This is a genomic window from Xenorhabdus innexi (genome assembly GCF_002632485.1).
In the GTDB taxonomy this organism is placed as follows: domain Bacteria; phylum Pseudomonadota; class Gammaproteobacteria; order Enterobacterales; family Enterobacteriaceae; genus Xenorhabdus; species Xenorhabdus innexi.
In genome coordinates this window covers 1-57,671 of the sequence record NZ_NIBU01000005.1, presented here as the reverse complement: position 1 = coordinate 57,671, position 57,671 = coordinate 1, and the positions used below count along the sequence as shown (strand labels likewise).

General features: G+C 42.5%; 55 protein-coding genes, 1 pseudogene and 1 other annotated feature (1 of these 57 running past the window's edge). Of the genes and pseudogenes, 35 read left to right on the top strand and 21 right to left on the bottom strand.

Annotated elements, in window-relative coordinates; translation table 11 throughout:
- Positions 1-310, top strand: the end of a protein-coding gene (gene artQ / locus Xinn_RS03335) for an arginine ABC transporter permease ArtQ (protein ID WP_086953669.1). 413 nt of this gene lie to the left of the window's left edge; the window shows 310 of its 723 coding nt (coding positions 414-723); its start codon lies off the left edge, out of view; the stop codon is at positions 308-310.
- Complete coding sequence (gene artM, locus Xinn_RS03330) at positions 303-971, top strand: arginine ABC transporter permease ArtM (RefSeq protein ID WP_086953670.1); 669 nt, start codon at positions 303-305, stop codon at positions 969-971. Before artQ ends, artM begins: the two co-directional genes overlap by 8 nt.
- A 77-nt stretch (positions 972-1,048) precedes the next feature.
- Here the strand turns inward: artM and rlmC are convergent, their stop codons facing one another.
- From rlmC to Xinn_RS03315, 3 genes are all read right to left on the bottom strand, one after another.
- On the bottom strand, positions 1,049-2,182 hold the full coding sequence (gene rlmC / locus Xinn_RS03325; RefSeq protein ID WP_086956452.1) for a 23S rRNA (uracil(747)-C(5))-methyltransferase RlmC: 1,134 nt from the start codon (positions 2,180-2,182) through the stop codon (positions 1,049-1,051).
- 24 nt (positions 2,183-2,206) lie between these two features.
- The gene (locus Xinn_RS03320) at positions 2,207-2,719 is read right to left on the bottom strand and encodes a type III secretion system chaperone family protein (RefSeq protein ID WP_086953671.1); all 513 of its coding nucleotides are present in this window, start codon (positions 2,717-2,719) and stop codon (positions 2,207-2,209) included.
- Between the two features lie 82 nt (positions 2,720-2,801).
- Positions 2,802-3,113: a YbjC family protein gene (locus tag Xinn_RS03315; protein ID WP_086953672.1), complete on the bottom strand. Its 312-nt coding sequence runs from the start codon at positions 3,111-3,113 to the stop codon at positions 2,802-2,804.
- Positions 3,114-3,314: 201 nt separating this feature from the next.
- Between Xinn_RS03315 and Xinn_RS03310 the strand changes: the two genes are divergently transcribed.
- From Xinn_RS03310 to Xinn_RS03300, 3 genes are all read left to right on the top strand, one after another.
- Positions 3,315-3,578, top strand: coding sequence for a GrxA family glutaredoxin (locus tag Xinn_RS03310; RefSeq protein WP_086953673.1), 264 nt, complete (start codon positions 3,315-3,317; stop codon positions 3,576-3,578).
- A 464-nt stretch (positions 3,579-4,042) separates the two neighbouring features.
- Positions 4,043-4,651 (top strand): undecaprenyl-diphosphate phosphatase, encoded by a 609-nt coding sequence (gene ybjG, locus Xinn_RS03305; protein WP_086953674.1) that lies wholly within the window; start codon positions 4,043-4,045, stop codon positions 4,649-4,651.
- A gap of 882 nt (positions 4,652-5,533) precedes the next feature.
- A complete protein-coding gene (locus tag Xinn_RS03300) occupies positions 5,534-6,841 on the top strand; it encodes an HAAAP family serine/threonine permease (RefSeq protein ID WP_086953675.1) in 1,308 nt (435 codons plus the stop codon).
- A 121-nt stretch (positions 6,842-6,962) separates the two neighbouring features.
- Here the strand turns inward: Xinn_RS03300 and Xinn_RS03295 are convergent, their stop codons facing one another.
- Positions 6,963-8,126, bottom strand: coding sequence for a serine hydrolase (locus Xinn_RS03295; protein ID WP_422645999.1), 1,164 nt, complete (start codon positions 8,124-8,126; stop codon positions 6,963-6,965).
- A gap of 216 nt (positions 8,127-8,342) precedes the next feature.
- On the opposite strand from Xinn_RS03295, the pseudogene Xinn_RS03290 reads away from it, so the two are divergent.
- Positions 8,343-8,962 (top strand): annotated as a pseudogene (locus Xinn_RS03290) (glutathione S-transferase family protein).
- On the opposite strand, the gene Xinn_RS03285 reads toward Xinn_RS03290, so the two are convergent.
- Positions 8,963-9,814, bottom strand: coding sequence for an SDR family oxidoreductase (locus Xinn_RS03285; RefSeq protein WP_086953677.1), 852 nt, complete (start codon positions 9,812-9,814; stop codon positions 8,963-8,965). It lies immediately after the preceding pseudogene.
- 362 nt (positions 9,815-10,176) lie between these two features.
- Between Xinn_RS03285 and hisL the strand changes: the two genes are divergently transcribed.
- The 9 genes from hisL to hisIE all read left to right on the top strand — a co-directional run bounded on the left by hisL (position 10,177) and on the right by hisIE (position 17,600).
- Positions 10,177-10,224 (top strand): his operon leader peptide, encoded by a 48-nt coding sequence (hisL, locus tag Xinn_RS21745; protein WP_139837445.1) that lies wholly within the window; start codon positions 10,177-10,179, stop codon positions 10,222-10,224.
- Positions 10,200-10,322, top strand: a sequence feature (His leader region). (Overlaps the previous gene by 25 nt.)
- A gap of 58 nt (positions 10,323-10,380) precedes the next feature.
- The gene (hisG, locus tag Xinn_RS03280; protein ID WP_086953678.1) at positions 10,381-11,280 is read left to right on the top strand and encodes an ATP phosphoribosyltransferase; all 900 of its coding nucleotides are present in this window, start codon (positions 10,381-10,383) and stop codon (positions 11,278-11,280) included.
- Positions 11,281-11,284: 4 nt separating this feature from the next.
- The gene (hisD, locus tag Xinn_RS03275) at positions 11,285-12,670 is read left to right on the top strand and encodes a histidinol dehydrogenase (protein WP_086953679.1); all 1,386 of its coding nucleotides are present in this window, start codon (positions 11,285-11,287) and stop codon (positions 12,668-12,670) included.
- A gap of 3 nt (positions 12,671-12,673) precedes the next feature.
- Positions 12,674-13,780 (top strand): histidinol-phosphate transaminase, encoded by a 1,107-nt coding sequence (gene hisC, locus Xinn_RS03270; RefSeq protein WP_086953680.1) that lies wholly within the window; start codon positions 12,674-12,676, stop codon positions 13,778-13,780.
- Positions 13,777-14,844, top strand: coding sequence for a bifunctional histidinol-phosphatase/imidazoleglycerol-phosphate dehydratase HisB (gene hisB, locus Xinn_RS03265; protein WP_086953681.1), 1,068 nt, complete (start codon positions 13,777-13,779; stop codon positions 14,842-14,844). Before hisC ends, hisB begins: the two co-directional genes overlap by 4 nt.
- Before the next feature lie 12 nt (positions 14,845-14,856).
- Positions 14,857-15,447: an imidazole glycerol phosphate synthase subunit HisH gene (gene hisH / locus Xinn_RS03260; RefSeq protein ID WP_086956453.1), complete on the top strand. Its 591-nt coding sequence runs from the start codon at positions 14,857-14,859 to the stop codon at positions 15,445-15,447.
- A 4-nt stretch (positions 15,448-15,451) separates the two neighbouring features.
- Positions 15,452-16,189: a 1-(5-phosphoribosyl)-5-[(5-phosphoribosylamino)methylideneamino]imidazole-4-carboxamide isomerase gene (hisA, locus tag Xinn_RS03255; protein ID WP_086953682.1), complete on the top strand. Its 738-nt coding sequence runs from the start codon at positions 15,452-15,454 to the stop codon at positions 16,187-16,189.
- Positions 16,171-16,947 carry an imidazole glycerol phosphate synthase subunit HisF gene (gene hisF / locus Xinn_RS03250; protein ID WP_086953683.1) on the top strand — a complete coding sequence of 259 codons (777 nt, stop codon included), beginning with the start codon at positions 16,171-16,173 and terminating at the stop codon, positions 16,945-16,947. Before hisA ends, hisF begins: the two co-directional genes overlap by 19 nt.
- Positions 16,941-17,600, top strand: coding sequence for a bifunctional phosphoribosyl-AMP cyclohydrolase/phosphoribosyl-ATP diphosphatase HisIE (gene hisIE, locus Xinn_RS03245; RefSeq protein ID WP_086953684.1), 660 nt, complete (start codon positions 16,941-16,943; stop codon positions 17,598-17,600). Before hisF ends, hisIE begins: the two co-directional genes overlap by 7 nt.
- A gap of 227 nt (positions 17,601-17,827) precedes the next feature.
- Here the strand turns inward: hisIE and yiaY are convergent, their stop codons facing one another.
- Positions 17,828-18,979, bottom strand: a complete 1,152-nt coding sequence (gene yiaY, locus Xinn_RS03240) for an L-threonine dehydrogenase (RefSeq protein WP_086953685.1) — start codon at positions 18,977-18,979, stop codon at positions 17,828-17,830.
- A 211-nt stretch (positions 18,980-19,190) separates the two neighbouring features.
- On the opposite strand from yiaY, the gene Xinn_RS03235 reads away from it, so the two are divergent.
- Complete coding sequence (locus tag Xinn_RS03235) at positions 19,191-19,691, top strand: YbaK/prolyl-tRNA synthetase associated domain-containing protein (RefSeq protein WP_086953686.1); 501 nt, start codon at positions 19,191-19,193, stop codon at positions 19,689-19,691.
- A gap of 313 nt (positions 19,692-20,004) precedes the next feature.
- On the opposite strand, the gene gndA is transcribed toward Xinn_RS03235, so the two are convergent.
- Positions 20,005-21,411: an NADP-dependent phosphogluconate dehydrogenase gene (gene gndA / locus Xinn_RS03230; protein ID WP_086953687.1), complete on the bottom strand. Its 1,407-nt coding sequence runs from the start codon at positions 21,409-21,411 to the stop codon at positions 20,005-20,007.
- A gap of 278 nt (positions 21,412-21,689) precedes the next feature.
- On the opposite strand from gndA, the gene Xinn_RS03225 reads away from it, so the two are divergent.
- The gene (locus tag Xinn_RS03225) at positions 21,690-23,270 is read left to right on the top strand and encodes a TerC family protein (protein ID WP_086953688.1); all 1,581 of its coding nucleotides are present in this window, start codon (positions 21,690-21,692) and stop codon (positions 23,268-23,270) included.
- Between the two features lie 180 nt (positions 23,271-23,450).
- Complete coding sequence (locus Xinn_RS03220) at positions 23,451-25,622, top strand: phage tail protein (RefSeq protein ID WP_086953689.1); 2,172 nt, start codon at positions 23,451-23,453, stop codon at positions 25,620-25,622.
- Positions 25,623-25,703: 81 nt separating this feature from the next.
- Here Xinn_RS03220 and asmA read toward each other — a convergent pair whose 3' ends face one another.
- The 4 genes from asmA to apbC all read right to left on the bottom strand — a co-directional run bounded on the left by asmA (position 25,704) and on the right by apbC (position 30,273).
- Entirely contained in the window at positions 25,704-27,554 is a 1,851-nt protein-coding gene (gene asmA / locus Xinn_RS03215) for an outer membrane assembly protein AsmA (RefSeq protein WP_086953690.1), read from the bottom strand.
- 77 nt (positions 27,555-27,631) lie between these two features.
- Positions 27,632-28,213: a dCTP deaminase gene (gene dcd / locus Xinn_RS03210; RefSeq protein WP_086953691.1), complete on the bottom strand. Its 582-nt coding sequence runs from the start codon at positions 28,211-28,213 to the stop codon at positions 27,632-27,634.
- A 48-nt stretch (positions 28,214-28,261) separates the two neighbouring features.
- Positions 28,262-28,903 (bottom strand): uridine kinase, encoded by a 642-nt coding sequence (gene udk / locus Xinn_RS03205; protein WP_086953692.1) that lies wholly within the window; start codon positions 28,901-28,903, stop codon positions 28,262-28,264.
- A gap of 257 nt (positions 28,904-29,160) precedes the next feature.
- Positions 29,161-30,273: an iron-sulfur cluster carrier protein ApbC gene (gene apbC / locus Xinn_RS03200; protein WP_086953693.1), complete on the bottom strand. Its 1,113-nt coding sequence runs from the start codon at positions 30,271-30,273 to the stop codon at positions 29,161-29,163.
- Positions 30,274-30,453: 180 nt separating this feature from the next.
- Between apbC and metG the strand changes: the two genes are divergently transcribed.
- The 6 genes from metG to sanA all read left to right on the top strand — a co-directional run bounded on the left by metG (position 30,454) and on the right by sanA (position 37,543).
- On the top strand, positions 30,454-32,481 hold the full coding sequence (metG, locus tag Xinn_RS03195) for a methionine--tRNA ligase (RefSeq protein ID WP_086953694.1): 2,028 nt from the start codon (positions 30,454-30,456) through the stop codon (positions 32,479-32,481).
- Between the two features lie 139 nt (positions 32,482-32,620).
- Positions 32,621-33,052, top strand: a complete 432-nt coding sequence (locus Xinn_RS03190) for a CidA/LrgA family protein (RefSeq protein WP_086953695.1) — start codon at positions 32,621-32,623, stop codon at positions 33,050-33,052.
- Positions 33,046-33,741, top strand: coding sequence for a CidB/LrgB family autolysis modulator (locus Xinn_RS03185; RefSeq protein ID WP_086953696.1), 696 nt, complete (start codon positions 33,046-33,048; stop codon positions 33,739-33,741). The genes Xinn_RS03190 and Xinn_RS03185 overlap by 7 nt, the downstream gene beginning before the upstream one ends.
- A 165-nt stretch (positions 33,742-33,906) precedes the next feature.
- Positions 33,907-34,791: a cytidine deaminase gene (gene cdd, locus Xinn_RS03180; RefSeq protein WP_086953697.1), complete on the top strand. Its 885-nt coding sequence runs from the start codon at positions 33,907-33,909 to the stop codon at positions 34,789-34,791.
- Between the two features lie 185 nt (positions 34,792-34,976).
- Entirely contained in the window at positions 34,977-36,674 is a 1,698-nt protein-coding gene (locus Xinn_RS03175; RefSeq protein ID WP_086953698.1) for an NAD-dependent malic enzyme, read from the top strand.
- Positions 36,675-36,820: 146 nt separating this feature from the next.
- Entirely contained in the window at positions 36,821-37,543 is a 723-nt protein-coding gene (sanA, locus tag Xinn_RS03170) for an outer membrane permeability protein SanA (protein ID WP_086953699.1), read from the top strand.
- A 58-nt stretch (positions 37,544-37,601) separates the two neighbouring features.
- Here sanA and yeiB read toward each other — a convergent pair whose 3' ends face one another.
- From yeiB to Xinn_RS03155, 3 genes are all read right to left on the bottom strand, one after another.
- Positions 37,602-38,705 carry a DUF418 domain-containing protein YeiB gene (yeiB, locus tag Xinn_RS03165; RefSeq protein ID WP_422645998.1) on the bottom strand — a complete coding sequence of 368 codons (1,104 nt, stop codon included), beginning with the start codon at positions 38,703-38,705 and terminating at the stop codon, positions 37,602-37,604.
- 63 nt (positions 38,706-38,768) lie between these two features.
- Positions 38,769-39,437: a GTP cyclohydrolase I FolE gene (gene folE, locus Xinn_RS03160; RefSeq protein ID WP_086953700.1), complete on the bottom strand. Its 669-nt coding sequence runs from the start codon at positions 39,435-39,437 to the stop codon at positions 38,769-38,771.
- A 208-nt stretch (positions 39,438-39,645) separates the two neighbouring features.
- Positions 39,646-40,824: a YbfB/YjiJ family MFS transporter gene (locus tag Xinn_RS03155; protein ID WP_086953701.1), complete on the bottom strand. Its 1,179-nt coding sequence runs from the start codon at positions 40,822-40,824 to the stop codon at positions 39,646-39,648.
- Between the two features lie 213 nt (positions 40,825-41,037).
- On the opposite strand from Xinn_RS03155, the gene moeA reads away from it, so the two are divergent.
- Both moeA and moeB read left to right on the top strand, forming a co-directional pair.
- Positions 41,038-42,279 (top strand): molybdopterin molybdotransferase MoeA, encoded by a 1,242-nt coding sequence (gene moeA, locus Xinn_RS03150; RefSeq protein WP_086953702.1) that lies wholly within the window; start codon positions 41,038-41,040, stop codon positions 42,277-42,279.
- A 7-nt stretch (positions 42,280-42,286) separates the two neighbouring features.
- Positions 42,287-43,039 carry a molybdopterin-synthase adenylyltransferase MoeB gene (moeB, locus tag Xinn_RS03145; protein WP_086953703.1) on the top strand — a complete coding sequence of 251 codons (753 nt, stop codon included), beginning with the start codon at positions 42,287-42,289 and terminating at the stop codon, positions 43,037-43,039.
- A 50-nt stretch (positions 43,040-43,089) separates the two neighbouring features.
- Here the strand turns inward: moeB and Xinn_RS03140 are convergent, their stop codons facing one another.
- Complete coding sequence (locus Xinn_RS03140) at positions 43,090-44,685, bottom strand: ABC-F family ATPase (RefSeq protein ID WP_086956455.1); 1,596 nt, start codon at positions 44,683-44,685, stop codon at positions 43,090-43,092.
- Between the two features lie 277 nt (positions 44,686-44,962).
- Between Xinn_RS03140 and Xinn_RS03135 the strand changes: the two genes are divergently transcribed.
- Both Xinn_RS03135 and Xinn_RS03130 read left to right on the top strand, forming a co-directional pair.
- A complete protein-coding gene (locus Xinn_RS03135) occupies positions 44,963-45,967 on the top strand; it encodes a Gfo/Idh/MocA family protein (RefSeq protein ID WP_086953704.1) in 1,005 nt (334 codons plus the stop codon).
- A 46-nt stretch (positions 45,968-46,013) separates the two neighbouring features.
- A complete protein-coding gene (locus Xinn_RS03130) occupies positions 46,014-46,631 on the top strand; it encodes a short chain dehydrogenase (protein ID WP_086953705.1) in 618 nt (205 codons plus the stop codon).
- Positions 46,632-46,710: 79 nt separating this feature from the next.
- Here the strand turns inward: Xinn_RS03130 and Xinn_RS03125 are convergent, their stop codons facing one another.
- The 3 genes from Xinn_RS03125 to Xinn_RS03115 all read right to left on the bottom strand — a co-directional run bounded on the left by Xinn_RS03125 (position 46,711) and on the right by Xinn_RS03115 (position 49,082).
- Positions 46,711-47,928 (bottom strand): MFS transporter, encoded by a 1,218-nt coding sequence (locus Xinn_RS03125; RefSeq protein WP_086953706.1) that lies wholly within the window; start codon positions 47,926-47,928, stop codon positions 46,711-46,713.
- Between the two features lie 276 nt (positions 47,929-48,204).
- Positions 48,205-48,603, bottom strand: a complete 399-nt coding sequence (locus Xinn_RS03120) for a GNAT family N-acetyltransferase (RefSeq protein ID WP_244590121.1) — start codon at positions 48,601-48,603, stop codon at positions 48,205-48,207.
- A gap of 14 nt (positions 48,604-48,617) precedes the next feature.
- Entirely contained in the window at positions 48,618-49,082 is a 465-nt protein-coding gene (locus tag Xinn_RS03115; protein WP_086953707.1) for a GNAT family N-acetyltransferase, read from the bottom strand.
- Between the two features lie 277 nt (positions 49,083-49,359).
- On the opposite strand from Xinn_RS03115, the gene rhtA reads away from it, so the two are divergent.
- From rhtA to Xinn_RS03100, 3 genes are all read left to right on the top strand, one after another.
- Entirely contained in the window at positions 49,360-50,250 is an 891-nt protein-coding gene (gene rhtA / locus Xinn_RS03110; RefSeq protein WP_086953708.1) for a threonine/homoserine exporter RhtA, read from the top strand.
- Positions 50,251-50,439: 189 nt separating this feature from the next.
- Positions 50,440-50,946, top strand: coding sequence for a DNA starvation/stationary phase protection protein Dps (gene dps / locus Xinn_RS03105; protein ID WP_086953709.1), 507 nt, complete (start codon positions 50,440-50,442; stop codon positions 50,944-50,946).
- Between the two features lie 158 nt (positions 50,947-51,104).
- Positions 51,105-51,326, top strand: a complete 222-nt coding sequence (locus Xinn_RS03100; protein ID WP_045969765.1) for an alkylphosphonate utilization protein — start codon at positions 51,105-51,107, stop codon at positions 51,324-51,326.
- A 54-nt stretch (positions 51,327-51,380) separates the two neighbouring features.
- Here Xinn_RS03100 and dinG read toward each other — a convergent pair whose 3' ends face one another.
- On the bottom strand, positions 51,381-53,516 hold the full coding sequence (gene dinG, locus Xinn_RS03095; RefSeq protein ID WP_086953710.1) for an ATP-dependent DNA helicase DinG: 2,136 nt from the start codon (positions 53,514-53,516) through the stop codon (positions 51,381-51,383).
- Positions 53,517-53,713: 197 nt separating this feature from the next.
- Here dinG and Xinn_RS21900 point away from each other — a divergent pair, with 197 nt between their 5' ends.
- Both Xinn_RS21900 and sseA read left to right on the top strand, forming a co-directional pair.
- Entirely contained in the window at positions 53,714-53,884 is a 171-nt protein-coding gene (locus Xinn_RS21900) for a hypothetical protein (RefSeq protein ID WP_169923520.1), read from the top strand.
- Positions 53,885-53,961: 77 nt separating this feature from the next.
- Positions 53,962-54,801 carry a 3-mercaptopyruvate sulfurtransferase gene (gene sseA / locus Xinn_RS03090; protein WP_086953711.1) on the top strand — a complete coding sequence of 280 codons (840 nt, stop codon included), beginning with the start codon at positions 53,962-53,964 and terminating at the stop codon, positions 54,799-54,801.
- Between the two features lie 216 nt (positions 54,802-55,017).
- On the opposite strand, the gene Xinn_RS03085 is transcribed toward sseA, so the two are convergent.
- Positions 55,018-55,269: a GlsB/YeaQ/YmgE family stress response membrane protein gene (locus tag Xinn_RS03085; RefSeq protein WP_086953712.1), complete on the bottom strand. Its 252-nt coding sequence runs from the start codon at positions 55,267-55,269 to the stop codon at positions 55,018-55,020.
- 754 nt (positions 55,270-56,023) lie between these two features.
- Here Xinn_RS03085 and Xinn_RS03080 point away from each other — a divergent pair.
- A complete protein-coding gene (locus Xinn_RS03080) occupies positions 56,024-56,749 on the top strand; it encodes a lectin MOA-related protein (protein WP_086953713.1) in 726 nt (241 codons plus the stop codon).
- A 51-nt stretch (positions 56,750-56,800) separates the two neighbouring features.
- Here the strand turns inward: Xinn_RS03080 and tnpA are convergent, their stop codons facing one another.
- The gene (gene tnpA, locus Xinn_RS03075; RefSeq protein ID WP_099137599.1) at positions 56,801-57,229 is read right to left on the bottom strand and encodes an IS200/IS605 family transposase; all 429 of its coding nucleotides are present in this window, start codon (positions 57,227-57,229) and stop codon (positions 56,801-56,803) included.
- Between the two features lie 56 nt (positions 57,230-57,285).
- On the opposite strand from tnpA, the gene Xinn_RS03070 reads away from it, so the two are divergent.
- A partial coding sequence (locus tag Xinn_RS03070; RefSeq protein WP_153043401.1) for a helix-turn-helix domain-containing protein occupies positions 57,286-57,671 on the top strand: 386 nt, incomplete at its 3' end.

The following is a 57,671-nucleotide window of genomic DNA, read 5'->3' as shown; positions in this document are numbered from 1 at the left end:
TCAGGCACTGGGGTTAAGCCAGAGCCGCATATTTTTCCGCCTGATCATGCCGCAAATGTGGCGCCATGCTTTACCCGGCCTTGGTAATCAGTGGCTGGTTTTATTAAAAGATACGGCTCTGGTCTCGTTAATAAGCGTTAATGATTTGATGTTACAAACAAAAAGTATCGCCACTCGCACACAAGAACCATTCACATGGTATATGGTAGCCGCCATAATCTATTTACTTATCACATTGGTGAGCCAATTTATTCTCAAGCGACTTGAAGTACGTGCGACTCATTTTGAACGGAGTACTTCTGATGTTTGAGTATATAAAGGATATTTTACCGGGTCTGCAAACCAGTCTTAGCCTCACTTTCACCGCATTGCTGGTGGCATTTATGCTGTCAGTCATCCTGACTGTGATTCTGACAATGAAACTGCCGGTTTTATCTCAACTGGTGAAAGGCTATATAACACTATTCACCGGCACTCCCTTACTCGTACAGTTCTTTCTGATTTACTATGGTCCCGGCCAATTTCCATTAATAAAAGAGTACCCGTGGTTATGGCAGTTAATGTCTGAGCCGTGGCTCTGTGCTATGGTGACACTGGCTTTAAATAGCGCCGCGTATTCTACGCAGCTTTTTTACGGGGCTGTTAAAGCAATTCCGGCAGGGCAATGGCAATCCTGTCATGCACTTGGTATGTCGCAGGCACATTCCATGCGCATTTTACTGCCGTATGCCTTCAAACGAGCACTCTCGTCCTATTCAAATGAAGTTATCTTGATTTTTAAAAGCACTTCACTGGCCAGTACAATCACCCTGTTGGATATTATGGGATACAGCCAGCTACAATTTGGCCGCAGTTATGATGCAACCGTTTTTGTTGCAGCAGGTATCATTTATCTCTGCATAAATGGCCTTCTGACATTGCTGATGCGTATTTTTGAACGACGCACGTTATCATTTGAGCAACGTCATTAAACTGTTCACTATGAATTTGTGTCTCTCTTTGCTTCCATTGCTGATTACCCACAATGGAAGCCATTCCTTATTTCCGGTCAATTTTTATCCAGAACCAACAGAGCCAGAGCTTCATAATGTTCAGTATGTGGAAACATATCGAATAACTGCACTTTTTCTATCCGGTATCGTTCGAGCATCATGATATCTTTTGCCATCGTTTCCGCATTACAACTTGAGTAAAGAATAAACTCAGGTGCCATTCGATTAAGATACTGGCAAAGTTCTTTACCTATCCCCCTGCGAGGTGGATTAACTAATACCAACTCCGGGATCTGTGACTTATCAAGCGCAAAATGCGTAGAATCCAGAGCCTGAAATTCAACATGTTTAAGCCCGAGACTATCAGCCGAATTTCTGGCACAGGCAATCGCCTCTTCACTGATCTCAATCCCTGTCAACTTGGTTTCTTTATCTGCACAATGCAGGCCAAAGCCTCCTGCACCACAAAACAGATCCCACATACTGCTTATATTCAGATCCCTGACCCATTGCCCTGCTGTCATATATAGCTGTGAGGCAATAGCCGGATTCGTCTGGAAGAAACTCCGGGGACGAATATACAACGGAATATTGTTAAAATTTTCCCGTAACATTTTCTTTTCAGTGAAAAGAATCTCTTTTTCACCTTCAAGGATTGCCATATGAGTCGGCTGAATATTGGCAGAAATTACCGTCAATTGTGGTAACTGCTCCTGTAGCCATGGTAAGGCTCGTTTTAGCTGCCCCAGCTTAGTTTCTGAACGCAACACAAACCTCAGCATCATCTCTTTATCAGCCCGGCTTTCGGTCAACAGAATATATTTCAGCTCACCCTTTTTACGTGCAACGTTGTATGGCACTAACCCCGCTTTCGCAATAAATATTTTTATTGCGTCAAATACCGGCTGAAAGTGTTGTGGATACAAAGGGCAATCACAGAGATCGACTGTTCTCCCATCCCGATGAAGCATTCCGAGCAACGGGCGTTCGACACTACCACTCACGACCATTTTAGCTTTATTACGAAATCCACTAAGCTTGCTGGCAACAGGAGGCTGCCAGCACGTGTTAGGAGTTTCTCGTAAAAGCTGCTGTAAATGTTCTTGTTTATCTGATAACTGATGTAAATAGGACTTATCAAGCCACTGGCAGGAGTGACAATGCCCCGCGATATACTGCGCACACTGCATTGTAAAAGACCACATTAAAATATATTAGTGCAAAGTAAACGTTGAAGTTTCTGTCGAAGCCTGTGCTTCTTCATCATCTTCTACTTCCATTTCACTTTCCATATCACTCGTGACATACAGAAAGTTGTGACTGTGGACTTCGAAAATCACATTGGAAATCTGTTCCTCGCCCTGTTTCAGAAAATGAGAAAATTGCTGGAAAGTCATACCCGCAGCGACAGGAAATGACTGACAGACAATAAGTTTTGGTAAATTTTCATCCTGAATATCAAGGAATGCCTTAACAGTAAGAGAACTGGCATTAATCTGGCTCAGATTCGCAACCAATGGAATGATTGCCGTTGGCCTGACTTCTGCCAAAGCGGAAAAAAAGACAACCCCTTCCAGCAGATCAATCTTGGCATCAAACAAGCCCTCAATGTTCTGCATATGAGGCAAATGCAATACCTGACTTGCTTCATTTTCAAAATAAGAGATTTTGAGTTTATCAAGCCAGTTACGTAATGTTGCTAAATTTGGGATAACCATAGAATCCATTGAATCAACCTCATATGACTAAAAGTGACATCTGCTACCTTCAGAAAACACGCTATTAGGATAGCAACATGAAATCGTTAACCTATTCTGTTTTTTCTCTATCAGAAACAACCCGATGATTTTTGCTCTCTTTCTTATGATCAATGCCTAAGAAAGAAAGATTATAGATCGCACGCCAGATAATATGGATAGCTGCGGGAATCAAACAGCCAATGCCCAATAAGATCATAGCAATGTGTGCTTCTGTCGTCATTAATAAAGGTGATAGAATTATGCTATCAGTTATCGATAAATAGACTAACGCTAATAACCCGATACCCAATACTTCCAACAAAATAACCAGCTTTGGCATATCAGCCAACGAACGCATCTCTTCTGATGTACTTTTCTTCATTTGTTGACTACCTTCCAAATCTGATATGGGTGATAAATTTTAACCATGCCTTACCAGATAATCATATCTGAATCACTTGTATTGGCAGGACTAATTAAAACGAAAGGAAATTCCTGCTTTTTTTTATCGGCGCTTACAGGCATAGTAACTCAAGATGACATATCAATGTAGTCCATGTTCATTACTACTTAAGGAGTTTATATGTACACTGTCATTTTTGGTCGCCCCGGTTGCCCATACTGTGTCCGCGCAAAAGAACTGGCTGAAAAATTAAAAACAGAGCGTGAAGACTTTGATTACCGTTATGTGGATATTTTGGCAGAGGGTATCACCAAAGAAGACTTGTCAAAAACGGTAGGCAAAACTGTTGAGACAGTTCCCCAGATTTTCATTGATGAAACACACATTGGCGGCTGTACTGACTTTGAAGCCTACGCCAAAGAGAATCTGGAACTGTATAAATAATCACGGCATCACTACTGCTCAGGCTAAAAAGCATTTTTTGCCTGAGCGGCATACATCTCATTAATTCTGAAAGAAATTTCAGACTATTCCACTCAAAACCCCCACCCGATAGAAAAAACTCTGTAATTTTTTTACGAACGTGAGAACTTTCAGGTTTTCGTACAGTCTCAATTAGTGCCACTGCTTTTCTTTGATGTCCCCATATTGAGGAGCCCGATAGTCATCCCCTTTGGTTAAAGACTATCGGGTTTTTTGTTTATACGGGACGTTAAAAATGAGCAAAAAACAACTTATGCCATATCATGAATACATTATTGACCTACCCAGCTTCAATAATCATTAAATAAAATGATGAATCAAGGCAATACCGCTTTATTGATCCACATGCTAAAATTATTGTTTTTACCGATAAATTGATAAACACGTTATCATATTTCTACTTCAATGCACGTGTGAGGCTCATCTTGCTAGAACAACTGAACCACGATTTGTTTAACCTTATCAATGCGACACCAGATTCATCATCAGGCATGATCATGTTTTCAATCTTTATTGCTAAATATCTGGTGTATGTATATCCCATCACACTAGCAGTTTTCTGGCTTTGGGGGAAAAAGGAGGCCATCTCACACCAACGTATTGTTGTCAGTAAATCCTGTATTGCTTTTGCCTTTGCAATTTCGGCATCAACAATCATTGGAGTACTTGTCCCCCATGCCCGTCCGTTTGTTGAAGGCGTTGGTTATAATTTTCTTGTTCATGCGCCCACAGCTTCATTTCCCAGTAATCATGGTACAGCCGTGTTTACATTTTCACTGGCGTTTCTTTTCTGGCATCGGATCTGGTCAGGAATCGGCCTGATGGTTATTGCCTGTGCTATCGTCTGGGCCCGGGTTTATGTAGGGGTTCATTGGCCAATCGACATGATTGGCGCCTTGCTTGTCAGCCTGATGGGGTGTGCATTCTCGCAAATATTCTGGCATCAGTACGGCGCATTTTTACAAAACAAACTCACCTTTCTTTATCAATTCTGCTGCTCCTTTTTGATAAAAAGAGGCTGGGTACAAAGTTAGTCTTTTTTCTTCAGTAGAAAAGATATTCAATCTTTTTCAGGTTGTAGCTTTGTTGGCTACAACCTGAAAGACGGCAGGTGTAGATATGAAATACCAGCAAACGTCATAAAACCATTCGCTATATACAACATCATATAATGAAATATCATTATTCTTTCTACATAAAAAACAATCTATAATATTCTCTTTTCATGTGGTAACTTTTAAAAATTAAGATGTTTATTAATTTATAATACTAAAAATAAAATTTCTATTTATACAATTCATATCTTAATTCAAACTAAGGCACCACATTGTTTTACTTTTATTTCAGCAGGATACAGGCGGTGAAAATAAGTTAAATTCATATTTCAAATTATAAGAACTAATATTAACCACCCTGATTTTAATTTAAAACGTCACAAAAAAATAATTTATTAATGTTTTAATGAATATATAAATGACAAAATCAGAACGAGAAATTCAAATTTAAGTTATGAAACTCATTACTTCCATTCTTTACCACTGCATTTTATTTAATATTTAATTAACATCATCATAAAAACTCGTAACATATTAACTTTACGATATAAATCTTGCAATTGCGAGAGCGATCACGGTACATTTTACTAAAAATAATTATATTCCCTTTACCAAAAGTCTGTGGTTAAGAATTTTGATTTAAATATCAAAAATAGAACTAAACGGGATCTGGAATTTTCAGCTTAAAATGGCTGCATTTTAATCGATATTATTAGTATATAAATAAACGTGTTTAAATAAACGTCAGCTCAATATCTGACAACTTATTATTCATATAACGAATCCAACTCGTGCATTTTAATGATGTGCGGGTTTAGTAGTTTTTAAATTTTACTTTACCGCGTTATTTCGGAGATATTTATGGACACATCTCAAACAGGTTCAATCGCATCCTCTGCTTCTGGCAGCAAAAGCGATTACTCTACCTGGCGTAAATCAGATACTGTATGGATGTTGGGATTATATGGCACAGCCATCGGCGCTGGCGTTCTGTTTCTTCCTATAAACGCCGGGATTGGCGGACTAATACCCCTTATCATCATGGCTCTGCTTGCACTTCCGATGACATTTTTTGCTCACCGGGGAATGTGTCGTTTTGTCCTGTCCGGCAAAAATAGCGGTGAAGATATCACTGGTGTGGTAGAAGAGCATTTTGGTAAAGTGGCTGGCTTTTTTATCACTATCCTCTACTTCTTTGCCATCTACCCTATCCTGCTGGTTTATAGTGTTGCACTGACCAATACGGTAGAAAGTTTTATCACCCACCAGCTGAATATGGATGCTCCTCCTCGCGCATTACTGGCGCTGGTATTAATTCTCGGCGTTATGAGCATTATCCGTTTCGGTGAGAAAGCCATTGTCAAAGCAATGAGCGTGTTGGTGTTCCCATTCGTAACCGTACTGATGCTGCTGGCTCTGTATCTGATCCCTCATTGGAACACGGCTATTTTTGATACTCTGTCACTGGACAATGCAGTTTCTTCCACAAACAGTCACGGCCTGCTGTTCACCTTGTGGTTGGCGATTCCGGTTATGGTTTTCTCTTTCAACCATTCCCCTATCATCTCTGCGTTTGCTGTAGCAAAACGTGAAGAGTACGGCGACAATGCGGAAAAGAAATGTTCACGCATTCTGGGCTATGCTCACATCATGATGGTACTGACAGTTATGTTCTTTGTGTTCAGTTGCGTACTGAGCCTATCACCAGAAAATCTGGCGGAAGCAAAAGCACAGAACATTACTATTCTGTCTTATCTGGCTAACCATTTTAATACACCACTGATTGAGTATATCGCTCCATTCATTGCCTTTATTGCCATTACCAAATCATTCCTCGGCCACTATCTGGGTGCTCGTGAAGGCTTCAATGGTATCGTTAATAAAGCTATGAACGCACGAGGCAAATCTATTCAGCACAAAACGCTGAATCGAATCACCAGCCTTTTCATGCTGATCAGCGCATGGATTATTGCAACTATTAACCCAAGTATTCTGAATATCATTGAATCACTGGGTGGCCCAATCATTGCTATGATCCTGTTCATCATGCCAATGTATGCTATTTACAAAGTACCTGCTATGCGCAAATATGCGGGCAAGCCAAGCAATATCTTTATCATTGTGATGGGATCAATTGCAATTTCTGCCGCAGTTTACTCTGTAATGTAATCGATATATCCGGCAACTTTTTATAGTTGCCAATCTAGAAAAATGCCAGTCTCCCTGATAGGAACTGGCATTTTTACCTCTCTCTGACTGTATTATATTTTCGTATCTCTGGGGTCACTCATTAACTAAAAATTGCGTTAAACCAGCCACTCACTGTCTTCACAATAAAATCCCAGATACGACCAAAGAAACCCGTTTCTTCAACAGCTTCTTTTACCACCAGAGGATGTTGTGCAACCACCTTTCCATCCAGCATGAAATGCACGGTTCCTACAACCTGATTTTTTGCCAATGGTGCTTCCAACTCAGCCTGATTCAAAGTGAAATTTGCTTTCAAATTTGCAGATTGCCCACGCAGGAGAGTCACTGCGGCATCTTTTTCAACACCTAATGCGACTTCTGAACGAGTTCCGTACCACACTTTCTGTGTAACAAAAACAGCATCAGCCTTTAAGGGAGTGGTTGTTTCATAAAAACGAAAGCCCCATGACAGAAGTTTCTCGCTATCCACAAAACGCATCCGATCACTTGGTGCCCCCAGAACAACCGAGATTAAGCGCATCGGGCCTTCAGTTGCAGAGGCGACAAGATTATATCCCGCACCACTGGTATGCCCTGTTTTTATGCCATCCACATTCATATTCTGATTCCACAACAAACGGTTGCGGTTAGGCTGGCGGATCTTGTTAAACGTGAATTCTTTCTCTTTATTCAGTGCATATTCTTCCGGGACATCACGGATCATCGCCTGTCCCAAAACGGCCATATCACGCGCAGTGCTGTATTGCCCTGAAGCATCTAGCCCATGTACGGTTTTAAAATGAGTGTTTGTCAGCCCCAGAGACTGAGAATATTTATTCATTAAATCAACAAATGCATCCTGACTTCCCGCTACATAATCTGCAAGAGCAATGCTTGCGTCATTACCAGACTGGATCACAATGCCGCGATTCAAATCAATAACTTTGACTCTATCACCCGGTTTTAAAAACATCAGGGATGAGCCTTTGAGCACAGGATTACCTGTCGCCCATGCATCTTTTCCCACGGTAACCATATCATCCTGAGAAATTTTACCTGACTTCATCGCCTGCCCAATCACATAGCTGGTCATCATTTTGGTCAGACTTGCCGGATCTAAGCGTTCATCAGCATTATTTGATGCCAGAATTTTTCCACTGGCATAATCCATCAGAACATAAGATTTCGCATCAACCTCAGGTGCAGCGGGTTCATCCATTGCATACAGGCTGGTACTTGCCAGCCAAAAAACACCCATCCCCATCGTAAAAAACTTTATTCTCTTAATATGACCTCTTTTTTTCATCATCATCCGCCTTCTTTCTTTGACAGCCGCGTCCAATTCAACAACTAAAGTACAAAACCTCTATTAATATAGATGTTATGAGATAAGACTCCAATCCAATAGCGTAAGAATCTCCTGTTATTTCTATGAGTTTATTGCCATATTATCAAATAACCTGATATTGAGGAGAGAGTAATGCTAACAATCTGGGGTCGTAAAAATTCATCAAATGTAAAAAAAGTTCTTTGGTGTCTGGAAGAATTAAATGTTCCCTACCAGCAAATTGATGTCGGGGGGAAATTTGGCAAACTCGATGAGCCTAATTATTTACACATGAATCCCAATGGAGTTATTCCATGCTTACAGGATGGTGATTTTATCTTGTGGGAGTCAAATGTGATCGTCCGCTACCTTGCCGAGAAATTTGGCAAAAACACATTATATCCAAATGATATTAAAGAAAAATACAACATTGAGAAGTGGATGGACTGGACAGGATGTAATCTGTTTTTCCCATTAAACAACTCATGATAAGCCTTGTCAGGACACCAGAAGAGTTACGTGATCAAAAAGTTATTGCACAGGCATTAGCAGAAATAGAACGACTGCTGAAAATTGCCGATGAAGCATTAAGCCAGAAACCGTATCTTTCCGGTGATAAATTTGGCATGGCTGATATTGCGTTGGCACCGTTTATCTACCCGTGGATCAATGTTGTGACTGAGCGCCCCTCACTGCCAAACTTGGAACGCTGGTATCAATTAATGACTGAAAGGCCAGCATTCCGAAAAATCGTTATGATTGAAATAAACTAATTACAAACTCATCGGCATGCTTCCGGGATCTGGATATTGATACTCAAACCCCAGTTCCCGGCAAATGCGGCTTCCATCTACTGTTTTACATTTCTCAGTGTAGTTTTCTGCTTCCTCACTTGCTTCCGGCTGTAAAAATTCTGGTGGAGCCAGATTAAGCTGACAGCAGGCCTGTGAGTAAAACTCTGACCTTTTAGGGTGTACAGGTGCACACAAATTGTAGACATTCCCACCCTCAGAACGCTCAATCAGCAGCTTAATGGCAGAGATAGCATCATCCTGATGAACCAAATTAACGGCATTTTCCCCTCCTGCGATTGCCTTCCGTCCGGCGAGAAAACGCCCTGCATGACGGCCCGTACCGACCAGACCTGCCAAACGCAGAATATCAACAGAAGTATTGGGTAGCTGATGCAGCCAGTTCTCCAGTTCAACCAAGGCGCAGGCTGACTGAGTTTCAGCAGCCAATGAAGCATCTTCATTAAGATGACCAACAGATGAGCCATAAACGGAAGTTGAGCTGATAAAAATAATATGAGGAACAGAATGGGAAAGTGCTGTGTCCACAATTAACTGGACTGCTCTGACATACTCTACCCCCCCTCCAGCAACACCACTGGGTGGCAGCATCAGAACCAACACATCAACTGACATCAGTTGCTCAAGCTCATCGGCTGCACAGACTATTTCAGGATTCAGATTTAATAAATGGCAATCAATGCCACACATACATGCTGCCTCAACGCCATCTGGTGTTGTTTTACTGCCGATCACCTGTAAACCACTTCCTTGCAGAGCTTGCGCCAGTGGCAATCCCAGCCATCCCAACCCGATAATTGAAACCTTTTTCACTGTAATCCTCTCCAGCCCATATCGTACTGATTAGTAGGCAAAGTTATCCCCATAAAGAGCATTACTCAGCCACATTTTGACGGGAAAATACATTATTATTTATAAAACAAAATGTTAATGAATAAAAATAACTTTTTTAAAAAAAAGGTTGCTTTTCATACACAGGATCAGATAGGTTAAATGACAGTCAGTTCGTTATTTATTCTGGCAAGCTATACCAGCATATAAACAAAGTTAAGCACAAAGTTCCTTCGAAGTCACAAACCTGACATCACAGAACAGAACAGAACAGAACAAAATCAGAACAAAATAGTACCGAACACAACCAACACAAAAATAGCACCAAAGAGAGCGCACATATTATGAATCGTATTCAATTTAGCCATCATCATCACCATCATCCTGACTAGTCTTTCAGGCTGCTGTGTGCTGGAAGACATTTAGTAAGTCTTCCGGTGGCATGAATACGATAGAAAACCCCCGGAAGATTTTCCGGGGGTTTTTTTCTATACCTAATAAATTCGGGCTACAAAAATATTCAGATTGATACATAGGGTAGACATAACATGTTAGATAAAACACGATTACGGGTAGCCATGCAAAAATCAGGGCGCCTGAGTGATGATTCCAGAGAATTACTGGCACGCTGTGGCATAAAAATCAATTTGCAACAACAGCGATTGATTGCATTCGCGGAAAATATGCCCATTGATATCCTGCGTGTCCGTGATGACGATATTCCCGGTCTTGTGATGGATGGCATTGTTGATTTGGGGATTATTGGTGAAAACGTACTGGAAGAAGAACTACTGAGCCGACAGGCACAAGGAGATGATCCCCGCTATACCACATTGCGCCGCCTTGATTTTGGAGATTGTCGGCTTTCCCTCGCAGCCCCTCTTGATTACAGCTATACCGGTGTGACATGCCTGCAAAATTCACGCATTGCCACGTCTTATCCGCACTTATTAAAACGCTATCTGGATAAAAAAGGGATTCAATTCAAACCTTGCCTGCTTAATGGCTCAGTTGAAGTTGCTCCACGGGCCGGGTTGGCTGATGCTATCTGTGATCTGGTTTCAACCGGTGCAACACTGGAAGCAAACGGATTGCGGGAAGTGGAAGTCATCTATCGTTCAAAAGCCTGCCTGATCCAGCGTGATGGTGAAATGCCTGAAGCTAAACAACAACTAATCAATAAGCTAATGACCCGTATTCAGGGTGTGATTCAGGCTCGTGAATCCAAATACATCATGCTGCATGCACCAAGTGACAAACTGGAAGAGATCATCGCCCTGTTACCAGGTGCAGAACGCCCGACAATTTTGCCGCTGGCCGGAGCACAAAATCGTGTAGCCATGCATATGGTGAGCAGTGAAACCCTATTCTGGGAAACAATGGAAAAACTCAAGGTATTAGGTGCCAGTTCTATTCTGGTTTTACCAATCGAAAAAATGATGGAGTAAACGGATGAGCACCAATGTCAGTATTGTCGGTTTTAGCACCATTATCCGCTGGCAGTCATGTACACCGGAACAGCAAAAAATACTGCTGACCCGCCCTGCTGTTATCGCTTCTGACGATATTACCTATACGGTGAAACAGATTCTGGAAACAGTTAAAGAACGTGGTGATAACGTATTACGCGAATATAGCCAGCGTTTTGACAACACAACAATTGATACTGTCCGAATCTCAGAAAAAGAGATTAACGCAGCGAAAGAGCGCCTGACAACAGAAATCAAACAAGCCATCCAGTTGGCGATGAACAACATCCGTCTGTTCCATGAAGCGCAAAAACCAGCAGTCATTGAAGTAGAAACTCTTCCCGGCGTATGCTGCCAACAAATTACACGACCCATTGATTCTGTCGGGCTTTATATCCCCGGTGGCTCCGCACCACTACCTTCTACTGTACTTATGCTTGGAGTTCCTGCCAGTATTGCAGGATGTCGTAAAATGATTCTGTGCTCTCCACCACCAATCGCTGATGAAATACTCTATGCTGCGCAGTTATGCGGTATTAGTGATATTTTTCAGGTTGGTGGTGCTCAGGCTATTGCAGCAATGGCATTTGGCACAGAGTCGGTTCCTAAAGTAGATAAAATTTTTGGGCCGGGTAACGCATGGGTTACCGAAGCCAAAAAACAGGTCAGCCAGCGTATTGACGGCGCTGCCATTGATATGCCCGCCGGCCCTTCTGAGGTACTGGTAATCGCTGATAGCGGCGGCGCCCCCGAATTTACCGCAGCAGATTTACTTTCACAGGCAGAGCATGGGCCAGATTCACAGGTCATATTAGTTACACCCGATGAAAATTACGCCGGGCAGGTTATCCGTGAAATTGAAAAACAGCTCCCAGCCCTGCCACGCCAGCAAATTGCAATACAGGCCTTACAATCCAGCCGGATTATCCTCGCTGATGATATCTCCCAATGTGTGGCGATCAGTAACCAATATGGCCCTGAGCATTTGATTATCCAGACACGGCAACCAGAACAACTCGTGGATCAAATTACCAGTGCCGGTTCCGTTTTTCTCGGCGACTGGTCTCCAGAATCTGCGGGAGATTATGCTTCCGGCACTAATCACGTTTTACCAACTTACGGTTATACATCTACTCACTCAAGCCTTGGACTGGCGGACTTTCTGAAAAGAATGACCGTACAGAAGCTGACGCCACAGGGTTTGAAAAAACTTGCTCCAACGATTGAAATACTGGCACAGGCAGAGCAGCTCACTGCACATAAAAATGCAGTTACAGTACGCATCGCTGCCTTGAATAACCCTGATAATGCAAATAATCCTGATAATACAATCAATAATGCAGACACAAACTTTCAGGCTAAGGAGTAATTAATGAGCACTGTTTTTGATGTCACTTCACTGGCAAGAGAAAATATCCGCAAATTAGTCCCTTATATGTCAGCCCGTCGTTTGGGTGGCAATGGTGATATATGGTTAAATGCCAATGAATATCACGCTGCACCTGATTTTCAGTTTTCTGAAAAAACACTTAACCGCTACCCTGAATGCCAGCCTGCGGCCGTTATTCAGCGCTATGCTGATTATGCTGGCTTGCTACCAGAGCAAGTACTTGTCAGCCGCGGAGCAGATGAAGCTATCGAACTACTGCTCCGCACCTTTTGTGAACCGGGCAAAGATGCTGTTATATTCTGCCCGCCAACCTATGGAATGTACGGTGTCAGTGCGGAAACTTTCGGCGTTGCACAGAAAAAGATCCTTGCAGGTTCAGACTGGCAGCCAAATATAACGGCCATCAAAAATAATCTGGATAACGTCAAATTAATCTATATCTGTAGCCCGAATAACCCGACAGGCAATCTGATTTCCTCTTCTGCATTACGCCAGATCCTCGAACTGGCCAGCAACCGCGCCATCGTTGCCATTGATGAAGCCTATATCGAATTCAGTCCGCAGAATACTACCACTCACTGGCTAAAAGAGTATCCGCATCTGGTAATTTTGCGAACCCTCTCGAAAGCTTTTGCTTTAGCAGGGCTACGATGTGGATTTACGCTGGCTTCTGCCGATATTATCGCTCTAATGTTGAAAGTGATTGCACCTTATCCCCTTGCCACGCCTGTTGCCGATATTGCCGCACAGGCTCTGACTGCTCAGGGCATACGGGCAATGCAGGAGCGGGTCGAAGAAACAATTGCCAATCGGGCTTATCTACAGGATGCACTTGATAAGCTGATATTAGTGGAAAAAGTCTTTCCCAGTGAAACCAACTATATTCTGGTGCGATTCACCAATGCTGATTTTGTGTTCAGAACGTTATGGGATCAGGGCATTATTCTGCGTGATCAACAAAAACAGCCGGAACTGGAAAATTGCCTGCGTATTACTGTTGGCAGCCGTAGTGAATGTGAGCAACTGATCACCGCTATCGATGCTCTTTGCAAACAAAATCAACAAGTACAGGAAACAGAGAATCCATGAGCCAGAAAATACTTTTTATTGACCGTGATGGCACGTTGATCACTGAGCCACCCACTGATTATCAGGTTGATCGCCTTGATAAGCTGGCATTTGAACCCGGAGTGATCCCAGCTCTGCTGACCTTACAGAAATCCGGTTATAAACTGGTCATGGTCACTAATCAGGATGGATTAGGCACAGACAGTTTTCCACTGGCTGATTTTGAACCGCCGCACGCACTGATGATGCAAATTCTTTCTTCACAGGGAATTAAGTTTGAAGAAGTACTAATCTGCCCTCACAAACCAGAAGATGGCTGTAACTGCCGTAAACCAACACTCGGGTTAGTAGAAAAATATCTGGCTGACGGAATATTAGACCTCAAAAACAGTTACGTCATTGGTGATCGGGAAACTGACCTGCAATTGGCTCAGAATATGGGAATTAAAGGTCTCCGCTATCATGCAGAATCGTTCGGCTGGTCAGCAATTTGTGAACAATTAACCCGTCAGGATCGTTATTCCTGCGTAAGCCGCAAAACCAGAGAGACAGCCATCAAGATTGAAGTCTGGCTGGATCGTGAAGGGAAAAACCGTATTAATACAGGTGTCGGTTTCTTTGACCATATGTTGGATCAGATAGCCACTCACGGCGGTTTTCGCATGAATATTCAAGTTGATGGTGATCTCTATATTGATGATCATCACACTGTTGAAGATACAGGCCTTGCTCTGGGAGAAGCCCTGAAACAGGCTTTGGGTGACAAACTGGGTATTGCCCGTTTCGGTTTTACCCTTCCAATGGATGAATGTCTTGCCCGATGCGCTCTGGATATCTCCGGCAGACCGCACCTTGAGTATAAAGCGGAGTTTAAACATCAACGTGTCGGGGATTTGAGCACAGAAATGATCGAACACTTTTTCCGTTCCCTCTCTTATACCATGGGATGTACCTTGCATCTGAAAACGAAAGGTAAAAACGATCACCATCGTGCCGAAAGTCTGTTTAAAGTTTTTGGTCGCACACTGCGGCAGGCTATCCGCGTAGAAGGCGATACCCTGCCCAGCTCTAAAGGTGTTTTATAAGAGAGAATAATGATGAAAGTTGTTATTTTGGATACCGGCTGTGCCAATCTTGCTTCCGTTGCCTACGCCATTCGTCGGCTGGGGTATGAGCCAGTCATCAGTCTTGATGCAAATGTTGTTAGATCAGCCGAAAAACTGCTTTTACCGGGAGTCGGTACAGCGGCGTCAGCAATGACCCAGCTTCAGCAACGAGAGTTGATCCCTCTGATCACATCTCTTACCCAACCTGTTCTGGGTATCTGTCTGGGAATGCAGCTTCTGGCTGAAATCAGTGAAGAAGGCGGCAATATCCCGCTACTGAAATTAATCAGCTCTCCAGTCAAAAAAATGGCAACTTCTGGCCTGCCGTTACCTCATATGGGCTGGAATCAGGTCAATGCCCAATCAGGCCATCCTCTGTTTCACGGCATTGAAGATAACGCCTATTTTTACTTTGTTCACAGCTATGCACTGCCCGTTGGCAAATACACCATTGCTCAAACAGATTATGGCTCCCCATTCAGCAGTGCGGTCTCAAAACACAATTTTTTTGGTGTCCAATTCCATCCTGAGCGTTCTGGTGCAGCAGGAGAACAGCTATTAAAAAACTTTCTGGAGATGTAACCCCATGATTATACCTGCATTAGATTTAATCGATGGCAATGTTGTCCGTTTGCATCAGGGGGATTATGACCAGCGCCGGAATTACGGCAGTTCTCCGTTATCCCGTTTACAGGAATATGAAAAAACAGGTGCCAAACTGCTGCATCTGGTGGATTTGACCGGTGCGAAAGATCCGGCCAGACGCCAGATTTCACTGTTACGCGAACTACTGTCTGGGGTATCTGTTCCGGTACAGGTCGGAGGAGGCATCCGCTCAGAAAGCGATGTTGCAGCCCTTTTTGAAGCCGGAGCAAACCGGGTAGTCATTGGTTCAACGGCAATCACACAGCCAGCATTAGTTAAACAGTGGTTTCAGAAATATGGCGCGGAATCCATTGTTTTAGCACTGGATGTCCGCATTAGTCCCGACGGTATTAAACGGGTTGCTATCAGTGGCTGGCAGGAAAACAGCGAAGCAACACTGGAGCAGGTCATTGAGCAATATCTTCCTGTTGGCCTGAAGCATGTGCTGTGTACTGATATTTCCCGCGATGGCACATTGAGCGGCTCGAATATTTCACTTTATCAGGAAATCAGTCAACACTATCCACAGGTTGCATTTCAGGCATCTGGAGGGATCGGCAGTCTGACCGATATTTCCTCTTTACCTGCATCTGGTGTTACAGGTGTCATTGTCGGACGCGCATTGCTTGAAGGAAAATTTACATTGAAGGAGGCTATCGAATGCTGGCAAAACGCATAATTCCCTGCCTTGATGTCCGTGATGGACAGGTAGTCAAAGGGGTACAATTCCGCAATCACGAAATTATCGGTGACATTGTGCCTCTTGCGCAACGCTATGCTCAGGAAGGTGCTGATGAACTGGTATTTTATGATATTACCGCCTCCTCTGATGGCCGTGTTGTGGATAAAAGCTGGGTTGCAAAAGTCGCTGAGGTAATAAATATCCCCTTCTGTGTCGCAGGCGGGATCAGAACAGTTGAAGATGCCGGGCAAATTTTATCATTTGGTGCAGATAAAATTTCAATCAATTCTCCGGCTCTGTCAGACCCTTCTTTGATTAACCGTTTGGCTGAACGTTACGGCGTTCAATGTATCGTCATTGGTATTGATACATGGTTTGATGAGAAAAGTGACAGCTATCAGGTATATCAGTTTACCGGAGATGAAAAACGTACCACAGCAACCGCATGGCAGACTCTGGACTGGGTCAGAGAAGTACAACAACGTGGTGCCGGTGAAATTGTCCTGAATATGATGAATCAGGATGGCGTTCGTAATGGCTATGACCTTACCCAGCTTCAACGGGTTCGGGCAGCCTGTTCTGTACCTTTAGTCGCATCAGGGGGAGCAGGTGCTCCGGTTCATTTTCTGGATGCCTTTAAACACGCTAATGTTGATGGCTCCTTGGCTGCTTCTGTCTTCCATAAACAGATTATTAATATTGGCGAACTGAAACACTATCTGGCGGCGCAAGGGGTCGAGGTAAGAATATGTTAAAGATAGCACCATTAACATCACAGGAAATCGAAAAATTAGACTGGCAAAAAGTAGATAACCTGATGCCCGTGATCGTGCAACATGCCATCTCTGGCACCGTACTGATGATGGGCTATATGAACAGAGAAGCCCTGAATGTAACGCTGGATTCCGGCAGAGTCACTTTCTTTTCACGCACTAAACAACGCTTATGGACTAAAGGTGAAAGTTCTGGTCACTTTCTGGAGTTGTCCGAGATTTACCCTGACTGTGACAACGACACTCTCCTTATCCTTGCCCACCCTATCGGCCCAACGTGCCATAAAGGAACTGAAAGCTGCTTTGGCCCAGCACAAACAGAATGGAGTTTTCTTTATCAATTAGAACAAATATTGGCAAGCCGGAAAAATGCCTCACCCGACAGCTCCTATACTGCTCGCCTGTATGCCAGTGGCACAAAACGCATTGCGCAAAAAGTTGGGGAGGAAGGCGTAGAAACAGCGTTAGCAGCAACGGTGAATGACCGGGAAGAACTCACTAATGAAGCTGCTGATTTGCTCTATCATCTGCTGGTGTTACTTCAGGATCAAAATTTAGATCTGAGCTGTATTATCCGTCAATTACAGAAAAGACATTCAGTGAAAGACAACAAATCGCCTTCTGCTGAGGAATAACGTTTTAAAAAACAGAGCCACTTCGTTAAATGGCTTTAACCAAATAAAACGAAGTGGCATTTTTTGACTAAGGTCTATCTCTGGCTGGATAGTGAGCCGAATCAGGGAGAGAAATTTCATACCCTGTTTAACGGTTCATTCAACAGATAATACTTAACGCATTACATTGAACGGATAGTATTGAACAGATAGTTATTGAACAGATAGTATTGAACGGAAAAAAATAGTTACATCGCCTCTTCAAAAATAGCCACAATCTCTTCATGTGATGCCTGAATTGGATTAGTGAATCCGCAAGCATCTTTTAATGCATTAGCTGATAATACAGGCAAATCTTCCACTTTGACGTTCAATTCAGTTAAACCGGACGGAATATTAACATCTCTTGCCAGTCGACGGATTTCCTGAATACAGGCTTCAGCCCCTTCCTGCTCGGAGATATTCGCAACATCAGCTCCCATCGCAGTGGCAATATCTTTCAGGCGGGATGCTGCAACTTTTGCATTAAAGCGCTGTACATGAGGCAGCAGCACTGCATTACAAACACCGTGTGGCAAATCATAGAAACCACCTAACTGGTGAGCCATCGCATGAACATACCCTAAAGAAGCATTATTGAATGCCATACCAGCTAAAAATTGGGCATAAGCCATCTTTTCCCGCGCTTCCACATCGCTGCCATCTTCAACAGCCCGACGTAAATAACTGCTGATCATTTCAACTGCTTTCAGCGCACAGGCATCAGTAATAGGATTAGCAGCCGTAGACACATAGGCTTCGACAGCATGAGTCAGCGCGTCCATACCCGTGGCTGCGGTCAGCCCTTTCGGCATACCAATCATCAGAGAAGGATCATTGACAGATAAAACAGGCGTCACGTTTTTATCCACAATTGCCATTTTAATGTGGCGCTCTACATCCGTGATAATACAAAAACGTGTCATTTCAGAGGCTGTACCTGCCGTGGTATTAATTGCTATCAACGGCAACTGAGGTTTTGCAGAAACATCAACACCCTCATAATCACGGATATCTCCACCATTCGCTGCAACCAATGCAATACCTTTTGCACAGTCATGCGGCGATCCTCCCCCCAGCGAAATCACAAAATCGCAATCATACTGATGCAGAATAGCTAACCCTTCTTCGACGTTAATCGTAGTTGGATTAGGGTTTGTTCCATCATAAATCGCACTTTTTATCCCTACATTAGTCAATAAGTTCTGAACGTTCCCAACAATACCAATCTCATTCAACACTCGGTCAGTAACAATCAGGGCCTGCTTATAACCATAATTTTTGACTAACTGAATGGCTTCATTAAGACACCCTTCACCGATTTTATTCACTGGTGGGATAAAGAAAGTTGATATTGCCATTAGGAACTCCTTAGACTTTACTGAGGGATCTCAAATCTTGATAAGAGAAGTGATTTATAATTTCGCACTTATTTACATCAGTTATTTTGATTCAAATCAACAATCACAAGTGTAGGAATAAAAAATAAACGGAAATTCACCAAACTTTAAAATGATAAAAATTACCTTAATAATCAAACAAATAAAATAGTACAAAAATCAGGAGAGCATTTTGTTTAAGAATGATATTTTTGAGCGTCTTACCACCCTACTTGATACTAACAAGGCCCGCTATCGGGTGATGGAACATGCTACTGGTGGGAAATCAGAAGAAGTGGCAAAAATACGTGGCACATACTTAGGTCAGGGAGCAAAAGGGTTAGTCTGTCATGTTAAAGGAAATAACTGCCGTCAGTATATTCTGGCAATCTTACCCGCCGATCAGCAGGCTGACTTGGCACTTCTTGCCAAACAAGCAGGTGGCAATAGAGCATCACTGGCAAGCCCGAAGGAAGTTTCCGAATTAACTCGCTGTGTTTTTGGTGCCATACCACCTTTTAGCTTTCATCCTGATTTAAAACTGGTTGCCGACCCATTTTTATTTGAACGCTACGATGAGCTGGCGTTTAACGCTGGCAGTCTGGAACGTTCAATCATTTTAAATACAGAAGATTACCGCCGCATCGCCAACCCTGAATTAATTTCATTTAGGAAGGTTATTAATCAACGATAGATTAACAAATAATCAAAATCAGATTAATAAACAATCAATCATGCTATGATTTAACCAGGCAAGATGAGCAATTATCCTATGAATAATTTTTCTATCTTTATAATCCTTGGTCTGGTTATTATCATCAGCATGATCATGATATTGTTACACCACACGTTTGGTGCCAGCATTGCGCATTGGCTGGAACATGCTGCCCACAAGCTAATGAAATAGTAATCATACCCTGAATTTTCTGCTAAGAAACTATCCACAAAAAAGGCGCTGAGAAACTCAGCACCTTTATGAGTAATAATCGTCAAATATTAACTTACTATTATCCTAACCACTCAGTATGAAACACACCTTCTTTATCAGTGCGTTTGTAGGTATGCGCACCGAAATAGTCACGCTGTGCCTGAATCAGATTGGCTGGCAGGACTGCGGAGCGGTAGCTGTCATAATACGAGATGGCAGCAGAGAATGTTGGCGTAGGAATACCATTCTGTACCCCATAGGAAACAACATCGCGCAGCGCCTGCTGGTATTCATCAGCGATTTGTTTGAAATAAGGTGCCAGCAACAGGTTAGCGATAGCCGGATCTGCGTTGTAAGCATCTGTGATTTTTTGCAGGAACTGAGCACGGATAATGCAACCCGCACGGAAGATCTTAGCGATCTCGCCATAATTCAGATCCCAGTTGTATTCATCGGAAGAGGCTTTCAGTTGTTGGAAGCCCTGTGCGTAAGAGACGATTTTGCCTAAATATAACGCACGGCGGACTTTTTCAATAAATTCCGCTTTATCACCTGTAAATGGTTGTGCTTCCGGCCCTGACAGGACTTTAGATGCTGCAACACGCTGATCTTTCAGAGAAGAAATGTAGCGGGCGAAAACGGATTCAGTAATCAGTGTTACCGGAACACCCAAATCAAGAGAACTCTGGCTGGTCCATTTACCTGTTCCTTTATTGGCTGCTTCATCCAGAATCACATCAACGAGATATTTACCTTCCTCATCTTTCTTAAGGAAGATATCAGCCGTAATTTCGATCAGATAGCTACTCAGTTCACCTTGATTCCAGTCCTTGAAGACATCTGCCAGTTCCTGGTTAGTCAGGTTCAGGGAATTTTTCAATAAAGAATAAGCTTCAGCAATTAACTGCATGTCACCATATTCAATACCGTTGTGAACCATTTTCACATAATGACCTGCGCCATCCGAGCCAATATAAGTCACACAAGGTTCACCATCCACCTGAGCAGCAATCTCTTTCAGAATCGGCGCAACCAGTTCATAGGCTTCTTTTTGCCCACCCGGCATAATTGAAGGCCCTTTCAATGCACCTTCTTCACCACCAGAAACCCCTGTACCGATGAAGTTAAAGCCTTGCGCAGATAACTCGCGATTACGGCGGATAGTATCCTGAAAATAGGTATTGCCGCCATCAATCAGAATGTCACCCTTATCCAAGTGTGGCGTCAGAGATGCAATAGTTTTATCCGTAGCTTCACCGGCCTTAACCATCAATAAGATACGGCGCGGTTTTTCCAGAGAATCGACAAATTCTTCAATGGAATAACTTGGAACTAATTTTTTCTCTGGATTTTCAGCGATAACTTCATCAGTTTTATCACTGGAGCGGTTGAAAATAGATACAGAGTAGCCACGGCTTTCAATATTCAACGCCAGATTGCGACCCATAACCGCCATACCGACAACACCGATCTGTTGTTTGGACATGAATAACTCCCGTCTGATAATGACTGCTATCTACTAAAATGTTGTACATGCAACAATGTTGAATACAACAAAATATAGTAGACAATTTGTTAATGAGATCACATGTTAACTCATGAATGGGTATTGAGGATAGTTATTGATGCAATCGATATCGTCATACTGCTTTTTTGCTGAAAAAATTTCCAACCGCAATAAATCAGCTATTGATATTTTGCCAACCAATCCTCATTATTCAGTGGTCGGCAAACGCCGTCACACTAAAAGGTAAAATAAACTGTATGGAATGGATCGCTGATCCGACGATATGGGCAGGTCTGGCCACACTTATCGTTTTAGAAATTGTTCTTGGCATTGACAACTTAATATTTATTGCCATTCTGGCAGACAAGCTACCAGAAAAACAAAGGGATAAAGCAAGACTGACGGGCTTATCCTGTGCTCTGTTAATGAGACTTATCCTGTTATTCAGCCTCTCCTGGCTTGTCTCCCTGACAACGCCATTGCTGACGCTGTGGGGTCATTCATTCAGCGCCCGCGATTCAATTATGCTGACTGGGGGAATATTCCTGCTGTTTAAAGCAACAATGGAATTGAATGAACGGCTGGAAGGGAAAAACCTGCATACAAACCAACAGCGTAAAGGAATAAGTTTCTGGGCAGTTGTTGTTCAGATTATTGTTCTCGATGCAGTCTTCTCTCTGGACTCTGTGATTACTGCTGTCGGCATGGTTGATCACATTGGTATCATGGTTGCTGCTGTCATCATCGCAATGATCCTGATGATATGGGCCAGTAAACCACTAACAAAGTTTGTCAATGCGCACCCGACCATAGTGATATTATGTCTCAGTTTCCTGCTGATGATCGGCTTTAGTCTGGTAGCAGAAGGATTTGGTTATCGCATTCCAAAAGGCTATCTTTATGCCGCCATTGGTTTCTCTATTGTCATTGAAGCACTCAATCAGTTCGCCCAGTTTAATCGCCGCAGGTTCCTCAGTGCTTCCCGTTCATTACGTGAAAGAACGGCGGAAGCAGTCCTTCATATTTTAAATGGTAAGCGTGAAAGTGCGAGTCTGGATGATCATGCATCCAATTTGATTGCAGATCATGAGGAGCATAAAGAAGTCTTTGAGCCACAGGAAAGGCATATGATTGCCCGTGTTCTCAGCCTTGCACAACGCACGGTCAGCAGCATCATGACTTCACGCCATGATGTGGTTTACCTTGACGTTCATTCCCCCACTGACAAACTGGCTGTACTACTGAAACAGAAGCCACACACACGGATTGTAGTAACAGATGAAAAAACCAGTGATGAACCACTGGGAGTTGTGCACGTCATTGATATACTTGATCAGCAGCTTACTCATAATCCATTTGATTTGCGTCAATTAGTACAACAACCTTTAATTTTTCCTGAATCCCTTTCTTTGCTTCAGGCATTAGAACAATTCCGTCAGGCTCAGACACATTTTGCTTTTGTTGTTGATGAGTTCGGCTCTGTTGAAGGTATCGTTACAGTCACAGATGTAGTGGAAACGATTACAGGAAACCTGCCGGTAGGCAGTGGAGAAATAGATGCCCGTCATGATATTCAGGTCACGGAAGAAGGTGACTGGATTGCTAATGGATTCATGCCACTGGATGATTTAGTGCTTTATGTTCCGCTACCGCTGGACGAAAAACGCGAATATCAGACATTGGCAGGTTTGTTGATGGAGCATCTGCAACATATCCCACAACTGGGCGAACAGCTACAGATCGGTGAATATCTTTTTGAGCCAATGGAGATAACCAGCCATCGTATCAACAAGGTGAAAATCACATCGCTGAAAGCGGAAGAAGATATAGTCGAATAATCTATTCAGCTATCACTCTCATTTACTAATAAAAACCGGCATTCTGTCGGTTTTTTTAGTTCTGATAAATTTTATTATATCGATTTAATGTGAATTTTCAGATAATTAAGCCGAAAAATATTATGTATGCAATTGTATGTCTTACTTCATTGACTTGTCATTAATAAATATGGGGGTTACATGAGTAATAAATATTTTGCATTATTGACGGATTCAGGTGCCAATAAACTGGAAAACGCAGCAACTTCAGGCAATAAACTTGAGATAACACATATGGCTGTTGGTGATGGGCATTTACCCATGCCTAATGCAGATCAAAGCCAGTTGATAAATGAAAAACACCGTGCAGAAATTGACAGGCTGTTCATCGATCCCAATAACCCTAATCAAATTATTGTTGAACAGGTAATTCCGGAAAATGAGGGGAACTGGTGGATCCGCGAAATAGGTCTGTACGATGAAGATAACACGCTAATCGCTGTCGGAAACTGCGCTGCTTTGTACAAATCACAAATGCAGGAACAAACAGTTCGGATGATTTTACCGATTGGTGATAGAAACTTAACGGGTTGGATAGCGGAGTTAATTTCCGGCGTAGCCACTCGTAGCTACGTCAGAGGTAAAATCAGAGATCACGCAGAAAGTCGTAATCATCCTGATGCCACATTAAAAAATAAAGGTTTTGTCATTCTGAGCAGTGCTGTAGACAGTAATAGTGAAACTCACGCAGCAACACCGAAAGCAGTGAAATCAATTCATGAGCTGGCACAGAAAGCCTATGATTTAGCCAATCCGGAAAATGCTGGGAAGAAATGGGTGCCGTTAACCCGTACCATTAACGACCATGCGCTGAACAATGATATCCGGCTGATGGCGTCTGATGTCGGGGCCTACAGCAAGGAAGAGACCGACACCCGCATTCAGGCCAACAATGAACCGGTCTTGCACGAAGTTTCACAAGCCATGAAACTGGCTGAGACTGCCAACCAAAATGCCACCACTGCCATTAAAGATGCCGAAAGCAAAGTTCCGCTCACCCGTACCATTAACGACCACGCTCTGAACAATGATATCCGGCTGATGGCGTCTGACGTCGGGGCATACAGCAAGGAAGAGACCGACACCCGCATTCAGGCCAACAATGAATCCGTCTTGCACGAAGCTTCACAAGCCATGAAACTGGCTGAGACCGCCAACCAAAATGCCACCACTGCCATTAAAGATGCCGAAAGCAAAGTTCCGCTCACCCGTACCATCAACGACCATGCGCTGAACAATGATATCCGGCTGATGGCGTCTGATGTCGGAGCCTACAGCAAGGAAGAGACCGACACCCGCATTCAGGCCAACAATGAACCGGTCTTGCACGAAGTTTCACAAGCCATGAAACTGGCTGAGACCGCCAACCACAATGCCACCACTGCTATTAAAGATGCCGAAAGCAAAGTTCCTCTCACCCGCCGAATAAACGGAAAAGAATTAATAAATGATATCAAACTGATGGCGTCTGATGTGGGGGCTTATAATAAAGAAGAGACTGAGCAACTTATTGATGGCATCAAGGAACTGGCAAATTCTGCCAATAATAATGCCGACAGCAAAGTCCCCATGTTCCGCACAATAAATAATAAAGCATTATTAACCGATATCATGCTGAATGCATCGGATGTTGATACCTATGCTAAAGGAGAAATTGATCAGCAAATTAATGCCGTCAGAAAACTGGCAAATGATGCCAATAATAATGTCAATGGCAAAGTTCCATTAACTCGTACAGTGAATAATAAGGCATTACTCACTGATATAGCCCTCACTGCATTCGATGTAGGTGCTTATAGTAAAAGCGAAATTGATTCCCGTATAGACAAAGTCACAAAAAACGCGGACGGCCGACTGGCAAAAGATGAGAATGGTGCCGATATTCCGGATAAAAACGCGTTCGTAAGAAATATTGGATTAGGTGATTTGATTGGATTAAAGATTGAATCCAGTGTCAGCGGGCAAGATGCTACGATCATTAATCTTGGGAAGGTCACACAAATAAGCGGAATGGCTATAGCCAGTGCCCCGATTAAACCAGAACATGCATCAATGATTGGCGGAATAACATACTATACCAATTATTACAAAATTCGATTACCTATCAGCTTGTCCAATGGCATTATTTCATGTCATGCCAGTATCGTTTGTAATAATTTTGATAGCCAAGGCCCCTGCCATCTGGCTGATGTTAAAACACAAAGAAGTAATTCGGATGGGGTAGGATTATCGAAAGATACTTTAACCATATCCGTTACCACACCACAGTTAGGTTGGATTCCTGAGTTTTATTATGAAGTGACAGGGTATTAACAGAAATAAAAAGTAAAATACCCTTTTAATTCTCATCAGGTGATTGGCAGATTAATCACCTGATGAGGTTAAAATGACCTATTATTCAGCAGTTTTTTTCTTATTCTTACTGCTATCATTATTATCAAGCCAGTTTTTTATGGATTGTTTAATTTTTTGTTGTAATTCATCATGCAATATTGATTCGACATTAAGGGCGTATTGCAAATTGTTCCAATTACCATAAACACGCAATGGTACTTTTAATTTCTCTAAGTGGCTGACTAATTCGTTTTTTTGCTCCCAACCACCGGTTAATTGCACCAACAATGCAACATCAATATTCTGTTTCAGTAAATTTGCTTTACCCTGCCCTTCAATTTTTGCAGTATCAGAAGTTGCAGAAAGCCTGTTAATTTTAATTTCACCTTGTGCCAGTTTTGCTTTTACTGACAGATTTTGTACGCCAGTAAAACTCTGGGTATTCGTAGGCGGTTTAACCTGATCGGTGACTCTTGAAAATGATTGCTGGATCAGCATCGGAATATTCAGCCCATCCATACGCGCATTTTTTAGATTAACGTTCAGATCTCCCTGCCAGTAATGAGCAACCGCATATTCGTCATACCCGTCACCCCAAAGATCCCCGTCTAATGCCAACTGCCCACTGAATACTGACGGTAAATCCAAAACTTGCAGCAACGGCTGTAATTCAATATTCTGTAACAAGGGCTTCGTATGCAGTTTAGTCGGATTGACTGTTGCATCAATGGTTGTGGGAAGCGCAAAATAGCCTCCGAATACATTACCACTCAGCCTTAAAATATCGGCTACTCCTTCGTTATTAACCGCCTTTAAAACAAAGTTATCAATATCCATACCCTGATAAATAAATTTCTTTGCCTTAAGTAACAAGTGAGCATCAAACTCTTTCAGGAAACTGAGATCATAATTTGATAAAGGTGAAACCGACTTTGCAATCACAGGTTTTACTGAATTATTTTCAATCCGGTAATCAAGTTTTTCCTGAAAACTGTTTTTGGATAATTTATCCCAGCCCAGCAGATTATCTAAGTTTAATTGTGATGAAAATAAACTGATGGAATAGGCAGGTTTATCTTTCAGATTAATATCCACACCACCTGTCAGTTCGCTCTCATTCATCTTAAGCGCAATTTTTTGTAATGAAACGGATGAGGAAAAAGCATCGTATTGTAGATTTGCTGCCCCTTCCCCAGTAATGCCTTCCGGGGGTACACCAACACCTGTGAACTGATATTTAAACGAATTTATATCACCTGTTACATGCTGCGGATAATCAGCAATATTAATATCAGCATCAAATTCAAAGGCAAATTCCTGCTGGTTTTTATTGATTTTACTATTCAGCTCAAGATTAAGGTGATTCTTATCCTGACGCTTCATCAGCAGGTTAATATCCCGTATGTTTAGCTGCGAATGGGCGTTAATTTGCCAAATCAGCAAACTGTCTTCTACTTTGATCCTGTCAATATCCAATTTCCAGCTATGAGCACTACCTTCTGCCGGATAATGAATATCACCTTCGGGAGCAATGGGCGCTTCAGGTTTCTGCTGTGGCTGGCTATCTGGTGTAAGGTGAAAAACAGCCCCTTTGAACATAACTTCCTTAACCGCCAGCTGATGAGATAACAGTGGCAGTAATTCAACATCCAGACGCATGTTTTCTGCCACAATCGCAGGCTGTTGCGCTCCGGGAGCAGTCAGCGATACCTGTCCGGTCAAAATACTCAGTTTTGGCCAGACATGCCAACGCAAATCATCCTGTAACACGAGCTGATAGCCACTCTTTTTTTGTACTTGTTTAACTATGTAGTGACGAAAATCGTTCGGATTAATCAGTATGACCAATGCCGTCAGACCTGCAACCACTACCACTAACAAAATAATGAGTGTCGTTAACAATCTTTTCATGGCTTCCCCAGTCTCATGCCCACAAGATGATTATTTTCACCAAATGACTATTCTACCGATATTTTTAGCAGAAAAGATTAGTCCTCGCTGATTCGGCTCCCTACAGCTCCTTTCTGATTTTTATATTTGGCATCCTGACGTCGGTTGTAAGGACGTTCAGCATCACCTGAAAGCGGTTCAAAACTTAAGGCACCAATGACCATTCCGGGGCGCAGGGCTAACGGCAATTTCCCTGAGTTATAGAATTCAAGAACAATTTGACCATGCCAGCCCGGATCAATCCGGTGAGCAGTGACATGCACCATCAACCCAAGACGAGCCAGAGATGAACGCCCATCTAACCAACCAACAAGATTAGCAGGCAATGTGACAGATTCCAGTGTTACTGCCAATGCCAGTTCGCCGGGATGCAGAAAAAAAGCCTCTCCATCCGGCAAACTGATTTCATCGCTCATGACACGATCAAGCGCTGCATTAACTTCAGTCTTAGGGCCGCTCAAATCAATATAAGCAGCAGTATGACCACGAAAAACACGAAACTGATTCCCAAGGCAAACATCCGCAGTTGCCCCATTAATACGTTCGACAGGGGGACGTGGGGTAATTACCAGTTTACCTTCATCAAGCCATTTAATAATGTCACGGTCACAGAGTCGCATTATTTCCTCTCAAAATACGATAATTCTTATGAATACCTGAGTAATAGGTTATTCGTAAAATTGGCCAATCTTAGCTTTCAGTATATCGATAGCCACACGGTTTTTGCCGCCACGGGGAACAATAATATCTGCATATTGTTTTGATGGTTCGATGAATTGCAGGAACATTGGGCGGACAGTTTTCTGATATTGTTCCATGACTGAATCCAATGAACGACCACGTTCATTTACATCACGCTTAATGCGACGCATTAGGCAAATATCTAATGGTGTGTCAACAAAAATAGAAAAATCCAGCTCCTGACGCAAACGCTTATCCGTTAATAATAGAATACCTTCAAGGATAATAACGCGCTTAGGTTGCAAATGGATGGATTCTGATTTACGGGTATGAGCAACATAGTCATATTGGGGCAATTCAATGGATTTACCGGCTTTCAATGCCTGAATATGCTCGAACAGTAAATCGTGATCCATTGAACTCGGATGGTCATAATTAACTTTATAGCGCTCTTCCAGCGGGGTGTTAGTCTGATCTTTATAGTAGCAATCTTCTGGGATAACACCGATATTGTGATCGCCAACCTGAGCCCGTAATTCTCTATAAAGTGTGCTGGCAATAAGGCTTTTGCCCGAAGCGGAGGCACCTGCAATGCCTACGATTGTACACTTATGTGCTTCATCAGCCATACTAAAAATAACCTGATTAAAAAGAAAAAATAAAGTGGGAAAAATAGCATTCTTTCATGCTATGTTTGGCGGATTATAGGGAGTTAGCGGTCGCTATGCCAGCGTAAACAGGATAAGTCGCGTTTTTTTCGATACGCTTCGCATAAAAATTCTACAATCACTTGTGTGAAAAAGAAAAATAACTAAAAAACGCCATCTTATGGAACATATGAATTATGATGGCGTTTAATTAAAACATTCTTATTCAATGCCTGACATCAGACAGCCCGGAAAGAAATTTCCGTCGGGATTTTTTCTCCCTGCCAGTACATTTTAGCGGCAACATTAGCAGCAATTTCCCGATAAATATCGGCAAATTCACTGGCGGGCTGGCTGATAACTGTCGGCTCTCCGCGATCAAGATCTTCACGCAGTGAGATATGCAGCGGGATCTTACCTAACAACTGGCACTCATATTTTTCTGCCAGTTTTTCCGCGCCTCCTGTGCCAAAAATCGCTTCATGATGTCCGCAGTTATTACAGATATGTGTGCTCATATTTTCAATAATACCCAATACCGGCACGCTGACTTTCTGGAACATCACAATGCCTTTCATAGCATCAATCAGAGCAATATCCTGTGGCGTGGTAACAACTAAAGCGCCTGTCACCGGAATATTCTGGGATAGTGTTAACTGAATATCACCCGTTCCCGGTGGCATATCAATGACCAGATAATCCAGATCAGGCCACAGAGTATCCTGTAGCATCTGCATAAGCGCCTTACTCGCCATCGGCCCACGCCAGACCATGGCATTATCATCGGTGACAAGATAACCAATCGAGTTTGTCGCCATCCCGTGTACCATAATGGGGGCCATATGCTGACCATCAGGTGAAGTCGGGCGCTCCTTGGCTGTTCCGAGCATACTGGGAACTGACGGGCCGTAAATATCGGCATCCAGAATACCGACTTTTGCGCCTTCCTGCGCCAAAGCCAGTGCCAGATTCACCGCCGTACTGGATTTCCCCACACCGCCCTTTCCTGAACTGACAGCCAGAATATTGCGGACGCCATTAATTCCCGGCAGGTTATTAGCCCGGCGTAATGTACAGATATCATGGGAAAGACGCCATTCAACACCTTTTGCGCCAGTCGCATTTTGTAAGCGTTGAGTTGTTTCTTCTTTCAGTGAGTTAAAAGCCCGTTTCCATACGAACGGCATCATGAGTTCAATATGCAATATGTCATCAAGCACTGTGCAATGATGCAGTGCTTTCAGAGTCACCAAATCTTGTTCTAATGTAGGATGCTTAAATGTTGCCAGTATTTTCGCAACGCTTTCTCTCAGCAGGTCAGGATTGGTCTGCTCGGGGGATCGTGAGTTCATCCCGGCTCCTTTTAATTTTCTTTTTCAACCTAAAACTGTCTGACCATCATAACAGAAGCAAACAGCTTGCGATAAGGACACAAACAAAAGTGATGAAGTTCTCGCATTACCCTAGCGGCAATGCTTCTTATCGGGTAACATCAAAAACCCTTTTTAATTTATGGAAGTCAGATCCTAACTATGTCTCAAGTCGCGAAAAAATTATTGGTGACCTGTGCGTTACCCTATGCTAACGGTCCAATTCATCTCGGTCACATTTTAGAACACATTCAGGCTGATATTTGGGTTCGTTATCATCGAATGCGCGGCAAAGAGGTTCACTTTGTCTGTGCTGACGATGCTCACGGTACACCCATCATGCTGAAAGCTCAGCAAGCCGGGATCTCGCCAGAAGAAATGATCGACAAAGTGCATCTGGAGCATCAGCAGGATTTTGCTGGTTTTGAGATCAGTTATGATAACTATCACTCTACCCACAGCGAAGAAAACAGAGCTCTTGCATCCGACATTTATCTGAAACTGAAGAAAAACGGTTACATCAAAAACCGGACTATTTCTCAGCTTTTCGACCCGGAAAAAAGCATGTTCCTGCCGGATCGTTTCGTCAAAGGAACCTGCCCGAAATGTAAGTCAGAAGATCAGTATGGCGACAACTGTGAAGTCTGCGGAACAACTTATTCTCCGACAGAATTGATCAACCCGCGTTCAGTGGTATCCGGTGCAACACCAGAAATGCGCGAAACTGAACACTTCTTCTTCGACCTGCCAGCCTTCAGCGATATGCTGCAACAGTGGACTCGCTCCGGCACCCTGCAAGAGCAGGTAGCCAACAAAATGCAGGAATGGTTTGAATCCGGCCTGCAACAATGGGATATCACCCGTGATGCGCCTTATTTCGGTTTTGAAATCCCTGATGAGCCGGGCAAATATTTTTATGTCTGGCTGGATGCGCCAATCGGCTATATGGGTTCATTCCAGAATCTGTGCAACAAGCGTGACGACCTGAATTTTGACGAGTTCTGGGGAAAAGATTCGAAAACGGATCTGTACCACTTTATCGGTAAAGATATCGTTTATTTCCATAGCCTGTTCTGGCCTGCCATGCTGGAAGGCAGCAATTACCGTAAACCAACTAACGTGTTTGTTCACGGTTACATTACTGTCAACGGCACCAAAATGTCCAAGTCCCGTGGAACTTTCATCAAGGCGGAAACTTATCTTAAACATCTGGATGCAGATTGCCTGCGTTATTACTACGCGGCAAAACTCTCTTCCCGTATTGATGATATCGACCTGAATCTGGAAGATTTCGTTCAGCGCGTCAACAGTGACATCGTCAATAAAGTAGTCAACCTTGCTTCACGTAATGCCGGTTTTATCAATAAACGTTTTGGCGGCAAACTGGCAGATACGCTTGCTGATCCGGCTTTGTACCAACAGTTTGTTGATGCGGCACAGGGAATTGAAGACGATCTCACTAACCGCGAGTTTAGCAAGGCTGTACGTGAAATTATGGCGTTGGCAGATCTCGCTAACCGCTATGTTGATGAACAGGCACCGTGGGTTGTCGCGAAAGAAGAAGGCCGTGATGCCGATCTTCAGGCTATCTGCTCAATGGGTATTAATCTGTTCCGCGTATTGATGACTTACCTGAAGCCTATTCTTCCGAGTCTGGCTGATCGCGCAGAAGCATTTCTGAATACTGAGCTGACTTGGGACGGAATTTCACAGCCACTGCTGAATCATGCTGTTTCACCATTTAAAGCACTCTTTAACCGTATTGAAATGGCTAAAGTTGAAGCCATGGTTGCTGATTCCAAAGAAAGCATTGCACCACAAAAAACCGTGACTGGCCCTCTGGCTGATGATCCAATTCAGGAAACCATCGCATTTGATGATTTCGCCAAAGTGGATATGCGTATCGCATTGATTAAGCAGGCTGATTTTGTTGATGGTTCAGATAAGCTGCTGAAATTAACACTTGACCTTGGTGGTGAAACCCGTCAGGTCTTCTCTGGTATCCGCTCAGCTTATCCCGATCCAAAAGCCTTGGAAAACCGCCTGACTATGATGGTCGCTAACCTTGCTCCGCGTAAAATGCGTTTTGGTATTTCAGAAGGCATGGTGATGGCAGCAGGCCCCGGCGGAAAAGAAATTTTCCTGTTAAGCCCGGACAGCGGCGCCGAGCCGGGTATGCAGGTTAAATAATTAACGGCGTAATCAGGCTAAAAAACTGATATTAAGCATAGGAATGCGGGCCTTTTAAGCCCGCATTTCAATGTGACATATAGCACATTTATAATATTAGTCGTATGATAACCCTCTTTATATTGAGGAATTATACGTTATGTCTTTCCTGAACGTGTTGCTGATCGGCTGGCAATATCTGCGCGCATTTTCACTGCTCTATTTATGCCTCATTGTCGGAAACTTCACCTCAGCACACCTCCCCTTCTCTCTTCCCGGCAGCATTATTGGTTTACTTCTTCTGTTCTGTTTACTGGCATTCCAGATTATTCCTACACATTGGGTAAAACCGGGCTGTAATTTATTGATGAAAAATATGACTCTGCTCTTTCTACCCATCGGAGTTGGTGTCATGGAATATTATCCACAACTCAGCCAGCAGGTATTCCCGATTGCCCTTTCCTGTATTATCAGTACTGTTATTGTCATGATTACCGTTGCTTACAGTTCTCACTATATTCATCGCGAACGTATTATTATCGGTTCCGACCAGACAGAGCCTTCAAAGCAGGAGGACAACAAGAAATGCTAAGCTATATCTGGTGGTCACTACCATTAACGCTGTCTGTTTTTTATGTTGCCAAAAAACTAGCCGTCCGGCTCAAGTTTCCTGTTTTCAATCCCTTATTGATATCAATGGCGGTTATTATTCCTTTGCTGTTACTGACTCACACACCTTATAAGCACTACTTTGCTGGCAGCAAGATATTGAATGATTTATTACAACCTGCCGTTGTTGCTCTGGCCTTTCCGTTGTATGAACAACTCCATCAAATCCGTGCTCAATGGAAATCCCTCATCAGTATCTGTTTCATCGGCAGTATTACGGCAATGATAACGGGTACAGCTATCGCTTTTTGGGCCGGAGCCACACCTGAAATTGCCGCTTCAATATTACCGAAATCAGTTACGACACCTATAGCGATGGCTGTCGCTCATTCCATTGGCGGCATTCCGGCAATTAGTGCAGCCTGTGTGATTGCTGTCGGTATTCTGGGAGCTATCTTTGGTCATAATCTGTTTAATATCCTGAAGATTAAAACTAAAGCATCCAGAGGCCTGGCAATGGGGACAGCTTCTCATGCCGTCGGAACAGCGCGATGTGCCGAAATAGATCATGTGGAAGGTGCATACAGCTCACTGGCTCTAATGACCTGCGGAATTATCACTTCGTTGGTGGCTCCTTTTCTGTTTCCTGTGTTACTGCACCTGTTTGGTTAGTGAGTGATGAGCATCAGAAAACGCATTCAGAGCGTAAAAATTTGACATAGGTTGCTAAAATAATATTTTTGTTACAAAAATTTCATGAATTATATGGCACATATCACATTATAAACCTGAGCAGTCATCCTAGAATAACCTGCAATTAATTTGGAGATTATTTATATGCAAGCTCGTTTTCATGCTATCTGGTCAGAAATCACGCCTGAATTACAAAAGGCGCTGTTGCCCTATATTGGTAATGACGATTTTCCAGCTATGCTGACAGCAGAGCAGGTTGAGTTAATCAAGCAGGCCTGCGGCTTTGATGATCATGCACTGGAACTTGCCCTGCTACCACTCGCTGCGGCCTGTGCCATTTCCCCTATATCAGACTTTCGTGTCGGGGCCATCGTCCGGGGAGAAAGCGGCAACCTCTACTTTGGTGCCAATATGGAATTTATTGGCGTTCCATTACAGCAGACTGTTCATGCCGAGCAATCAGCCATTACTCATGCTTGGTTGCGTGGTGAGAAAAAACTGGTGTCTATCACCATTAATTACTCCCCTTGTGGTCACTGTCGCCAGTTTATGAATGAGTTAAACAGCGGAACACAACTGGAAATCTGTTTGCCTGAGCGCCCACGCCTGACACTGGCGGATTATCTGCCAGAAGCATTTGGCCCACGTGATTTATCTGTCACCCATTTACTGTTAGATACTATTCATCATGGCTATCAATTGGATACCGAAGATGAATGTGTTCTGGCAGCATTAAATGCCGCAAATCAGAGCCACGCACCCTATAGTCAGTCCCACTCTGGTGTTGCACTGATAGATGAGCAAAACCGCGTTTATACTGGTCGCTATGCAGAAAATGCCGCATTTAACCCTAGCTTACCTCCTTTACAGGCAGCTCTGATACTGATGAATATGTCAGGAAGTGACTGCCATTCGATCAAACGGGCAATACTTGTAGAAGGGAAAAATGGTCAACTTTCCCATTGGAATGCAACCGAATCTACTTTGAATTTTCTCGGTTGCAAACAAATAGAACACCATACATTCTGATCATCCTGTAAGATTTTTGGGCAAAACTGAAGAATTAAATAACATTTAATTAGCTAATTCTGCATGTTATCTCTCATTTTTGCCTAATATAAATATATTTAAGTAACATTTACTGTACTTATTTTTTTTATCTTCTTAGGATCTATAGTCGATTTTGTTTTTGATTAGTCCAAAGAGTAAGCATCATGGAACTGGAACACGAAAGTAAACGTCCTCTCTATATTCCCTACGCTGGCCCCATCCTGTTGGAGTTTCCCCTGCTAAACAAAGGCAGCGCCTTTACGGAAGAAGAACGCAGCAATTTCAATTTGCATGGCTTATTGCCTCAAGCCGTTGAAACAATAGAAGAGCAGGCAGAACGCGCCTATCGCCAATACCGCGATTTTAAAAACGATGCGGATAAACATATTTATTTGAGGAATATTCAGGATACGAACGAAACTCTTTTCTACCGGCTCCTTGACGCCCATCTCAGCGAAATGATGCCTATCATTTACACGCCGACAGTAGGTGAAGCGTGTGAACATTTTTCTGATATTTACCGCCGTGCCCGAGGTTTGTTCATCTCTTACCCGAACCGGGCTTATATTGATGACATGCTGCAAAATGCCACCAAACAGAATGTTAAAGTTATCGTTGTCACCGATGGTGAGCGTATTCTGGGGCTTGGCGATCAGGGAATTGGTGGTATGGGTATCCCTATCGGTAAATTATCTTTATATACTTCCTGTGGCGGGATCAGCCCTGCTTATACCCTGCCTGTCGTGCTGGATGTAGGTACAAACAACCCGCAACGTCTGAATGACCCACTGTACATGGGCTGGCGTCATCCCCGTATTACAGGCAAGGAATATGATGATTTCGTCGATGAATTCATTCAGGCAGTAAAACGCCGCTGGCCGAATGTTCTGTTACAGTTCGAAGACTTTGCGCAGAATAACGCTATGCCGCTGTTGACCCGTTACCGGAATGATCTTTGCTGCTTCAATGATGATATTCAGGGTACAGCCGCTGTTGCTCTCGGTAGCCTGATTGCAGCCAGTCGTGCCGCAGGCCGTCAATTGAAAGACCAGACAGTCACTTTCCTTGGTGCCGGTTCTGCGGGCTGTGGTATCGCCGAGCAAATCATCGCGCAGATGAAATCGGAAGGTCTGAGTGATGAACAGGCTCGTGCCCGTGTATTCATGGTCGATCGTTTCGGTTTACTCACTGATAAGCAACCGAATTTGCTGGATTTCCAAAGCGTACTGGTTCAGAAAAGCAGCACACTGCAATCCTGGGATGTCGATAAAGACAGTCTGTCATTAATGGATGTTGTCCGTAACGCAAAACCGACTGTTCTGATTGGTGTTTCTGGTCAGTCCGGCCTGTTCACAGAAGAAATTATCCGTGAAATGCATAAACACTGTGAACGCCCGATTGTCATGCCATTGTCAAATCCGACATCGCGCGTGGAAGCACGTCCAGAAGACATCATTAACTGGACCGAAGGTAAAGCGCTGGTCGCAACCGGCAGCCCGTTCTCACCGGTGCAGTATGAAGGTCAGGAATTCCCGATTGCGCAGTGTAATAACTCTTATATCTTCCCGGGTATCGGGTTAGGTGTTATTGCTTCAGGTGCCAAGCGTGTGACAGATGACATGCTAATGGCAGCCAGCCGTGCATTAGCAGACTGCTCTCCTCTGGCACAAACCGGATCTGGCCCATTACTGCCATTGATCGATGACATTCAGGGTGTTTCCCGTAAGATAGCCAAAGAAGTAGCGAAAAAAGCCCAGATTCAGGGTGTAGCAACAGTTACTTCAGAAGATGCACTGGAAGAAGCGATTGAGCGTAATTTCTGGAAACCAGAATACCGCATCTATAAACGCACATCATTCTGATAATATTCATGCCTGCCGTAAATACCGGCAGGCACTTAACCGATAATTCGTTTTTATATTCATGTGATTAATCCAACACTTGCTTCAATATTCCAAGTAAAGTAGCCTTTAATGACTTGGTTACGGTTATATAAAAGGCAAAAATAATGAGGAAGCATCTAATTACCAGTCTAATCTTCATAATAGCTGTTTTTACGCTATCAGCTATTATGCTTGATCGCTGGATCAGCTGGAAAACTGCTCCCTATATTTTTGATGATCTCAGACAGCTTCCTGAGCGAGAAGTGGGCATGGTTTTAGGCACATCAAAGTATTATAAAACCGGCGCATATAACCAATATTATTTCTATCGTATTCAAGGGGCTGTTAATGCCTATAACAGTGAAAAGGTCAAATATCTGCTATTAAGCGGAGATAATGCCCAACACAGCTATAATGAACCCAATACGATGCGAAGAGATCTCATTAAGGCAGGTATTCCGGCCTCTAGAATTGTGATGGATTTTGCGGGCTTCAGGACATTAGATTCGGTTGTCAGAACTCGCAAGGTATTTGATACTAACGACTTCACTATTATCACTCAACGTTTCCATTGTGAACGCGCCCTCTTTATTGCAATGCATATGGGCATAGAAGCACAGTGTTATGCCGTCTCTTCTCCTAAGAATATGATGACTGTACGTTTTCGTGAAGTATTAGCCCGCCTTGGCGCTTGGGCTGATTTGTATATTTTAAAGCGAGAACCTCGTTTTCTGGGACCGTTAACCCCCATTCCCAGCCAGCAGATCACTCCAACAGGCACTAAAGGCTACCCTGCTGTATCACCAGAAGAGTTACAGGAAATGGAAAATAAGCATCGCAACAAATAAAAATAAAAAGAGCCTATCTTTCTTCTGGTAATAGGCTCTTAACAGTTGAGAATCTTTCTTACAGCTTTCCAGACAGTGCCCGCCAAAGTTTTTCAGCAGGCCCTTGCTGATAACGTTTTAACCACCAGCAGGAAAAACTGATATTACATACCCAGATAAAAGGGATAAATATTAACAATTCCAAACGGGTAAATTGATTAAATAACCCAAAATGATAAAAGAGTGTGGTGCAAATTAAAGTTTGCATCAAATAGCAGGTCAATGCCATTCTGCCAACCTGCTGTAACCAGAAAACCACCCGCCAGCGAAATATGACTGGCCAGAATCCATAAATCAGCGCCACATATGATAACGCTATAAAAGGTGTCGCTAATTCAGTGATGGTCTGGCGGATTGTCCAGGCAGAGAAGTAACTGTAAGGATCTAAATACAATACTGACAGCGCAACAGACTGAATCAACAGGCCGCTCACAAATAGCCACAGAGCCGCACGACGATAGTGAGAAAGACTGTACTCTCCCTTCAGCCAACCATTACGTAATAGCATTGCGCCGCAAAGCACTGTTCCCAGAAGCTGCCAGCCATACTGCGCAATGGTCACTATCACCACGCCACCGATCTGGTTTAGACGATGTTTTATTGCGACTAACCCGCCCTGAGTTTTCCAGTAACTCTCATGCAGAATATCCTGATCTGAAGGGCACCAAAAAGTACTGTTTTCCTCGACCGGAAATAGCCCCAACAGATAGAACATCATCAACCCAAACAAGTATAAGACAATGCCCCGCTCAAACAACTTGGGACGATTATTAATCCAATGTAGTGCCAGAAGGCCGACCAGACCATATGACAACAAGATATCGCCATCCCATAGCAAAATTCCGTGTAATAAACCAATAACAGCCAGAATTATCAACCGGCAACGATTCCAGTGATGCTCCCGTTGCCTCAATAACTCAAGTGAGGCGCCAAATAACAGCGTTAAGATAAATAAAAATTTTCCCTGAGCAAAAGTGTTCAGGACAGACCATGTTAATACGTCAGAAAATAGAACCTCAGCTTTATAAAAGAGGTTGGTATAACCGGCATATGGCAACGCAAAACCGGAGATATTCAGTAATAATATGCCCAGAACAGCGAAACCACGTACGCTATCAAGCACCGTAATCCTGTGGCTCGCTGCTCCGCAATTTAGTTTACTACTCATCATGACAACACAGATTCATCACGATAAGTGCAGGTGGCGCACAGCACGCAAAAATTCCTGTCGCGTATTTTGACTGGACTTAAATAAACCGCCAAGAGATGTAGTCGTTGTGGTGCTGGTGGCATCGCGGATACCACGAGCCTTGACACAGTAATGCACAGCATCAATAGAAACAGCCACATTATTCGTCCCAAGCAAAGCCTGAAGCGCAATCAGAATTTGCTGGGTCAGCCGCTCCTGTACCTGCGGGCGTTGTGCAAAAAACTGGACGATGCGGTTAATTTTCGATAGCCCAATGACTTTATCCTTAGGAATATAAGCTACAGTGGCTTTCCCATCGATAGTCACAAAATGGTGTTCGCAGGTACTGGTCAATGTGATATCCCGTACTGTCACCATCTCATCGACTTTCATTTTATTTTCTATCAGAGTGATTTTCGGAAAGTTTCTGTAATCTAAGCCGGAAAATATTTCATCCACATACATTTTCGCAATACGACACGGCGTATCCGCCAGACTGTCATCACTCAAATCGAGGTTTAACAGTTTCATAATTTCTGTCATATGTTCCTCGATGCGGACTTTACGCACTTCAGGCTCTAAAGTCTGTTCACGCAGTGGGGTTTCAAGACCACGCTCAACCAGTGCCGAATGCACCAACGCGGCTTCTGTACTTAAGGATGACATCGGATTCTCCAAAGATAATACTTCCATTACATGATATCTACTGATGGGGCATTCACTCACATTATTACCACGAACAACTATATCAATATTGAATATCGAATAGCTATACCTGCCACCATTCAAATTAGCGTCCTACCGGCTGTATTCTGTCTTCAATCAGGACAGGCGCATAACTATACCTGTACAGCATCAATGCGCCAAATCAGGATTATTCACGGGAAATTTTATTGCGATTAAAGACCAGCAATCCGGCGATAACCAAACCAATAAATGCAACATATAGCGCAGGTTCCAATTTACCTGTCAGCCATGTCGAAATAGCTGATAGCACTGGGCCGACCAATTGCCCCAAAGCATAACCGGTAGTTAATAGCCCAGCCATATACTGGGTATGATTGGGAGCCAGTTCACGCCCATACAGCAACGCCAGCTGTACCACACACATAAAACCGCCGCCGACCAGAAATGCGCCGATGATAAGGCCACTGATTCCAGGTAAAACTTCTGCTGCCAAAATTCCCAGAGCCTGAAGCCAGAGTGTAATAGCCAGACGAATTTGCGCTGTAGAGATGTGGCGTAGCAAAATTCCCAGCACAATACCGATAACTGAAGCTCCCCCGAATATCGGCCAGACAAATTGCGCAAACAGGCTGCCGGGAAAACGCTCTGAAGCCATTTGAGAAAGGAATGTTGCAGGCAGAATATAGCCGAATCCGGCAAGCGAATAACTCCATACCAGCCGCTTGATTTCAGGTGTTAAAGCAAGTTTTTGCATTGCAACTTGTGGCCGATGCAGTTCTCCCCGCCGTGGTAAATAGCGGCTGGCATAAATACTGCACAATAAAGCCAGAATGCCATAAATAAGCCATGCCTGAGACGCACCCATTCCCCACGACTGAATTCCTACCGCCAGCACTCCACTGACCAGAATCCCAATCCCGGTTCCGGCAAAAACGGCGGCACTCAGCCCCGGACGATTCAGCTTTGCCAGTTCATCGTTCGACCATGCCGCTACCAATACCAATGTCCAGCCACTTGCCCAGCCAATAAAAAAGCGGGCGATACTGTGTAATACCGGGCCATCCAGCAAGGCGGACAGAAGTGTAATAATAACCGCCCCCCAAAGCCCTCCCCACAGGCGATATTCCACAAATCGCTTCGCCCGCATCGCATCGTAAGAGCCGGCAAAATAGCCAAGGTAATTAAAGGCTGCCACAATTCCGGCTTGCGTCAGCGTGAACTGTGATTCAGCAATCATCAGCGGAACTTGTGGAGTGAAAGTAAAGCGCCCTATTCCCATCGCAACAACCAAAGCAAGGAATCCGCTCAATGCGATTTGAATAGCCAGATAATGACGATCATCAGATGCTGCTACTTGGTTACTCATAGTGATTAAATTCTTATGTAATTGATTGTTTTAATTGTCGTTATTTAGTTATAGCAAATCATAGATATGATATGCATCTTTTATTAATCAATCAGAATTGCTTTCCTTTACTTTTCAGAGAATCATCTTCAATCTGTCAGGCATAATAATTTCCCATTAAAAGGATCTTTGCCATAATGCCACTATGCTATTTGCCGCACATTGGGAGTTTTCATGGATCATTGTTACACCTCAGGCTTAATTTCACTCGAACAGGCGCTGGAAAAACTACTGTCCCAAACCGCTTCTCTCACCGAAACAGAAACAATCAGCCTGATGTATTCAGCAGGCCGCGTTACGGCCACAGATATTATTTCTCCGATTAATGTTCCCCCTTTTGATAATTCAGCGATGGATGGTTATGCCATTCGTCTGGCTGATCTGAATGAAACAAAAACTTTACCGCTGGCAGGAAAAGCGCTGGCTGGTGTTCCGTTTCAGGGAGAATGGCCCTCAGGCACCTGTATCCGTATTATGACAGGCGCTCCAATCCCCACAGGCGCCGATGCTGTTGTTATGCAGGAGCAGACGGAAACAACTGAAACGGGCGTTCGGTTTACCCACCCAGTTCGTCAGGGGCAGAATATCCGCACCATTGGCGAAGACATTGCCCAAAATACGGTTGTTCTGCCACAAGGCATTAAGCTTTCGACAGCACAATTGCCTCTGCTGGCCTCACTGGGCATTGCAAAAATTGACGTGATCCGCAAATTAAAAGTTGCAGTTTTTTCTACCGGTGACGAATTACAGGCCATTGGTGAGCCATTACAAGCCGGACAAATTTACGACACTAACCGCTTTGCAGTTCGCCTGATGCTGGAAAAACTGGATTGTGATGTTATCGACCTCGGCGTCATTCCTGATGATCCTGACGCCCTGCATCGCGCTTTCGCGCAAGCCAATGCACAAGCCGATTTAGTCATCAGCAGTGGTGGAGTTTCCGTAGGTGAAGCTGATTACACGAAACAGATTCTGGACGAAGTGGGCCAGATTAGCTTCTGGAAATTAGCCATTAAGCCCGGTAAACCTTTTGCTTTCGGTAAGCTGGAAAAAGCATGGTTTTGTGGCCTGCCGGGTAATCCGGTATCCGCTGTTCTGACATTCTATCAATTGGTCCAACCGCTGATTGCACACCTGTCCGGTTTCAGCTCATGGCAGCCTCCCATGCGCCTTAATGCCAAAGCAGTTACTCCACTGAAAAAATCACCCGGCAGGCTGGATTTCCAACGCGGGATTGCAGCACTTACTGAACAGGGTGAATTAGAAGTAAAAACCACCGGTCATCAGGGTTCCCATATTTTCAGTTCATACAGTCTTGGTAATTGCTTTATTGTTCTTGAACGGGAGCGAGGTTCTGTTGCAGCAGGAGAAACTGTGCAAATAGAATTTTTCAATCAACTGCTGAAAAATCAATAAATAAAAAATGATTAATGAACTCACAGATGAAGAAACACTTCGCTACAATCGGCAAATTGTTCTGCGGGGGTTCGATTTTGACGGGCAGGAAAAATTAAAATCCGCCAACGTGCTGATCGTTGGTCTGGGTGGTCTCGGTTGTGCCGCTTCTCAATATCTGGCGGCTGCGGGAGTTGGGACAATCACATTATTGGATTTTGATACTGTTTCTCTCTCTAATTTACAACGCCAAACCCTGCACCGTGATGAACGCATTGGTATGGCTAAGGTGCATTCAGCCTCTCTAACGCTGCGGGAGATAAATCCTCATATTGCTGTCCACCCTATCGAAGGGTTATTAGATGACCCAGCGTTAAGCCAGTTAATTACCCGACATGATGTTGTACTGGATTGTACCGATAATGTTGCCATCCGCGAACAACTTAACCGCCTCTGTTACCAGCATAAAACGGCTTTGGTTTCCGGGGCTGCCATACGGATGGAAGGGCAACTGTCAGTTTTTACCTATCATGAGGAAGAGCCTTGCTACCGTTGTCTTAGCCGATTATTTGGTGAAAATAGCCTGACCTGTGTTGAAGCGGGCGTAATGGCACCACTTGTAGGTACAATCGGCTCATTACAGGCTATGGAAGCAATTAAACTACTGGCTCAGTACGGAAAGGTTATCAAAGGAAAAATATTACTGTTCGATGCAATGACAATGCAGTTCCGTGAAATAAAATTAGCGAAAGATCCTGAGTGTGAAGTATGCCGAAAGTAAGAAAGTAAGAATGACTGACCCCGTTAAAACGGGGTCATCAATAAGCAGGTTTACACAACAATCCCCTGACTTCTCAGATACTCATCATAAGTACCTTTAAAATCAACAACCTTATCGGATTTTATTTCCAGAATACGGCTGGCTAATGAGCTGACAAAAGCACGGTCATGGGAAACAAAAATCAGCGTGCCCTGATAGAGTTCCAGTGCCAGATTCAGCGACTCGATAGATTCCATATCCAGATGGTTGGTCGGTTCATCCATCACCAGAATATTCGGCTTTTGCATCATCAGCTTGCCAAACAACATCCGGCCTTTTTCACCACCGGACAAGACGCCGACTTTCTTCCTGATATCATCCTGATTGAATAATAAACGCCCCAGTACACTACGTACTGCCTGTTCATCATCACCTTCACGTCTCCACTGACTCATCCATTCAAAGACAGTCAGTTCACCATCAAAATCACCGGCATGATCCTGCGCATAATAGCCAATAGTGCTATTTTCAGACCACTTAACCGTGCCGCTGGTTGGTTCAGTTTCACCGATCAGTGTTTTCAATAGTGTCGTTTTACCGATACCATTCTCACCAATCACCGCCATTTTTTCGCCAACTTCCATCAACAGATTCAGGTTATTAAACAGCGGGCCATTATCATAACCTTTCGTCAAAGCTTCGAGTTCCAGTGCATTACGGAACAGCTTTTTATCCTGATCAAAACGGATATACGGATTCTGGCGACTGGAAGCCTTCACTTCTTCTAACTGAATTTTGTCAATCTGGCGGGCACGTGAAGTGGCCTGTTTGGATTTAGACGCATTCGCGCTGAAGCGACTGACAAACGACTGCAACTCTGCAATCTGAGCCTTTTTCTTAGCATTATCTGCCACCAGACGTTCACGGGCCTGAGTTGCTGCCACCATATACTCATCATAATTACCGGGGAACTGACGCAGTTCACCGTAATCCAAATCAGCCATATGAGTACATACTGTGTTCAGAAAGTGGCGGTCATGGGAAATGATAATCATGGTACTGTTGCGCTCATTCAGCACTTGCTCCAACCAACGGATAGTATCAATATCCAGGTTGTTGGTTGGCTCATCAAGTAACAGAACATCAGGATCAGAAAACAGTGCCTGAGCCAGCAGGACACGCAATTTCCAACCCGGAGCAACAGTACTCATCAGGCCATAGTGCTGCTCTACCGGAATACCAACACCCAGTAATAATTCTCCGGCACGGGCTTCTGCGCTATAGCCATCCATTTCACCATAAGCAACTTCCAGATCAGCGACACGATAGCCGTCTTCTTCGCTCATTTCTGCCATAGCATAAATACGGTCACGCTCCTGTTTCACTTCCCACAACTCTGTGTGACCCATGATAACCGTATCCAAGACAGTGTATTCTTCAAAGGCAAACTGATCCTGACGTAATTTACCCAGACGTTCATTCGGGTCGAGACTGACATTACCGGAAGTCGGTGTTAAGTCTCCACCTAAAATTTTCATAAAAGTTGACTTACCCGCTCCATTGGCACCAATCAGGCCATAGCGGTTGCCGTTACCGAATTTAACAGAAATGTTTTCAAACAGAGGCTTACTGCCAAACTGCATAGTGATGTTGTTTGTACTTAACACAACTTTTGCTCTTAAAGTGAATAAAAAGGGAATTTGGAAAAATCGATAGTTGCCCATTATGCCACAAGAAGAAAAAAGTATCGCCAGAATGCTTTCATCGCGATCAGTGAAGCCGACGATCAGGGTTTCTCTATATGTTACATTGATATCAGGGTAATAAATTTCTCTAATGCCACAATACTAGTTGCCCTATGCAAATATAGAATAAGAAACAGGGTTACTATAAACTAGAAAGGGATATTTACTATTTAACAAATGAATCTACCGGAAAAATAAAATGCAGAAAATCAGATGGGGTATTATTGGTTGTGGTAATGTAACTGAAGTCAAAAGTGGCCCTGCTTTTTATAAACTGGAAAATTCAGAATTAATTGCTGTTATGAGGCGAAATGCCGCTTTAGCCAAAGATTTTTCCGACAGGCATAATATTCCTAAATGGTATTCTGATGCTGAATCTTTGATTAACGATCCCGAGATTGATGCTGTTTATATTGCAACACCACCATCCAGCCATAAAAAATATACTTTATTAGCTGCCGCTGCCGGTAAAATTGTTTATGTAGAAAAACCAATGGCTCTGACATTTTCAGAATGTAATGAAATGATTGCTGCCTGCCAACGTTATAATGTTCCATTATTCGTCGCTTATTACCGTAGGGCATTGCCGAGATTTATAAAAATAAAAGAACTCATTGACTTAGGCGCTATTGGTTCTCCGCGTATGGTAAGCTGCCAGTTATTCAGGGAAATGGAATCTCGCTATCTTGATCCCGAAAATCTGCCCTGGTTTGTGCAGCCAGAAATATCCGGTGGCGGATTATTTGTTGATTTAGCCTGCCACACACTGGATATACTGGATTTCCTTCTGGGAAAAATTGTTTCCGTCAGAGGGCATGCGAATTCTCAGGCAAAAGCGTATCCGGCAGAAGATTGTGTCTCAATGTCATTCATGTTTGAAAATCAAGTGCAGGGTATTGGCATCTGGAATTTTGTTGCAGGTTCTCGTGAAGATAAAACCGAGATAATTGGTACAAAAGGTAAAATAACTTTTTCCACATTCGGTGACTCTCCAATTTTATATTATGATGAAAGCAATACACTGCATCAGTTTCATTTCGAAAATCCGAAACACATTCAAATGCCATTTATACAAACGATAATTCAGCAATTACAAGGAAAAGGCATAATCCCTTCGAATGGTATATCTTCTGCACGTACCAGTTGGGTTATTGATGAAGTACTGAAAGAATATAGGAATGAACTACACTCAAAAATAAAATAAACATGATTTATCCGGCTAACTGTTATTCAATTACGGAGTTATCAATATGAGAATATTAGTGATAGGAGCAACAGGAAATATAGGAAAACACATTATCAGTAACATTAAAAAATACCATCCTTTGTTGACTGATAACCATACAAGTCTTGAAATTGTTCAGGCCAGCCGTAATTCATCTGAATATCCACTTGATGTTTTTGATAATCAACAATTAGATGATTTTTTATCTAAAAATAAAATGTTTGAAGCTATTATATGTGCATTTGGTAAAACCAACTGGGCAAAGCCGGATAACCTACGTGATTATGAGGAAAGTATCAGGAATAAAGCCCTGAGTCAGATTAATGTTGCACTCCGAGCCTTAAAATACATAAAACCCAGCGGCTCAATTACTTTGACATCAGGTATTGTTGGCAAAATAATGTCACCTAATGGCTCCCAAACAGCCGTAACCAACGGTGCTATTGAGGCTTTTGTCCGCTCCGCTGCTACTGAAATCACAGATGCCCGAATCAACGTAGTCAGTCCTAAATTATTGGATGAATCATTTACCAGTTATGCCAGATTCTTCCCCGGACAAGAAACCTGCACGGGTGAACAGATAGCAAGAGGCTATATACGCAGTGTTTATGGTAAAGAAACAGGGATGGTAATAGAAATATAGATGTGAAATATACACGCTTGGTAATTAGCGGTTATAAAAACCGCTAATTATTTTCTTAGGTTTTACTTGGAGTTACACATTAAGCCGCGTCAAGTTTTTCATTCCTTCCGATTATTATTCCCAAAATTCCTTGGATTGCCAAAACGAGGAAAAGTAACCACAGAACAAAAGTCCAGGAAGCGGTAACATCATGGATATAACCAGAAATAAGCGGGCCACAGAATGCAATTAAATAACCGATTGACTGCATCATTGAATTTGCTTTTGTGATATTAGTAGTATGATTAAAACGCAGTAGTGGCAGTAAGAATGCCACTCCGGTACAAATACCTGCACCAATACCCATGATCATCACCGCAACAGGAATAAAATGTTTTTGACCATAAACAAATAAAACAATCCCCAGCATACCAATAACAGGATTAATCACAAACATAATTACCTGTCTTTTTATTTTATAGATATAAAATGCAGTAAGTGTTGCAAAAGGGATTGCAACTAATGAGAACAGGGCAGCATAAGATGCGGCTTCCGTCTGCTCCATACCATAAGAGCTGATAATTTCAGGAAACCATGCCGTAATAATATAGAAGTTAAACGATAAAACAGAAAAATAGACGGCCATCATCCAGCATGAAATGCTTGACCACGGGTTAATCACCTTCACTGGTTTATCATCATCATTATTCCGAATATTTGAGTTACCTAGTGATTTCTTTTGTTTTTTACCAGAAAAGAGCAGGATTAATATCACTGAAAATATTGGAATAAGTACCCAAATCCAGGAAACTTCATTCCAAGAAAAACCCAGCATATGCTTAACTGGTAACGTCAGACCGGTCGCCATTGCTGGTCCCAAATATAAAGATGCAGTATAAGAGGATGACAGAAGAGCGACTCGGTTACTTCCCAGACTTTTAAAGAAAGAAGGTAAAGCAATATTACCCAATGCGATTGCAAACCCAAACATGACTGTAGAAGCCAACAGTAATGTCAGAGAGCTATTTAACCTTAAGATGTACGCAACAATGGCAACAATAAATGTCATTAATAAGGTTTTATGTAAACCTATTCTTCTTTCAAAATAAGGTGTTAATGGAGAAAAAAAGAAAAAACACAACGGTGACAATGATGTTATTAAACCAAAGGTAGAGTAACTTATTTTTAAATCGTCAATAATTTCCTGTGACATCGGCGGGATATAAGATATTGGTACTCTTAACCCCAATCCGGCAATCATGATAAATAGTAATAATTTTAAGATAAAGCTATCATTAAAGCGTTTCCCTATTTCCATTATTTCACCACAGAAGTTTGAAGGCTTATCGTATTTTTACTTGAAAAATTCGAGGATACATCAAATAAACTTACTGCCTACTTGTTTAAAATTCTGGCAGACAAACCTGCATTTAGCAAGGTTCCGGGAAATTAATTTACCTGTAACTTCTACTACAAATGTTCATCATACGAAAACTGTCTGTTCATTTTTAAATGAGCGCTTTACAGATAACTCGTTTTATTTTCCACAACAATTTCTGCTAACATTTCTTCATGCTCATCACAATAACCTACTTCAATAAAAACCGAAACGTTGGTAAAACTTGCTATGCCGTTGACTTGTTTCATCATAACAGACAGATATCTTGTGACAATCCGTATATTCTTTCATTTCATCCAGTAATAATTTCATGGCAATACTGCCAATTCCTTTATTCTGATAATCTTTATCAATCATCATCCGATAAAGATTATATTCGTTCGGCTTTCCCTCATTCACACAGCGCTCATACATAGCGAAACCAACAATCTCTTTGCCAAAAATAATGACTCTTGGCCTACAATACTGATTAAATTTTGATTCTGCAATTGACTCCGCATTTGATGCAACAAACTGCTCCTGACCGTATTCAAGCTCAAGAGACATAACTTTCTGATAGTTATTTTTATCTAAATCTATTAAGGAAACTTTCATATTTCACTCCATAATTACAATGTAATTGCCATCAGTTTATTGACTTCTTTGTATCCCTCTCTTTCATAAAACTTCGTTGCTGCAATATTTTCAGATAAAACACTCAGTTCCAAGTGAGTTAAATTATTTTCCTGCGCCCATTTATTCATTTCTGTTAATAGCTTATGACCAATGCCCTGACTTCTTACATTCTGACTGACAATAACATCAATAATATAGCCATATGTTCTCTGAACAAGGCACTTAAATGGAGGTGTCTGTTTTTTCTGTGCAATACAAAAACCTGTTATATTGTTATTATCATCCCTTGCTACTAATAATTTAAAGTTATCATCACGAAGAGTAGATATGATAAATTCTCTATCCTGTGAGACTTTTTTCCATCTGTCAGGCTGTAACTCAGCCATTTCGCTGAATAATGTTTTATAAAGTAATAAAACATCATCAACATCCTGCATAGAAGCGGCTCTTATTATCATATTTTCTCTCCTGAAATTCATACTTAATTTACATTAAGGAAATAGCATAATAATTAAAGATGATAAAATCATCAATGGATTTTAACATACTACTTTTACATGGATATCTTGCTTTCACAATATATGAATTAAGCAGAATTAATGACTATACTTCATGCTTATTCTTTTTATACGCGAATTTAATGCTCATAAGGCATGATAATACTGTTGTATTCTGGCTATTTCACTGCGAAGATGGCTCTCCTAAATAACATGTTGTAATTGAGGTTTTCTGTAAATGTCCTTTTCTAAACATCGGGCAGCATCTTTTCCCCTGCTTCCTATCGTTTTATTATTAATTTCAATGACATCAATTCAGGCTGGTGCATCACTAGCCAAAACCGTATTTCATGTCATTGGTGCGCCTGGTGTGACTGCCCTGAGACTTGCATTGGGGACGATTATTCTATTTCTGATTTTTAAACCCTGGCGGCTAAAATTCACCCGCTCATCGATCCTCCCTCTCCTCGCTTACGGTATTTCACTCGGTGGAATGAATTATCTGTTTTACATGGCATTATCCAAAATTCCCCTCGGAATTGCCGTCGCACTTGAATTTACCGGCCCGCTGGCTGTCGCTATGTTTTCCTCACGCCGACCAGTAGATTTTCTCTGGATCATATTGGTTATTGCCGGATTAGGTTTTCTGTTACCTATCGGTAATGATGTCAGCACACTCGATCCTGTCGGTATTATATATGCATTGGGAGCCGGTGTTTTCTGGGCACTTTATATTATCTTCGGCCAACGTGCCGGAGCCGGTCATGGTGCAGCTACAGTTTCTATCGGTTCATTAATTGCGGCCGTTATTTTCTTTCCGATCGGGTTCATCCAAACCGGGCCGGAGCTTATGTTTGACGTCTCATTACTGCCTGTTGCTCTGGGTATCGCCATCTTATCAACGGCATTTCCCTATACTTTGGAAATGATTGCGCTGACACGTCTGCCAGCCAAAACATTCGGTACTTTAATGAGTCTGGAACCCGCACTGGGTGCCTTATCCGGCATTATTTTCCTGAATGAACATTTGACCATGACCCAGTGGCTTGCCCTTCTGTGCATAATTTGTGCCTCAATTGGTTCCACTTCAACCATGAAGCAAAAAACTAAAATCGAAAAAGTTGCATAAACTTCCCGTCAGTAGCCCATGAAAACCGAAAGGTATTAATATCTTTCGGTTTTTACTATCTCCGATATTAATTAACGATATTTTTATTAACTATCAATTCGATAGCATAAATCGATATGACGTCTGCTCAATGTTAGGCTACTTTTAATGTATTCCATGTCATAAATTTAAATTAAGGGAGCATTAAAAATGAGTACCGCAAAATTTGTCAGAAAGAATGCCTCCAAACTGATTCACACCCGTAATAATATCAGCGAAGGCGTTAAACAAAGTTCAATTTATGCACTGAATCATATGGTAATCCAGTTTACTGACCTGTCTTTGATGACTAAACAGGCACACTGGAATATACGCGGCAGAAACTTTATTGCTATCCATAAAATGCTGGATGATTTCCGTGCTGCACTCGTTGATCATCTCGATACTTTTGCCGAACGTGTCGTACAACTGGGTGGTATTGCGATGGGCACACTTGAAGAAGTTCACAAAGGAACTCAGTTGGAAAGTTACCCGACGGATATTCACAATGTACAGGATCACTTAAAAGCACTGGCCGATCGTTATGCCGTCGTTGCTAATGGTATCCGTCAGGCTATTGGTGATGCCAAAGATGAGGATACAGCAGATATGTTCACTGCCGCTTCCCGTGATCTCGATAAGTTTTTATGGTTTCTTGAAGCCAATATTGAGCTATGAGATAAAAAACAGTCATCAGGCCGTTACTACGGCCTTTTTATTATTAAAAACATTCAAAACAGAAGTTATAACCTAAAAAATCACACTAACCTTTAAAAAAATAATTTTTCTCACTATAATCCTACCTGCTTTAAAAATAAACATGAGGAAAATATACAATGGATATCGAAGTTAAAGATTCCAATGGTGCCCTGCTGAATGATGGTGATTCAGTTCAGGTCATCAAAGATCTGAAAGTCAAAGGCACCTCTAAGACGCTGAAACGTGGCACATTAATTAAAAATATTCGCCTGACCCACCGTGAAGACGAAATCGAATGTAACGCTGATAAAATCAAAGGGTTAGTGTTAAAAACCTGCTTCCTGAAAAAAATCGGATAAATAACAGTTATCAGCTGAATTTTGTCTTAAGGATAAATAATATTAACTTTTATATTATTTATCCTTTTTCATTTTCAGTAATACTTCTTCCGAAGGGATATCCGGTTGCTCAATCGGAAAAACCGGCAATGCCTCCAGTAAACGGGGGCCATAACGCTTGGTTAAAAGCCTTTTGTCATAAATGATGACATCTCCATGACACTCATGACTGCGTATAAGTCTTCCTACTTGTTGGATAAGACTGAAAGAAGCACTCGGTAAACTCTGCACTTCAAAAGGGTAGCGTTTCAGCGATTTAAGCCATTCACTTTCAGTGATAATGACCGGATTTGTGACGGGCGGAAAAGCAATTTTATGGATGTGTACCTGTGAAAGGTAATTGCCTTTCAAGTCTAACCCTTCAGCGAAAGACTGTAACCCAACCAGAACACTGGGCTGCCCTTCATCAATACGCCTGCAATGGGTTTCCACCAGCCGGTATCGTGGCTGATCCCCCTGCACCAGTAACATCAGGCGTAAGTCTTTTACAAACTCGAGAAAACCGTCCATTGCACGTTGGCTGCTAAACAACACTAACATCCCCTGATGCGCGCCCAGCAATACCTGAGAACGGAAATAGCGGGCCATCTGCTCAAGATGCTGTGTTTCATTATGAATTGTAGGCTCCAGTGTCATGCGTGGAATAATCAGACGCCCTTGCCGGACATGTTCAAAGGGAGACGTTAAAGTAACAAAGCGATCGTCATAATTTTCATGCAACCCTGTCAGCTCCTGAATGCGGGAAAAACTGCTGAGAGAACGCAATGTTGCGGATGTCACGACAATATGCGGAATGTTTCTCCACAATAACTGGGTTAATTGTTCACTGACACGGATACCTGCGCAATGAAAGTAAAGGTGTGATTGATTTTTCTCATAACGGCGGGTCAGCCACTTTGAGATGGGAGCATGAGAAGACTCTTCCAGCGAAGCCAACCGCCACAACTTTGCCATATTCTCGAAATAACCCAGTGTCCGGCTAGTCAGCAAGATAGCCCGGTGCAATCTGACAATATCCTGTTTCGCCGTTTGATCGGTGAGGTCATTCAGAATCGCTTCAGATAAGCTACGCAACCCATCCGTCAGCTTAAAAAGTGTCTGACAGCACAGCAATAAATTATCCGGTAATTTTCCCAGTTCAAACAGGTATTCCTCCGCTTCTCCACGTTCTGGCAGTAACGTCTGAGTAATATCAGCCAACTCCCTGAAGCACTCGCGGATTTTTTCACAATGAGCCTGCAAGCGGGTTATATCAGCCAAAGCAGGTGGTTTGGCCGGACGGAACTGGAGCAAATATTGCTCTACATGACGAATAAAAGAATCCAACTGACCATTAAGCTGAAAAAGCGTAATTTCTCCTTCTACCTCCAGTGAATCCCTTGCAACATCCGGAATATGATGGCCTTCATCCAGAACCAATAACATATTTTTAGCTTCCGGCAGGACAGATTCACTTTCCAGTGCCGCCATCACCAGAGAGTGATTGGCAACGACGACATCAGCATCTTCAATCTCTCTTCGGGCCAGAAAAAATGGGCAACGTTGGTAAAACTGGCAGTTACGCGCCAGACAGTTCATCTTATCAGTGCTTACTTTTGACCACAGCGAATCCGACAGTGCCAGTTGATGGTGATCCCGCAAACCATCCCAGACAAAAGTGGTGTAATCATTGCGTAACCTGCGACACAGTTCCCGTTCTTCACTATTGGCTACAGCAGTCTTATCTTCCACCAGCAGCATTAAATCGATTTGCTCCCCCTCTGCGGCACAAATAGCCTCCAGATTACGCGGGCAAACATAACGCGCGCGACCAAACGCCCCGGTGAATTTTAAATCCGGGATGATTTTTCGTAATAACGGCAGATCCTTACTGTAAATCTGATCCTGTAAAGCCACATTAGCAGTACTCACTATTAATGGCTTTTGCTCAGCCCGACTGACCGCAATACCGGGAATAAGGTAGGATAAGGTTTTTCCTACTCCAGTGGGGGCTTCTATTACCAAATGCCGCCCTTCATCATCTGCCAGTGTTTTCGCCACTTCTGCAATCATCTGACGCTGGGGTGCTCTGGGAATGAAGCCATCAATATGGGTAGATAACGCCTTATACCATTGGCTGATTTGATTTTTTATTGAACTGGAAAGTGCCATATATTTTGCTGCATGAGAATTGTCATCCTATTCTCCCACAGAGTTACCCTCAGATCAGCCTGATATCGTGATTATTGGGAACAGCTTTCCAGCTTTTTTACAGAAAAAGCCAGAAGATCGCTTATTGCTTGTCAGGAATATAGAAGCCGATATACTTTTGCCCTTCGACATGACTAAGAATTTTATCGGGAACAAAGATGAAAAAGATCCTGCTTGTTATTATTGTCCTATTCACCCTCGGCTCTATCGGAGGCATTATTTTAGCAGGAATGAACATGTATAACCGTTCAATGGCCTCAACAGAAGAAACACAACAAGTACAGCCTGAAACGATACATCAGGAAAATACACAATCCGGGCAACAGTAACAGCCGATATGCCTTCAGAGTTATAGCGTGCCAATTTAGCAGCATGACGTGCGGAATATCCAATGACGGGGAATCTTATGAACAGTCAGTATTTTGTTACTCCACAATGGCTAAATGAACATCTCAATGATGAGAATGTTGTTATTATCGATGCCAGTGCACCTATGCCAACTGAATCCATTGATTATCAGCAAAAATGGCTGGAGAAGCATATAACGGGTTCCTGCTTTTTTGATCTTGATAAAATAGCCAACCTTCGGAGTGCATTACCGCATATGCTCCCTGAGCCGGAAACGTTCCAGAAAGCCGTTAGTGCAATGGGTATCAGTGAACAGCACCTGATAGTCATTTACGATCAGGGAAATATGTTTTCAGCACCCCGGGCATGGTGGACATTTAAGAATTTCGGTGCACAGAACATCCGTATTCTTGAAGGTGGTTTACAAGGCTGGCAACAGGCTGGTTATCCAACTGAATCGGGAGAATTCAGCCATGATGCTCAGGTATTCAATACCCGCTTTTCTCCTGAGTGTGTCGTTTCCCGTCATCAAATCCTTGATATTCTCGATAACAAGAAGCAAGTGCAATTTATCGATGCCCGATCAGCAGAGCGTTTTCAGGCCAAAGCACCTGAACCCCGCCCCGGTTTAAGAATGGGTCATATTCCCGGCTCAAAAAATGTCCCGTGGACAACACTACTTGAAAATGGACGTTATAAATCGCCGGATGAGATTAAACTTATCTTCGAACAACAAGGTGTCGATTTGGAACAGCCCATTATCACCAGTTGTGGCTCTGGTATGACGGCTGCTGTTTTAATCTTAGGGCTTGATATAATCGGCCACAAAAACGCCGCACTATACGATGGCTCATGGGCGGAATGGGGAGCCGACGCTGCACTTCCATTAGAGAAATAAGTTAATAAATTCACCCAGCCGAAAAAGGGCATTCAGTCATCACGCCCTTTTTCTATCGGTTATATTTCTATCGGTTATAGAATACCAACGGCTACACCTGATGGATTTCAAGTTGCATCGCGGCGCAAGAAAATGACAAATTCATCGGGAACCAATTTGCCCTACAACAAAAGATACATATAATATCAACCATATACACTCATTATTTTTACTGATCTATGAATTAGAAACTTTATGATATATAAACAGAACAACTAACGCGCCAATAACGGCAATCGCAAAACTACCCAGATTGAAGCCGTCTACTTTTCCCATACCAAAAAATGTGCTGATATAGCCGCCAACGACCGCACCAACAATTCCTAAAATCACTGTCATAATGATGCCACTACTATTATTACCCGGCATAATCCACTTTGCGATGATCCCCGCAATCAAGCCAAAGATAATCCATGACAGAATACCCATACTCAACCTCCTGATTTTATTATATATACCGTATTTCGAACGACCTCTTTGCTGGTCATGCTCGAAATGTGTTGGATATCTATAAGCGCTAAAGTAATAAGAACTCAAAGTTACTCCTGCTACGATTTGACCAAGAATATCTTAGCTACACACCTTAATTTAATACATTAAATAAAAAAATAGCAAATAGTAGAAAACTGACAGTTTATAAATAACTATAGCTATAACTATAACTATTTATAAAAGTAAATTAAATCGAAAATCATCATTAATTAAGTTCATATTATTAGCATCATTTTACAATCAGACATTATCTCAGACATATAGAACTCAAAATCAATAAAAACAGTTAGTTTTAGCCATATCACCTACTCTTTTTAATTACCATTAGCGTACATATTTTCCATTGAAAGCATAAAAATAAACTAGCAGGAAAACCATGACCAACTATACTTAATTGATTATCGAAAAAACTTATAATTATTAAGTTATTCAACCATAAAATAACTATTAGAAAGATAATTAAAAATTACAGCAATGTGGTTACCACATATGAAAAAAAGAAAAATAACTTGAAAAATCTGATAAATTTACTCCTGATGCGAACAATCCTTCCGGCTTATCAGATAACTATAATATTGCACATGATGAATCCATTCAAAAAACAAACGAAACAGAGACAAAAAAAATCAGTACTAGATTGTATCCCAAAGTCGTATATAAAGTAATAGATGAACATGGTCGTGTACTATGTATGGATAAACCTGACAGTGCTTACAAACGCTATGCTTACTTTGGTTCAGAGAAAGATTACCAGCAATATGTTATTCCTATACAATTCTCGGCCTCACCACAATATGATGAATCTTATGTATTTGGCATAAATGATGAGGTTGAGGATGTTGTATATTTATATGATATTACAATGTCAATCTTTGGGGTTTATTTATATTTCGATTATTATAATTCAGACCCTTATTTTAAAGAGGTAAAATTAACAGCAGAGTATATTAAAACTGTAAAAGATCAAAGCCAATATAAACTCATCATGAATAATAAAGAAAGGCATATGTTTTTGTATTGCCCAGAAACCTCTAGTTCCTCATGGGATTGGCTGCAACTGAATAGTAATAATTTTACTCTGATGTCTTTTTATCCACTTCATTTTGAAAATTCTATCGTAAAAAAAAGATGTAAAGGGGTATGGTCATCCCGTGTTCCTATCAAAACATCAGATAGCGCCTGTACACCAGTTTCTGATGAAATCGCAAAAAAATTATATCAGGATGCAAAACTGGGAAGCTATGAACGAAGAGTAGAATCTTTTAATTATGAGGATTTTTGCCATGTGTATAAGGCACAGGTATCTAAGACAGCCTATAAAAATGATGTAGAAATTGCGTATTGTTTTATATTGATGTGGGGTAAACAACAAAATGATAAGAATGCAGTTATTGCATTTTTAGCAATTTCGCCGTAAACCCTCGCCCGATGAGGGCGGGGATATAAGGCGTTAAGATGCGATAGCGGCTTAATCTGGGATCGCCTGACTCTCCACATAAGCCTTTAACGTTTCAATTGTTGCACCGCCAGCAGTGCAAGCGAAGTATGAACGTGACCACAAGGCGGCGCTTTTACTCTGTCTTGTAAGGTGTGTGTTTTGTCGTCGCAACATACGAGATGAAACAGCTTTCAAATTATTAACCATTATGCTGATTGAAAGTTTGGGTGGATATGAGATCAGCAAATGAACATGATCTTGTTCGCCGTCCATTTCAATAAGCTGACACTCCAATTTTACGCAAGCAGATTCAAACGCCTCTTTCAACTGCTTAATCATTACACCCGTAAAAATCTTTCTTCGATATTTCGTTGTGAACACCAGATGTACAACTAGTTTGCTCACACTATGCCTTTTTCTGAGATAATCTTGAAGCAGTGCTTTATTATGCGCGCTCATTTTACAAAACCTATTTAAGTCAATAATATAAAGCCATTATACAGGTGAGCACTGAAATGTTAAGAGCAACAAAAGTACGCATTTATCCAACACAAGAACAAGCTGACTTTTTGATGGCTCAGTTTGGTGCTGTGCGTTTTGCGTATAACAAAGCTTTACATTTAAAGTCCCATATGTACCGCAAGCATGGTGTCATACTGAACCCGAAGAAAGACATAAAACCCCTACTTGCGGTTGCCAAGAAATCACGGAAATACCAATGGTTGAAGCAATACGATTCAATGGCTTTACAACAGTCCGTCATCAATCTTCACCAAGCTTTTGATAACTTTTTTAACCCAAAGTTGAAAGCCAGGTACCCACAATTCAAACGTAGACACGGCAAGCAATCGAGTTACCACTGTGTGGGCGTAAAGGTGTCTGATAGTGCAATCAAACTCCC

Coding starts and splice junctions, on each gene's coding strand:
- tnpA (WP_099137599.1), bottom strand. CDS start 57,229: ATGAGCGCGCATAATAAAGCACTGCTTCAAGATTATCTCAGAAAAAGG.
- dinG (WP_086953710.1), bottom strand. CDS start 53,516: ATGGCACTTTCCAGTTCAATAAAAAATCAAATCAGCCAATGGTATAAG.
- rhtA (WP_086953708.1), top strand. CDS start 49,360: ATGTCCTTTTCTAAACATCGGGCAGCATCTTTTCCCCTGCTTCCTATC.
- hisF (WP_086953683.1), top strand. CDS start 16,171: ATGCTGGCAAAACGCATAATTCCCTGCCTTGATGTCCGTGATGGACAG.
- hisA (WP_086953682.1), top strand. CDS start 15,452: ATGATTATACCTGCATTAGATTTAATCGATGGCAATGTTGTCCGTTTG.
- hisG (WP_086953678.1), top strand. CDS start 10,381: ATGTTAGATAAAACACGATTACGGGTAGCCATGCAAAAATCAGGGCGC.
- folE (WP_086953700.1), bottom strand. CDS start 39,437: ATGTCATCCTTAAGTACAGAAGCCGCGTTGGTGCATTCGGCACTGGTT.
- udk (WP_086953692.1), bottom strand. CDS start 28,903: ATGGCTGATGAAGCACATAAGTGTACAATCGTAGGCATTGCAGGTGCC.
- hisIE (WP_086953684.1), top strand. CDS start 16,941: ATGTTAAAGATAGCACCATTAACATCACAGGAAATCGAAAAATTAGAC.
- Xinn_RS21900 (WP_169923520.1), top strand. CDS start 53,714: ATGAAAAAGATCCTGCTTGTTATTATTGTCCTATTCACCCTCGGCTCT.
- Xinn_RS03155 (WP_086953701.1), bottom strand. CDS start 40,824: ATGAGTAACCAAGTAGCAGCATCTGATGATCGTCATTATCTGGCTATT.
- Xinn_RS03120 (WP_244590121.1), bottom strand. CDS start 48,603: ATGAAAGTTTCCTTAATAGATTTAGATAAAAATAACTATCAGAAAGTT.
- metG (WP_086953694.1), top strand. CDS start 30,454: ATGTCTCAAGTCGCGAAAAAATTATTGGTGACCTGTGCGTTACCCTAT.
- Xinn_RS03300 (WP_086953675.1), top strand. CDS start 5,534: ATGGACACATCTCAAACAGGTTCAATCGCATCCTCTGCTTCTGGCAGC.
- hisH (WP_086956453.1), top strand. CDS start 14,857: ATGAAAGTTGTTATTTTGGATACCGGCTGTGCCAATCTTGCTTCCGTT.
- Xinn_RS03220 (WP_086953689.1), top strand. CDS start 23,451: ATGAGTAATAAATATTTTGCATTATTGACGGATTCAGGTGCCAATAAA.
- moeA (WP_086953702.1), top strand. CDS start 41,038: ATGGATCATTGTTACACCTCAGGCTTAATTTCACTCGAACAGGCGCTG.
- hisC (WP_086953680.1), top strand. CDS start 12,674: ATGAGCACTGTTTTTGATGTCACTTCACTGGCAAGAGAAAATATCCGC.
- cdd (WP_086953697.1), top strand. CDS start 33,907: ATGCAAGCTCGTTTTCATGCTATCTGGTCAGAAATCACGCCTGAATTA.
- Xinn_RS03080 (WP_086953713.1), top strand. CDS start 56,024: ATGGATAAACCTGACAGTGCTTACAAACGCTATGCTTACTTTGGTTCA.
- Xinn_RS03225 (WP_086953688.1), top strand. CDS start 21,690: ATGGAATGGATCGCTGATCCGACGATATGGGCAGGTCTGGCCACACTT.
- moeB (WP_086953703.1), top strand. CDS start 42,287: ATGATTAATGAACTCACAGATGAAGAAACACTTCGCTACAATCGGCAA.
- Xinn_RS03085 (WP_086953712.1), bottom strand. CDS start 55,269: ATGGGTATTCTGTCATGGATTATCTTTGGCTTGATTGCGGGGATCATC.
- hisB (WP_086953681.1), top strand. CDS start 13,777: ATGAGCCAGAAAATACTTTTTATTGACCGTGATGGCACGTTGATCACT.
- Xinn_RS03175 (WP_086953698.1), top strand. CDS start 34,977: ATGGAACTGGAACACGAAAGTAAACGTCCTCTCTATATTCCCTACGCT.
- dcd (WP_086953691.1), bottom strand. CDS start 28,213: ATGCGACTCTGTGACCGTGACATTATTAAATGGCTTGATGAAGGTAAA.
- Xinn_RS03100 (WP_045969765.1), top strand. CDS start 51,105: ATGGATATCGAAGTTAAAGATTCCAATGGTGCCCTGCTGAATGATGGT.
- Xinn_RS03185 (WP_086953696.1), top strand. CDS start 33,046: ATGCTAAGCTATATCTGGTGGTCACTACCATTAACGCTGTCTGTTTTT.
- hisD (WP_086953679.1), top strand. CDS start 11,285: ATGAGCACCAATGTCAGTATTGTCGGTTTTAGCACCATTATCCGCTGG.
- Xinn_RS03125 (WP_086953706.1), bottom strand. CDS start 47,928: ATGGAAATAGGGAAACGCTTTAATGATAGCTTTATCTTAAAATTATTA.
- Xinn_RS03190 (WP_086953695.1), top strand. CDS start 32,621: ATGTCTTTCCTGAACGTGTTGCTGATCGGCTGGCAATATCTGCGCGCA.
- rlmC (WP_086956452.1), bottom strand. CDS start 2,182: ATGCAGTGTGCGCAGTATATCGCGGGGCATTGTCACTCCTGCCAGTGG.
- Xinn_RS03295 (WP_422645999.1), bottom strand. CDS start 8,126: ATGGGGATGGGTGTTTTTTGGCTGGCAAGTACCAGCCTGTATGCAATG.
- yiaY (WP_086953685.1), bottom strand. CDS start 18,979: ATGGCAATATCAACTTTCTTTATCCCACCAGTGAATAAAATCGGTGAA.
- Xinn_RS03310 (WP_086953673.1), top strand. CDS start 3,315: ATGTACACTGTCATTTTTGGTCGCCCCGGTTGCCCATACTGTGTCCGC.
- Xinn_RS03115 (WP_086953707.1), bottom strand. CDS start 49,082: ATGATAATAAGAGCCGCTTCTATGCAGGATGTTGATGATGTTTTATTA.
- Xinn_RS03135 (WP_086953704.1), top strand. CDS start 44,963: ATGCAGAAAATCAGATGGGGTATTATTGGTTGTGGTAATGTAACTGAA.
- Xinn_RS03320 (WP_086953671.1), bottom strand. CDS start 2,719: ATGGATTCTATGGTTATCCCAAATTTAGCAACATTACGTAACTGGCTT.
- artM (WP_086953670.1), top strand. CDS start 303: ATGTTTGAGTATATAAAGGATATTTTACCGGGTCTGCAAACCAGTCTT.
- Xinn_RS03130 (WP_086953705.1), top strand. CDS start 46,014: ATGAGAATATTAGTGATAGGAGCAACAGGAAATATAGGAAAACACATT.
- dps (WP_086953709.1), top strand. CDS start 50,440: ATGAGTACCGCAAAATTTGTCAGAAAGAATGCCTCCAAACTGATTCAC.
- asmA (WP_086953690.1), bottom strand. CDS start 27,554: ATGAAAAGATTGTTAACGACACTCATTATTTTGTTAGTGGTAGTGGTT.
- sseA (WP_086953711.1), top strand. CDS start 53,962: ATGAACAGTCAGTATTTTGTTACTCCACAATGGCTAAATGAACATCTC.
- sanA (WP_086953699.1), top strand. CDS start 36,821: ATGAGGAAGCATCTAATTACCAGTCTAATCTTCATAATAGCTGTTTTT.
- Xinn_RS03315 (WP_086953672.1), bottom strand. CDS start 3,113: ATGAAGAAAAGTACATCAGAAGAGATGCGTTCGTTGGCTGATATGCCA.
- gndA (WP_086953687.1), bottom strand. CDS start 21,411: ATGTCCAAACAACAGATCGGTGTTGTCGGTATGGCGGTTATGGGTCGC.
- apbC (WP_086953693.1), bottom strand. CDS start 30,273: ATGAACTCACGATCCCCCGAGCAGACCAATCCTGACCTGCTGAGAGAA.